Source organism: Pseudoalteromonas sp. HM-SA03, from assembly GCF_002289345.1.
In the GTDB taxonomy this organism is placed as follows: domain Bacteria; phylum Pseudomonadota; class Gammaproteobacteria; order Enterobacterales; family Alteromonadaceae; genus Pseudoalteromonas.
The window spans coordinates 38775-96445 of sequence record NZ_NSDG01000052.1 but is presented as its reverse complement, the minus strand read 5'-3'; the positions used below and the strand labels follow the sequence as shown (position 1 = coordinate 96445).

General features: G+C 43.2%; 55 protein-coding genes and 1 tRNA gene (1 of these 56 only partly in view). 8 read left to right on the top strand and 48 right to left on the bottom strand.

The window, feature by feature from the left end; translation table 11 throughout:
- From fliS to CKO50_RS11015, 19 genes are all read right to left on the bottom strand, one after another.
- A protein-coding gene (fliS, locus tag CKO50_RS11105; RefSeq protein ID WP_095728198.1) for a flagellar export chaperone FliS crosses the window boundary here: on the bottom strand, window positions 1–94 show its 5' portion. The gene continues 335 nt to the left of window position 1, outside the view; the window shows 94 of its 429 coding nt (coding positions 1–94); the start codon lies at window positions 92–94; its stop codon lies off the left edge, out of view.
- A 15-nt stretch (window positions 95–109) separates the two neighbouring features.
- The gene (gene fliD / locus CKO50_RS11100; protein ID WP_095728197.1) at window positions 110–1534 is read right to left on the bottom strand and encodes a flagellar filament capping protein FliD; all 1425 of its coding nucleotides are present in this window, start codon (window positions 1532–1534) and stop codon (window positions 110–112) included.
- A 20-nt stretch (window positions 1535–1554) separates the two neighbouring features.
- Window positions 1555–1962 carry a flagellar protein FlaG gene (locus CKO50_RS11095; protein ID WP_095728196.1) on the bottom strand — a complete coding sequence of 136 codons (408 nt, stop codon included), beginning with the start codon at window positions 1960–1962 and terminating at the stop codon, window positions 1555–1557.
- A gap of 78 nt (window positions 1963–2040) precedes the next feature.
- Window positions 2041–3024 carry a flagellin gene (locus CKO50_RS11090; RefSeq protein WP_095728195.1) on the bottom strand — a complete coding sequence of 328 codons (984 nt, stop codon included), beginning with the start codon at window positions 3022–3024 and terminating at the stop codon, window positions 2041–2043.
- A gap of 154 nt (window positions 3025–3178) precedes the next feature.
- On the bottom strand, window positions 3179–4165 hold the full coding sequence (locus tag CKO50_RS11085; RefSeq protein ID WP_095728194.1) for a flagellin: 987 nt from the start codon (window positions 4163–4165) through the stop codon (window positions 3179–3181).
- A gap of 505 nt (window positions 4166–4670) precedes the next feature.
- Window positions 4671–5654, bottom strand: coding sequence for a flagellin (locus tag CKO50_RS11080; RefSeq protein ID WP_095728193.1), 984 nt, complete (start codon window positions 5652–5654; stop codon window positions 4671–4673).
- 317 nt (window positions 5655–5971) lie between these two features.
- Window positions 5972–7207: a flagellar hook-associated protein FlgL gene (gene flgL / locus CKO50_RS11075; RefSeq protein WP_095728192.1), complete on the bottom strand. Its 1236-nt coding sequence runs from the start codon at window positions 7205–7207 to the stop codon at window positions 5972–5974.
- Between the two features lie 2 nt (window positions 7208–7209).
- A complete protein-coding gene (locus tag CKO50_RS11070) occupies window positions 7210–9222 on the bottom strand; it encodes a flagellar basal body rod C-terminal domain-containing protein (protein ID WP_095728191.1) in 2013 nt (670 codons plus the stop codon).
- A 1-nt stretch (window position 9223) separates the two neighbouring features.
- On the bottom strand, window positions 9224–10192 hold the full coding sequence (gene flgJ, locus CKO50_RS11065; protein WP_095728190.1) for a flagellar assembly peptidoglycan hydrolase FlgJ: 969 nt from the start codon (window positions 10190–10192) through the stop codon (window positions 9224–9226).
- Window positions 10193–10300: 108 nt separating this feature from the next.
- Window positions 10301–11374, bottom strand: a complete 1074-nt coding sequence (locus CKO50_RS11060) for a flagellar basal body P-ring protein FlgI (protein ID WP_095728252.1) — start codon at window positions 11372–11374, stop codon at window positions 10301–10303.
- Window positions 11375–11420: 46 nt separating this feature from the next.
- Window positions 11421–12104 carry a flagellar basal body L-ring protein FlgH gene (gene flgH / locus CKO50_RS11055; protein WP_095728189.1) on the bottom strand — a complete coding sequence of 228 codons (684 nt, stop codon included), beginning with the start codon at window positions 12102–12104 and terminating at the stop codon, window positions 11421–11423.
- Between the two features lie 16 nt (window positions 12105–12120).
- A complete protein-coding gene (gene flgG, locus CKO50_RS11050) occupies window positions 12121–12909 on the bottom strand; it encodes a flagellar basal-body rod protein FlgG (RefSeq protein WP_039492578.1) in 789 nt (262 codons plus the stop codon).
- 16 nt (window positions 12910–12925) lie between these two features.
- Window positions 12926–13690: a flagellar basal body rod protein FlgF gene (locus tag CKO50_RS11045; RefSeq protein WP_095728188.1), complete on the bottom strand. Its 765-nt coding sequence runs from the start codon at window positions 13688–13690 to the stop codon at window positions 12926–12928.
- Between the two features lie 123 nt (window positions 13691–13813).
- A complete protein-coding gene (gene flgE, locus CKO50_RS11040) occupies window positions 13814–15214 on the bottom strand; it encodes a flagellar hook protein FlgE (protein ID WP_095728187.1) in 1401 nt (466 codons plus the stop codon).
- Window positions 15215–15255: 41 nt separating this feature from the next.
- Complete coding sequence (locus CKO50_RS11035) at window positions 15256–15939, bottom strand: flagellar hook assembly protein FlgD (RefSeq protein ID WP_095728186.1); 684 nt, start codon at window positions 15937–15939, stop codon at window positions 15256–15258.
- Window positions 15940–15956: 17 nt separating this feature from the next.
- Window positions 15957–16388, bottom strand: a complete 432-nt coding sequence (flgC, locus tag CKO50_RS11030) for a flagellar basal body rod protein FlgC (RefSeq protein ID WP_095728185.1) — start codon at window positions 16386–16388, stop codon at window positions 15957–15959.
- A gap of 2 nt (window positions 16389–16390) precedes the next feature.
- Window positions 16391–16801 carry a flagellar basal body rod protein FlgB gene (gene flgB / locus CKO50_RS11025; RefSeq protein ID WP_010369289.1) on the bottom strand — a complete coding sequence of 137 codons (411 nt, stop codon included), beginning with the start codon at window positions 16799–16801 and terminating at the stop codon, window positions 16391–16393.
- A 280-nt stretch (window positions 16802–17081) separates the two neighbouring features.
- Window positions 17082–17915: a protein-glutamate O-methyltransferase CheR gene (locus CKO50_RS11020; protein ID WP_095728184.1), complete on the bottom strand. Its 834-nt coding sequence runs from the start codon at window positions 17913–17915 to the stop codon at window positions 17082–17084.
- A gap of 15 nt (window positions 17916–17930) precedes the next feature.
- Entirely contained in the window at window positions 17931–18863 is a 933-nt protein-coding gene (locus tag CKO50_RS11015; protein WP_010606301.1) for a chemotaxis protein CheV, read from the bottom strand.
- A 140-nt stretch (window positions 18864–19003) separates the two neighbouring features.
- Here CKO50_RS11015 and flgA point away from each other — a divergent pair, with 140 nt between their 5' ends.
- The 3 genes from flgA (at window position 19004) to flgN (ending at window position 20528) form a co-directional block, all read left to right on the top strand.
- Window positions 19004–19711, top strand: a complete 708-nt coding sequence (gene flgA / locus CKO50_RS11010) for a flagellar basal body P-ring formation chaperone FlgA (protein ID WP_095728183.1) — start codon at window positions 19004–19006, stop codon at window positions 19709–19711.
- A 72-nt stretch (window positions 19712–19783) separates the two neighbouring features.
- The gene (flgM, locus tag CKO50_RS11005) at window positions 19784–20107 is read left to right on the top strand and encodes a flagellar biosynthesis anti-sigma factor FlgM (RefSeq protein ID WP_010369298.1); all 324 of its coding nucleotides are present in this window, start codon (window positions 19784–19786) and stop codon (window positions 20105–20107) included.
- Window positions 20100–20528, top strand: coding sequence for a flagellar protein FlgN (flgN, locus tag CKO50_RS11000; RefSeq protein ID WP_095728182.1), 429 nt, complete (start codon window positions 20100–20102; stop codon window positions 20526–20528). Before flgM ends, flgN begins: the two co-directional genes overlap by 8 nt.
- A 74-nt stretch (window positions 20529–20602) precedes the next feature.
- Here flgN and CKO50_RS10995 read toward each other — a convergent pair whose 3' ends face one another.
- Window positions 20603–21079 carry an LPP20 family lipoprotein gene (locus CKO50_RS10995; protein WP_095728251.1) on the bottom strand — a complete coding sequence of 159 codons (477 nt, stop codon included), beginning with the start codon at window positions 21077–21079 and terminating at the stop codon, window positions 20603–20605.
- 201 nt (window positions 21080–21280) lie between these two features.
- Between CKO50_RS10995 and CKO50_RS10990 the strand changes: the two genes are divergently transcribed.
- Window positions 21281–22477 carry a flagellar assembly protein T N-terminal domain-containing protein gene (locus CKO50_RS10990; RefSeq protein WP_095728181.1) on the top strand — a complete coding sequence of 399 codons (1197 nt, stop codon included), beginning with the start codon at window positions 21281–21283 and terminating at the stop codon, window positions 22475–22477.
- A 107-nt stretch (window positions 22478–22584) separates the two neighbouring features.
- On the opposite strand, the gene CKO50_RS10985 is transcribed toward CKO50_RS10990, so the two are convergent.
- The 16 genes from CKO50_RS10985 to rppH all read right to left on the bottom strand — a co-directional run bounded on the left by CKO50_RS10985 (window position 22585) and on the right by rppH (window position 37589).
- Window positions 22585–22659, bottom strand: a tRNA-Arg gene (locus CKO50_RS10985).
- 332 nt (window positions 22660–22991) lie between these two features.
- Entirely contained in the window at window positions 22992–23633 is a 642-nt protein-coding gene (locus CKO50_RS10980; RefSeq protein WP_255229548.1) for a FlgO family outer membrane protein, read from the bottom strand.
- Between the two features lie 10 nt (window positions 23634–23643).
- Window positions 23644–24297, bottom strand: a complete 654-nt coding sequence (locus CKO50_RS10975) for a FlgO family outer membrane protein (RefSeq protein WP_017218092.1) — start codon at window positions 24295–24297, stop codon at window positions 23644–23646.
- Window positions 24298–24311: 14 nt separating this feature from the next.
- Window positions 24312–24860 carry a FlgO family outer membrane protein gene (locus CKO50_RS10970; RefSeq protein ID WP_255229545.1) on the bottom strand — a complete coding sequence of 183 codons (549 nt, stop codon included), beginning with the start codon at window positions 24858–24860 and terminating at the stop codon, window positions 24312–24314.
- A gap of 87 nt (window positions 24861–24947) precedes the next feature.
- Complete coding sequence (locus CKO50_RS10965; RefSeq protein WP_095728178.1) at window positions 24948–25553, bottom strand: SPOR domain-containing protein; 606 nt, start codon at window positions 25551–25553, stop codon at window positions 24948–24950.
- Window positions 25540–28482, bottom strand: a complete 2943-nt coding sequence (locus CKO50_RS10960; protein ID WP_255229616.1) for a hypothetical protein — start codon at window positions 28480–28482, stop codon at window positions 25540–25542. The genes CKO50_RS10965 and CKO50_RS10960 overlap by 14 nt, the downstream gene beginning before the upstream one ends.
- Window positions 28483–28501: 19 nt before the next feature.
- The gene (locus tag CKO50_RS10955; protein ID WP_176474648.1) at window positions 28502–29284 is read right to left on the bottom strand and encodes a molecular chaperone; all 783 of its coding nucleotides are present in this window, start codon (window positions 29282–29284) and stop codon (window positions 28502–28504) included.
- Window positions 29285–29602: 318 nt separating this feature from the next.
- A complete protein-coding gene (locus tag CKO50_RS10945) occupies window positions 29603–30049 on the bottom strand; it encodes a DUF4402 domain-containing protein (protein WP_095728177.1) in 447 nt (148 codons plus the stop codon).
- Window positions 30050–30064: 15 nt separating this feature from the next.
- Window positions 30065–30646, bottom strand: a complete 582-nt coding sequence (locus CKO50_RS10940; RefSeq protein WP_039492608.1) for a DUF4402 domain-containing protein — start codon at window positions 30644–30646, stop codon at window positions 30065–30067.
- 98 nt (window positions 30647–30744) lie between these two features.
- Entirely contained in the window at window positions 30745–31254 is a 510-nt protein-coding gene (locus CKO50_RS10935; RefSeq protein WP_095728176.1) for a hypothetical protein, read from the bottom strand.
- 87 nt (window positions 31255–31341) lie between these two features.
- A complete protein-coding gene (gene galU, locus CKO50_RS10930; protein ID WP_095728175.1) occupies window positions 31342–32226 on the bottom strand; it encodes a UTP--glucose-1-phosphate uridylyltransferase GalU in 885 nt (294 codons plus the stop codon).
- A gap of 8 nt (window positions 32227–32234) precedes the next feature.
- On the bottom strand, window positions 32235–33068 hold the full coding sequence (locus CKO50_RS10925) for a thymidylate synthase (RefSeq protein ID WP_095728174.1): 834 nt from the start codon (window positions 33066–33068) through the stop codon (window positions 32235–32237).
- Between the two features lie 13 nt (window positions 33069–33081).
- Complete coding sequence (gene lgt, locus CKO50_RS10920) at window positions 33082–33894, bottom strand: prolipoprotein diacylglyceryl transferase (RefSeq protein WP_095728173.1); 813 nt, start codon at window positions 33892–33894, stop codon at window positions 33082–33084.
- A gap of 9 nt (window positions 33895–33903) precedes the next feature.
- A complete protein-coding gene (locus CKO50_RS10915) occupies window positions 33904–34713 on the bottom strand; it encodes a sulfite exporter TauE/SafE family protein (protein ID WP_095728172.1) in 810 nt (269 codons plus the stop codon).
- Between the two features lie 47 nt (window positions 34714–34760).
- Entirely contained in the window at window positions 34761–37049 is a 2289-nt protein-coding gene (gene ptsP / locus CKO50_RS10910) for a phosphoenolpyruvate--protein phosphotransferase (RefSeq protein WP_095728171.1), read from the bottom strand.
- 15 nt (window positions 37050–37064) lie between these two features.
- Window positions 37065–37589 carry an RNA pyrophosphohydrolase gene (rppH, locus tag CKO50_RS10905; protein WP_010369331.1) on the bottom strand — a complete coding sequence of 175 codons (525 nt, stop codon included), beginning with the start codon at window positions 37587–37589 and terminating at the stop codon, window positions 37065–37067.
- A gap of 439 nt (window positions 37590–38028) precedes the next feature.
- Here rppH and mutH point away from each other — a divergent pair, with 439 nt between their 5' ends.
- Both mutH and CKO50_RS10895 read left to right on the top strand, forming a co-directional pair.
- Complete coding sequence (mutH, locus tag CKO50_RS10900; protein WP_095728170.1) at window positions 38029–38703, top strand: DNA mismatch repair endonuclease MutH; 675 nt, start codon at window positions 38029–38031, stop codon at window positions 38701–38703.
- Window positions 38704–38804: 101 nt separating this feature from the next.
- Window positions 38805–38996 (top strand): hypothetical protein, encoded by a 192-nt coding sequence (locus CKO50_RS10895; protein ID WP_095728169.1) that lies wholly within the window; start codon window positions 38805–38807, stop codon window positions 38994–38996.
- Between the two features lie 58 nt (window positions 38997–39054).
- On the opposite strand, the gene eno is transcribed toward CKO50_RS10895, so the two are convergent.
- The 5 genes from eno to rlmD form a co-directional block, all read right to left on the bottom strand.
- Window positions 39055–40347 (bottom strand): phosphopyruvate hydratase, encoded by a 1293-nt coding sequence (gene eno, locus CKO50_RS10890; RefSeq protein WP_095728168.1) that lies wholly within the window; start codon window positions 40345–40347, stop codon window positions 39055–39057.
- 242 nt (window positions 40348–40589) lie between these two features.
- Window positions 40590–42224, bottom strand: coding sequence for a CTP synthase (locus CKO50_RS10880; RefSeq protein WP_010369341.1), 1635 nt, complete (start codon window positions 42222–42224; stop codon window positions 40590–40592).
- Between the two features lie 157 nt (window positions 42225–42381).
- Complete coding sequence (gene mazG / locus CKO50_RS10875; RefSeq protein ID WP_095728167.1) at window positions 42382–43206, bottom strand: nucleoside triphosphate pyrophosphohydrolase; 825 nt, start codon at window positions 43204–43206, stop codon at window positions 42382–42384.
- Window positions 43190–45343 (bottom strand): GTP diphosphokinase, encoded by a 2154-nt coding sequence (relA, locus tag CKO50_RS10870; RefSeq protein WP_095728166.1) that lies wholly within the window; start codon window positions 45341–45343, stop codon window positions 43190–43192. The genes mazG and relA overlap by 17 nt, the downstream gene beginning before the upstream one ends.
- Window positions 45344–45435: 92 nt before the next feature.
- Window positions 45436–46755 (bottom strand): 23S rRNA (uracil(1939)-C(5))-methyltransferase RlmD, encoded by a 1320-nt coding sequence (rlmD, locus tag CKO50_RS10865; protein WP_095728165.1) that lies wholly within the window; start codon window positions 46753–46755, stop codon window positions 45436–45438.
- A gap of 78 nt (window positions 46756–46833) precedes the next feature.
- Between rlmD and barA the strand changes: the two genes are divergently transcribed.
- Together barA and CKO50_RS10855 are read left to right on the top strand one after the other, a co-directional pair.
- Window positions 46834–49599, top strand: a complete 2766-nt coding sequence (gene barA, locus CKO50_RS10860) for a two-component sensor histidine kinase BarA (protein ID WP_095728164.1) — start codon at window positions 46834–46836, stop codon at window positions 49597–49599.
- A gap of 211 nt (window positions 49600–49810) precedes the next feature.
- Window positions 49811–50596: a MipA/OmpV family protein gene (locus tag CKO50_RS10855; RefSeq protein ID WP_095728163.1), complete on the top strand. Its 786-nt coding sequence runs from the start codon at window positions 49811–49813 to the stop codon at window positions 50594–50596.
- An 86-nt stretch (window positions 50597–50682) separates the two neighbouring features.
- On the opposite strand, the gene purF is transcribed toward CKO50_RS10855, so the two are convergent.
- The 7 genes from purF to CKO50_RS10820 all read right to left on the bottom strand — a co-directional run bounded on the left by purF (window position 50683) and on the right by CKO50_RS10820 (window position 57543).
- Window positions 50683–52206 carry an amidophosphoribosyltransferase gene (gene purF / locus CKO50_RS10850; protein WP_095728162.1) on the bottom strand — a complete coding sequence of 508 codons (1524 nt, stop codon included), beginning with the start codon at window positions 52204–52206 and terminating at the stop codon, window positions 50683–50685.
- An 18-nt stretch (window positions 52207–52224) separates the two neighbouring features.
- Entirely contained in the window at window positions 52225–52719 is a 495-nt protein-coding gene (locus tag CKO50_RS10845) for a CvpA family protein (RefSeq protein WP_010369359.1), read from the bottom strand.
- Window positions 52720–52780: 61 nt separating this feature from the next.
- A complete protein-coding gene (locus tag CKO50_RS10840; RefSeq protein ID WP_095728161.1) occupies window positions 52781–53407 on the bottom strand; it encodes an SPOR domain-containing protein in 627 nt (208 codons plus the stop codon).
- A gap of 42 nt (window positions 53408–53449) precedes the next feature.
- Window positions 53450–54700, bottom strand: coding sequence for a bifunctional tetrahydrofolate synthase/dihydrofolate synthase (gene folC, locus CKO50_RS10835; RefSeq protein ID WP_095728160.1), 1251 nt, complete (start codon window positions 54698–54700; stop codon window positions 53450–53452).
- A 26-nt stretch (window positions 54701–54726) separates the two neighbouring features.
- Window positions 54727–55602, bottom strand: coding sequence for an acetyl-CoA carboxylase, carboxyltransferase subunit beta (gene accD / locus CKO50_RS10830; protein ID WP_010606271.1), 876 nt, complete (start codon window positions 55600–55602; stop codon window positions 54727–54729).
- 134 nt (window positions 55603–55736) lie between these two features.
- Window positions 55737–56531, bottom strand: a complete 795-nt coding sequence (gene truA, locus CKO50_RS10825) for a tRNA pseudouridine(38-40) synthase TruA (RefSeq protein WP_010606270.1) — start codon at window positions 56529–56531, stop codon at window positions 55737–55739.
- A gap of 142 nt (window positions 56532–56673) precedes the next feature.
- Window positions 56674–57543: a FimV/HubP family polar landmark protein gene (locus tag CKO50_RS10820; protein WP_095728159.1), complete on the bottom strand. Its 870-nt coding sequence runs from the start codon at window positions 57541–57543 to the stop codon at window positions 56674–56676.
- Window positions 57544–57671 lie beyond the last annotated feature (128 nt).

Here is a 57671-nt window from a genome sequence, read left to right as displayed (position 1 = left end):
ACATCAACATCTGAATAATTTCATAACGATCTGCACCCGCCACTCGAGTTTTAAGCGCTTCTCTCTGATAATTCTTAACTTTTGCATTATACATGTTCAATCCTCTCTATTACTTGGACTTAGTAAAGCCAGGAAGATTAGAAAGTTGAGCCCCCAAATAAGATTGAGTTTGCTTCATTTGCGCGATAAGCACATCTAGCCCCGCATATTTTTGGCGTAAGCTGGCTTCAAATGACTTTATACGTTCTTGATGGTTTATGACATCGTCCTCTAAATCATCAAGTTGAGAATTTAAACTAGTCTCACGTTGTTTTATAAGTCCATTTGAATCGACATAGTTTCCGAGCAACTCTTCTAATTTTTTGGCCACACCATTCTCACCTGCAAATGCTGTACCAATATCATCGTAATTATCATCCATAGCTTCATTCAAGCTGCGAACTAGTGATGACTTTTCTAAATAGCCTTTTTTATTAACGCCAAGCCCTATGTCAAATACTGACTCAAATGGTCCAGCATCAGTCAACGTAGAACCCAGAGTAGAAACCAGCTGATCACTCAATGCTCTCATCGAAGCATCACCATTTAGAGGCTTTCCGACTCGAGTTTGCAAGCCAATCATTCCAACAAGATTATTGTAGTTTGTAATCAGCTCATCGACGAGCTTAGTGACAGACTCTCTGTCATAATCTACGTCCAATTTAGCTGTTAATTTTGTACCAGATGTATCTTCAGGGCTAACCTCGAGTGCCCTTATCGTCATATCTTGAACAGCGTCTTTAAATGTATTTGTATCGCTGTTAACTACGAGGCCATCTACTGTTATGATTGCATCTTGAGCTTTGTCCGCATCGGCAATTACCATGCCACCGGAAGGGTTTGTTGTCTCGTCATATGTTTCAATAGCATCAAGCTCAGCGGTATCACTTGTAATCACGAGGTCGTTTCCATCGCCACTGACATTTGACGTAAAAACAAGTTTGGAGCCTATATCAGGATCACCTGTGTTAATAATATTGGCAGTGATACCGAAGTTGGTATCTGATGCATTAATAGCATCTCTTAACTCAGCCAGAGTCATTCCAGCAGTTACTTCTAAATCAAATGATTTATCCGCACCTGCTGAGAAAGACAAAGTACCACCACTTGCACTAACAACTGCGTCGGCTGAAGCAAAAGCACCGTCCGCAGAAACGGCTCGGCTTCCTTGCGCCAATTGTTCTACAGCAATCTTGAAATTACCTGTAGAAATATCTGACGTTGGTGTCACGCTGATTATTTCAGCACCATCTGGTTGACGAATATTCGCGATTCGCTTGCCAAAGTTATCGATGTCCGCTAATTTTTCAATTGTGTCTTTAAGTTTTGAAATGGCAGATTTAACTTCACCGATAGAAGACAACTCAACTTTCAGTGATTCTTGCTTTGCAGCAAACCTTTGCATCTTGGGTACGTTTTCCGCATCCACAGAAGCTTTTATAATTGACTCTAAATTAAGCCCTGAGCCAACACCCGCAGATGTAATAAGTGGCATAATCTACCTCCAAATCTATATCAGGCGGTTCTATCAAATAACACGCCACGCTTTGTAAGTTTATCGGCAAACTCTTCCAAAGCCTTAGCGACTTCCCTAAACTCTTTTGAAGGAATTTCCCTAATTACTTCATTGCTAGACTTATCTAAAACAAGAACAACAGGGGGATCACCCTCCTCATCAAGTTGAAACTGTAAGTTCGTAGCCGTAACGGGAATAACATCGTTTAATTTCGCTAAATTGTCTTTAACTTCTGATATTAACTGTTCATTACTACTAGCACCTTTGCCATTATGCTCAGGTGAATCTTCAGGTTTTACTCTATCTGGAGTAATACCACGCTCATTGTTTAACTCTTGTTTTGGCTGCTTAATCAGTTGGCTATCAACTGAATAGTTTAGCCCTTGAGAAATTTGAACATCACTCATCTAGACCTCCTGTAAAGCCTATAAAGAGTATACGCCAAGTTTAAAGAGATCGAAACTTAGCGTAAGTGCTACTGATAATTAGCCAAGTAAAGATAAGGCTACCTGAGGCCTCTGATTTGCCTGACTAAGAATCGAGCTGCTTGCCTGCTGCAAGATCTGCATCTTTGTTAAGTTTGCAGTTTCTATGGCAAAGTCAGTATCTCTGATACGTGACTGTGCTGATGAAAGGTTTTCAGATACATTACTTTGGTTTCTAATCGTTGATTGGAAGCGATTCTGAACAGCACCTAATTCGGCACGTTTTTTGTCTACAACGGCGATCAAAGCCTCCATACCCGCGAATACTTTTTGTGCATTAGACTGCGATGATACTGAAATATTATCAGCTTGAAATACAGCAGCATAAGTAAATGAACTACCAACAACTGCACTACTACCGACAGAACTTAGCTCACTCAAAGATGCCAACGAAGTACCCGCCGTACCAGTAACAGCACTTGCAACTGATGCCAATCCAGACAAAGTAAACCCACCACTTGCTGTTAATGAGTTAGCCCCATTAGCAGTTGTACCAACAGTTTCCATGCTGAATGAAATAGTCTGAACCGCATCAGCACCAACTTGAAAGCTGGCATTATATGTGCCATCCAGTAAATTCTGTCCACCGAAAGTAGTGTCTGCTGCAACTCTATTTACTTCCTCAGATAAAGATCTTATTTCCTCCTGAATTGCTAAGCGGTCTTCATCTGTATTGGAGCCGTTAGAAGCCTGTTGTGCCAACGTCCTAATCCTCTGAAACATTTGCGTTGTTTCATCTAACGCCCCCTCTGCAGTTTGTGATAGAGAGATACCATCATTGGCATTTCGAATTCCCTGATTCAATCCATTAATTTGACTAGACAGTCGGTTAGATATTTGCATACCAGCAGCATCGTCACTGGCACTATTTATCCGAAAACCTGATGACAACCTTTTAAATGAAGTGTCTAATGAATTAGAAGAATTCATTAGTTGTCTCTGTGCATTTAGAGAACTCACATTCGTGTTTACATATATAGCCATAGTAGCCTCCGCTTTATAATGGTTAAACTATTACTACGGGATACCCCTACCCAGCAGTAATAGTAAGTTAGAGTCCTAAAGTTATAGTTCTCTAACTCTGTTATCGTCATATAAAGTGAAAGCTTTAGTCTAAATGAAAAAAAGTTTAAATTTTTTAGCCTTGCAGAAGACTTAATGCAGCCTGCGGTCTCTGATTAGCTTGGCCCAATATCGTCTGGCTGGCCTGTTGTAGAATCTGATTTTTCGTAAGCTTCGCTGTTTCTAGCGCAAAATCAGCATCTTTTATTCTAGATTTCGCTGAAGATAAATTTTCTGATATGTTTGCTTGGTTTCTAATCGTAGATTGAAACCTATTTTGAACCGCACCTAATTCTGCTCGTTTCTTATCTACTACCGCAATCAGGGCATCCATACCAGCTAGGACTCTTTGAGCGTTGGACTGTGATGAAACACTTATATTATCAGCTTGAAATACGCCAGTATATGTAAAAGAGCTTCCTACAACAGCACTACTACCAACTGAGCTCAGATCCGAAAGGGAAGCGATTGAGGTACCTGCAGTACCAGTTACTGAACTCGCAACACTAGCAATTCCTGACAAGGTGAAACCGCCACCAGCGGAAAGGGAATTAGGTCCATTCGCTGTAGAACCGACATTTTGCATACTAAAGCCAATAGTCTGGACTGCATCCGCCCCAACTTGGAAACTAGCCTTGTAAGAACCATCTAAAAGGTTTTGCCCACCAAAGGTGGTATCGCTTGCGACACGGTTTACTTCATTAGACAGCTGTCGAATTTCCTCTTGAATTGCCAACCGGTCTTCATCTGTATTGGAACCATTTGCTGCCTGCTGAGATAGCGTACGGATACGCTGGAACATAGAAGTGATTTCATCCATTGCACCTTCAGCTGTTTGTGCCAATGAGATCCCGTCATTCGCATTTCGGTTACCTTGGTTCAACCCCATAATCTGAGATTGAAGACGATCAGAAATTTGCAAACCAGCCGCATCGTCAGCAGCACTATTAATACGCATACCAGATGACAGGCGTTTGAAAGATGTATCTAGTTCATTGCCCGAGTTAGTTAGCTGTCTCTGTGCATTAATAGCACTAACGTTTGTATTTACATATAAAGCCATAATTCACTCTCTTTTTGTCAAATCAATATCTAATTGATAGATAGTTAAATGACAAAGCGGCACTTATGCATCGGGTATTCAACCAACTAAGGCAACCAATTGCCACTTTGACGCCAGAATTTACTGTAACTAGTAACAAGCAAATAGCAGGCCAAAAATACAAAGCTATGATTAAATAACATAGGGAACTTAAAAATAGGTATTAAGTACTTTGTTAATCGAGAAACTGCTATCTAGCATTCCGGCATTTAGTTGCAGCTTTTTTTGATGGATGGAGAGGCTTCCGCTCAAAGAGTCAGGAAATAAAAAGAGGCCAGTTGGCCTCTTCAAATAAATTTGAGAGTGAGTGTCATTTTTATAGCATAAAGTTGGCATACTTAATGCTTTAATTAACGTGTTCATATATTTTATGAACGCTATTGGATTTAAGCACCTCCGCTTTATCATCCAATTTGGTGCCTAAGCAAATACCCCATTCGGCTTAGGCACCTTTACCTTCCAACTGTTATCCTAGAAGACTTAAAGCAGCCTGAGGACGTTGGTTAGCCTGACTTAGGATTGTTTGGCTCGCCTGTTGAAGGATTTGCATTTTGGTCAAGTTTGCAGTTTCCTGAGCAAAGTCAGTATCTTTGATACGTGATTTCGCAGCCGACAAATTTTCAGAGATATTTGATTGATTTCGAATTGTCGACTGGAAACGGTTTTGGACCGCCCCTAGCTCCGCACGCTTTTTATCAACAACAGCTATTAACGCGTCCATACCAGCTAAAACTCGCTGTGCATTTGATTGTGATGAAACTGAAATATTCTCAGCTTGGAAAACTCCAGCGTAGGTGAAAGAACTACCAACCGTCGCGCTACTACCAACTGAGCTTAATTCAGATAATGATGCCAGAGAAGTACCGGCAGTACCAGTAACAGAACTTGCAATACTCGCAATACCAGATAGTGTAAAACCACCACTTGCTGATAATGAGTTCGCTCCATTAGCGCTTGTACCCACTGTCTGCATGCTAAAACCAATTGTTTGAACCGCATCCGCGCCTACTTGAAAACTAGCTTTATATGAGCCATCAAGCAGATTCTGACCACCAAAAGTTGTATCTGCAGCAACTCGATTCACCTCGTCTGACAGTGAGCGAATCTCTTCTTGAATTGCCAAGCGATCTTCATCTGTATTTGAGCCGTTTGAAGCTTGTTGCGCCAGTGTACGAATACGTTGGAACATTGACGTTACTTCATCCATCGCACCTTCAGCAGTTTGTGCTAAAGATATGCCGTCGTTCGCGTTACGGTTACCTTGGTTAAGACCATTGATTTGTGAACTCAAACGGTCAGAAATTTGTAGGCCTGCAGCATCATCAGCAGCGCTGTTGATACGAAAACCAGATGATAGACGCTTGAATGATGTATCTAGTGAGTTACCAGAATTCATTAATTGTCTTTGTGCGTTCAATGAACTTACGTTAGTATTTACATAAAGTGCCATGATGGTTCTCCCACTTTAAATCGAGTCTTTCACTCTCAAACTTAGATTCTTTTCCAACCTTTGAATGTTTTTCACTCTCCGGCTTGGTTAATTAAGTTATCGGTCGGCAAAAAATTTCCTTTAGTATTTTTTTAAAAAAAAAATTATCGTCATGATTTCTATATGCTTTTATTATTGCTCAAACAAATATGCCAAAGTTTTGACGCACCTAGGTTACGATCAGAGAGTTGAATGAAAATGTATTACTGTTCAGCTTGTTACGAGGAAAAATTGAGTTTAGAGTGGTGTGAGAGTAAACGGCCCGCAAAGGCCATCTTTTAACGAATATAGTCTAATAGAGAAAGGTTAGTTAGGCGGCCAAATGTTGCCTGAGATGCCTGCAGCGCAGTTTCATGCTTGGTGAGTTCTGAAATCGCAGAATAAAAATCGACTTCTATTAAAGCCGCTTTATTTGCCTTATTATCAACGTCCAAGTCTGAATTTGCATCAGATACAAGCTTTGCAGCATTTAACCTGCCACCAAGCCCCGCTTGTCCTTGCGATATCTTGATTTTGGCATTGTCTAGTCCAGAGATCCCGTCTGCAAGTACCTGTTTGTAATCATCGCCAGTAATACTGGGGTCTCTTAATGACGTAATCATAGATTCTAATGTATTTAGAATATTTTCCTTCTGGGGCTTTTCCAAATCAAAGCTTATCTGGCCCGGCGCAGCACCAGCGAAGTCAAACTCCATACCTGCGACTTTAATAGTTCCGCCTTCTGCAGTACCGGTTGAAATAACCGTTCCCCCCTGCTCAAGCTGATAAGTATTAGGTGTTCCGGCTGTCACCACTAAGTCAAAGGTGTTTGCACCTGCAGGCGCACTAGGATCAGCGTTGTAATTTGCTTTATGAAACTTATCAAATACAGCCTGCTCGTCTACATAAACCGATGCAGAAGTAATTCCACCAGAAACCACACCTGTATTTGAAGTAATATTCAGTCGCTTCTCTGCACTTTCAAATACATCAAAACCGTTATCACTTGAGCGTATTTCAACCCCTTCAGAAACTTTTATTTTATGCTGTCCTTGGTCACCGTTATATACGTACTTTCCAGTGGCTGAATCAAAACTATAAGTTTGCGTATTATCTTGGTAGCCGGAAAATATAAACTTACCATCCTCACTTTTTGAGTTCATTAAATCCAAAATAGTATCTTGAATGGACTCTAGCTCATCAGCGATTGCTTGACGGTCAACATCAGATAACCCGCCGTTACCGGCCTGTATCGACTTGGCATAAGCGCTATCAATGGCCGTTTTAATATTTTCGAGTACTGACTCTTGAGTGTCTAATCTCGAAGACAGCATAGTCAAATTCTTAGTAAACTGATCGTTTGCTTGGATCCGGTCGTCAAAAAGCATCGCTCTAGCAGTCGCTGAAGCATCATCAGAAGCACTCAATACCCGCTTTTGCGTGTTCAGCTGCTGTGTTGCTTTGTTCACATCTTGCTGATTACGCAAAATAGAATTGAGATTTGAATTAAAAATTTGATTTTGAGATAAACGCATAATTACCTCGCTGCACTTAATAAGGTATCGAACACAGTTCTTGCTGCTGAAATGACTTGCGCAGAAGCCGAGTAAGATTGTTGAAAACGTAACAAATTGGCAGCCTCTTCATCTAGGTTTACACCCGATAGAGACTCAAACCATGCGCTTGACTGATTGGCTAGCGCTTCGAATGCCGCACCATTAGTTTTCGCTTGATTGGTAATAACTCCTACCCCGGTGACAATATCAGCATATGCTTCATTAAAGGTTTTATGGCTTTCGGTACTACCTGTAGACTCTAGATTTTGTCTAACTAAATCAGATGATTTCAGACCATCGAGCGCTGCACCATTACGGTTGTCATCAAAGCCACCAGTGTTAAAGCTAATCTCAAAACTATCACCGGTATTAGGTGTCCCCTCGATATCGAAAGTGAAGCCAAGATTATCAAAAGGTGCTGGCGCTGCTCCCACTGTAGAAAGTATATCTTTGCCATTCGCAGGAGCCGTAAAGGTATGCGTTGTACCTGAATTACTGGTCAACGTATATTCGTTAGCATTGGCTGTTTTAGTCAAAGTATAAGGACCATCATTCAACGTTGGCGGCGTTCCCGCAGTAAACGCACTGGTCGCGGGGTCGGTATCAGTGACGACTCCAGCTGAAATGGTCGCCGTACCATTATTGTCTGCTGATTTTTCAGTACGAATTGGTGACGCTAATGCAAGTGCTTCTGGTCTTTGAGTTGCAAGCTCCAACCCAGTTGCGGCCTGTTGATTTAATTTCACAAGAAATCTATCGCCTGTTGCACCGCTACCGGTTACGTTCATTTGTAAGCCAAAATAATCGCCCGTTCCCGTGATGACTCCACCTGCGATATTACCAGTCGTCGGAGTACCGATAGGATTTCCTTTGGCATCTACAGCTATTATTTCAACGGTTGTTGCACTGGTATAAGTAACTTGAAAATCGGTAGCTGGCAACTCATTGCCGCGTCCAGGCTCAAGTGTTGCCGTAAGCGCTGCGGTACCTGTATTTTCGCTGTAAGCAAAGCCACCCACGGTAGGTATTTTAAATATATCTCCACCTATGTTGCCATCTAAGTCCATTCCCAATCTATTTTGCTGATTAAAAGCATCTGCTAATGCGAGGCCAATTTGGCCTAGTTGGTTTTGTGCTGGGATCAACACTTCATCTCTAAACGCCAGTAATCCGCCAATTTTGCCTTTCAAACTGCCACTATCTAGCTCGAGTTGCACAACATTTTTATCTTTAATGTCTAAGATTAGTGATTTGTGGTTAGGGTCTGGGTTGCCTTTCATCGCAAATAAATTAAAAGCGCCACCTTGCATCACAAGCGCGTCCCCAGTGCCTAAGAATACAAGCTTCTCGCCATTTTCACCGTCGAGTGTTTCTATATCTACGAGCTCGGCAAGCTCTTTAATTGCTTGATCTCGCTCGTTTAGTACACTGTGATCGACATTGTTAAGATTAAGTGCAGATTTACTCGCCACTTGCTTATTCAACTCGCTAATTTTTTGAACAAGGTTATTAGCTTCTTCTGAGAAAATATCCAATTGCTCATTCACGATACTGTTTTGATCAACAACAATACCTGACAATCTATCCATTTGATCGACAAGACCTTGAGCGCCCGTCATGAATAGAGATCGGTTAGTTGTCGACGAGGGCAAGTTTATCGCGCTTTGTAAATTATTAAACATCGAGTTGATACTCTTGCTCAGGCTATTCGAGTCTTGTGCAAATAACGTATCAACGCGACTTGCCTCAGTGACAAACTGCTCATAATAAGACTGATTGGAAATATCACGATTCAGTTGTTGCTGCGCGAATTGGTTGATCAAACGCACCGTTTCACCACGACCAACCATGCCACCAATCATCGTTCCGTGCTCAGTCCGTTCACGGATATACCCTTTGGTATTTAGGTTAGCGATGTTTTTACTGGTGGTTTGTAGTAACTCGGAATTAGCCCTAACACCTGCCGCACCAATATTTAATAGATCAAATGACATCTCATCTGACTCCCTTTGTTAACGCACCGGATAAGAAATCGGATACATCAATACGCTTTAAAACTGACTTAATTTTGTTGGCATAATTCGGATCGGTTGCATAGCCCGCATTTTGAAGTTCACTTAAATAGGCATGACTATCACCAGCCTTATTTAAGGCTTGCTCGTATCTCGGATTACCTTTTAGGAAACTGACATAATCATCAAAGCTTTGTTCAAGCGACTTATAAGCACGGAAATCAGCTTGCTTTTGCACCGGTAACCCTTGCTCAAATTCAAGTGTCGATTTTCTGGCGCTTTCACCACTCCAGCGGCTATCTGCTTTGATATTGAATAGATTAAAACTGCTACTACCATCCTTTTTGCTGATGATGTGTTTACCCCAACCGGTTTCCAGTGCAGCTTGTGCAACCATTACCGCTGGGTTCAAGCCTAACTTTTTCGCCGCTGTTTGAGCGTATTCCCAAATTCTGTCGACGAATTCCTCTGGAGAACCAAAGCCTGTTTGTTCATCGCTTGAGGTATCTGCCTTAACATTGACAGCCTGCGGTTCAGGTTTATTCACACTCGCTGTCGCCTGCCTTTTAAAGGAAATATCGCCGTCAGCTCTCATTACAGAGGCAGGCTTATACTTTTCAGAATTAGGAGACAACTGCTGCACAATCAGATCTGCAAGTCCTAAGCTACCCTGCTCAGATAAGTGCATCGAAAGTTGCTGATCATGCATTTCTTCAAAAAATTTGACACCACTAGAGTTAAATGGACTGTCTTTATCCTCTAGCGCCTCATTCGCTTTACGCATGCTTTGTAACAACATTTGCGTAAAGATAGACTCAAACTGTTGTGCCGCCTTCTTCAATGCCTGATCTGAGGCACCTTGATCGCCAGCACCTTTCAGCGCCTCTTTACGGATCGAATCAAGGTTTCCTAGGTCAAAAAAGCTTTGATTTTTCAATTGGTCGGTGTTCATACACTCAGCACTGTTTGACGTTAATAACTATACAAATAGAAATGCAAAATCCGAGCCAAAAAAAAGCCCCACAATTGCGGGGCTAACTAGTTGATTAATAATGGAACATCAAATGACGACTAATTGACCATTTATCGCGCCTGCTTCTTTTAGCGCTTCAAGGATCGCCATTAAATCGCCAGGTGCTGCGCCAACCTGGTTAATTGCCCTAACCAAGTCATCAAGACTCACGCCTGGGTCAAACACAAACGCTCGAGAGTCATCCTGATTTACGTCGATAATGCTTTGCTGCGTCACTGTTGTTTCGCCATTCGCCAGCGCATTAGGTTGTGAAACATTTTGCTGCTCAGCAATTGTTACGGTAAGGCCGCCATGAGTAATTGCCGCAGGCTGCAACTTGACATTTTTGCCGATAACAATCGTGCCAGTGCGCGAGTTAACGATGATCTTCGCAGCGGTATCCGCTGGTTTGAATTCAAGATTCTCTAGCGTAGATAAATACGCAACGCGCTGAGACGGATCTCTTGGTGCAATTACTCGCACTGAGGCTGCATCCATAGGTTTAGCGCTGTTAGGCCCAACAAGGCCATTGATAGTATCGGCTAAGCGTTTTGCGGTAGTAAAGTCTGGTCTATTCAAGTTAAAGGTAATGTAATCTCCCTGAGTAAACGGACTTGGTACCGCTCGCTCCACTGTCGCGCCATTTGCTACGCGACCAACAGTCGGGGTGTTGATCACAACTCGGCTCCCATCGGCACCATCAGCGCCCAAACCACCAACAATCAAACTACCTTGCGCGATTGCATATACGTTGCCATCGACCCCTTTAAGAAAAGTCTGAAGTAAAGTACCGCCTCGTAAACTACCAGCACTACCAATAGATGACACAGTCACGTCAATGGTTTGACCGGGTTTAACAAAAGGTGGCAAGTCAGCGTGGACCGCAACAGCCGCAACATTTTTAATTTTTGGCTTTAAGCTTGCGGGCATCGTTATGCCAAAGCTATTCAACATCGCTTTAAAGCTTTGCTCGGTAAATCTGGTTTGCTCACCGGTACCAGGCAAGCCTACAACGAGCCCGTAGCCAACCAGTTGGTTTGAACGAACCCCTTCAACCATACTGACATCTTTAACTCGCTCAGCAGAAGCCAAAGAAGAAAAGCCAACCAACGTAATGGCCATACCGATAAGCAAAATATTCTTAAGCATATTGTTCATTTTCAGCACCTTAAAACGGCATCAGCGCGCTCATAAAGAAACTCGTTAACCAACCTGCACTTTGCACTTCTTGCTGGTCACCTTTACCTGAATATTGAATTCTGGCATTTGCCACTCGATTGGACTCAACGGTGTTATCTGCGGTCACATCCTGAGGTCTTACCAACCCTTCTAAGCGAATAAATTCCTCACCAGTATTAAGAGTTAACCACTTTTCGCCGCGGATCACTAAATTGCCATTAGGAAGCACTCTGGTAACATTGACTGAAATATTACCAAATAAGCTGTTGGACTGATTAGACTTCGAATCACCAGAAAAAGAAGAACTGGATTTAGCACCAAACTGTATTGCTTCTTTTCCGATATTAATGGCGTTGCCACCTAGGCCAATCACAGGGTCTAGGCTCGAATCACTAGATTTATCCAGCTCAGAATTTGCAGCTTTGGTCGCCTGAGTCGTTTCTCTAAGTACGATGGTAATAATATCACCGACTCTTAACGCTTTTTTGTCAGCGTAAAGATCATTGGAAAACTGCGTATTAAATAATGACCCTGTTGCCACCATTTGGGCTTGATTATCCTCGGGATAGATAGGTGCATAATACGGATCGTCACGCACCACATTTTTATTTTGTGTTGTACTACATCCAGATAATGCAGCGACCGTTACGATGGTTAAATATAATGCACGCATAATACCCCCTACCCAATTACAGCTGTTGATTAATGTAGCTCAGCATCTGATCTACCGTTGAAATCACTTTTGAGTTCATTTCATACACACGTTGAGTTTCGATTAGATTTACAAGCTCTTCCGTCACATTAACGTTTGACGTCTCAAGTGCGCCTTGAACAACTTTACCTAACCCTTCAACGCTTGGGTTACCTTGTACGGGTGCACCACTCACCGCAGTTTCCGTATAAAGGTTTTGTCCAATTGGCTCAAGACCTGATGGATTAATAAAGTCACTGATAGTCAACTGCCCTATAACAACGTTTTCAGCTTGCCCTGCAACGCGCACTGATACTTCGCCATCTTGAGAGATAGTGATTGACTGTGCATCGTCGGGTACATTCATCTCAGGTAACACAGGGAAACCTGCGCCTGAAGTAACAATTCGGCCTTCTTCATCCGTCGTGAACTGACCGTTTCTTGAATACGCAGTTGTGCCATCTGGCATCTGAATCTCAAAAAAGCCCGGGCCTTGGATCATCCAATCCAAAGAATTTTCGGTACTTAACATATTACCTTGAGAAAAGTTCTTTTGGTTGGCGACCACCTTGGCACCTGCACCAAGCATCAAACCAGACGGTAGTTCTGTATCTTGAGAGCTGCGGCCACCAGGTTGGTTGATGTTTTGATACAGTAAATCTTCGAATATCGCACGACTCTTTTTGTAGCCAACGGTACTGGCGTTCGCCAAGTTGTTCGAAATAACTGAAATATCAGTTTGCTGAGCATCTAAACCTGTTTTACTTATCCACAATGCCGGATTCATAATCTCTACCTCACTCTTAAACTATGCGTAGGAGCGAAGTGTGTCGCTCATCTATTTCTTCAGCTGTTTTCATCAGCTTAATTTGCATTTCAAATTGTCTTTGATGGTTGATCATATCCACCATCTCATGAACGGGATTGACGTTGGACATCTCTAAGAAGCCACTCATCACTTTCGCGGTTGGTGATATTTCACAAAAGCCACAGATCCCATCTTCTAGCTTATCTTCTTTTGGTCTATATAGGCCGTCATTACCTTTTTGTAGCTTACTATTATCTGCTTCAATAATTTTCAGCCTATCAACCACTTCAAGAAAGTTAGCAGGAGCGCCTTGTGGGCGCACTTGAATAGAGCCATCGTCACTAAACACCACTTTATCAACGGGAATAGGTAAGACAATAGGTCCACCTTCGCCAATAAGTTGACGCCCATGGGCTGTGACCAACGCACCATCATTACGAATATTGAGCGTGCCGACTTTGGTGTAAGCTTCTTCGCCCGACGCGTCAACAACACTGATCCACGACTTATCATCTACTGCAATATCAAGCTCACGACCAGTTTCAACGATTGCACCACCAGTCATATTAGTACCAGGGCGCTCCTGCATCGCGAAGACTCGAGTAGGTAGACCTTCACCAAACGCCTGCATTGAGCGCGCTTGAGCAAAATCTGCTTTGAAGCCAGTCGTGTTGGCATTAGCAAGGTTATTCGCTTTGAGTGCCACACCGCGTAAGCTCTGCTTAGCGCCTGACATTGCGATATACACCATTTTATCCATGACGATGACCTATAAAATTCAAACTTAACCTAGTTAATGCAAGCACAGTGCCAAAGTGAGGAGATGTTTTTGACGGACATAAAAAAGGCTGCCTTTGGAGCAGCCTTTGGAGGGCATAATATATTATCGGATCTGTAATATATTTTGTTGTAATGTTGAATTAACCTCAAGCGCTCGAGAATTCGCTTGGAAGTTACGTTGAGCGCTAATAAGGTCTACTAACTCGTTAGTCAGGTTAACGTTCGATTGCTCTAGGGCCGATGAACTAATACCACCAAGCGTACCTGTGTTTGGTTCGCCTGCAAGCGGCTCACCAGAAGATAGACTTTTCTTCCACTCAGTATTACCAATCGCTTGGAGGCCTTGAGAGTTGGGGAAGCGTACTAGCGCGACTTGCCCTAGGAACGTCGAGTCACCGTTAGTGTATGAAGCTACTACTTTGCCATCAGTACCGATATCAATACCTGCTAAGCGGCCAACGGTCGCACCGTCTTGCTCCAATGCTTTTACTTCAAATCGACCCGATGAATATTGAGTTGGTAGCTTCTGAGCCGTGTTTGCTTCATCACGCCAGTTAACAACAATATCATTCGGGAAGGTTGCACCATTTTCTAACAAGTTTGACATACCAATAGTTGGATCGACCGCATCTTGCGGTCCAGCAAGACTTAAGGGGTTAAATGTCGAGCCGGTATTATTGTTAAACACAAGCGGCGTAGCTGAAGGATCAGCTGCCGTTTCTGATGGAATACCGCTTGCGTCGAAACGGAACACGCTAACTGGCGTATATGGAACAGGCGGTGTTGCTGCTGGATCAATTTGCTGAGCATTATGGTTAAAAGGTTTGTCGTCCATCGTTGCATATGTAGACCACTCATTATCCGCCGTTTTTCTAAAGAACAACTGCAATGTATGTGATTCACCCAATGAGTCATATACCGTAATTGCAGTTCTTGAATTATATGAAGCACGTTGTTCAGGATCAAAAGCAATTGTCGGTGGTTGCGCCGTCGCATCTAGGTTAAACGAAGTATAGATTTGTGAGGTTGCACGAGGAGAACCCGATGCATCAGGAATTTGAACAGGCGATGTTGTGCTTAAACTCAAAGACGTGGTATCACCGGTTGATGGATCAACAGGGAAGCCTTGCAAGTAGTCACCCTTAGCATTCACGATAAAGTTATCTTTATTGAGCTTAAATGCGCCGGCACGAGAATAGGTGAAATCCTGCGACTGAAGAGAGTTTGACATGGCAAAATAGCCTTCGCCCTCAATCGCCAAGTCTAGCGAGTTTTGCGTAAACTTTAATGATCCTTGGTGGAATTGCTGTGCAACCATGGTCGTTTGTACACCATCACCATTTTTCGTTTTGCCAGAGCTAAAAACCGAAGACGCGTAAACATCAGCAAATTCTGCGCGAGACTCTTTAAAGCCCGTCGTGTTCACGTTAGCAATGTTATTTGCTGTTACGTCCAAGTCTTTTTGCGCGGCGGCAATACCTGTCAGTGCTATATTGAAACTCATACTCTCACCTCTAAGTTCTTAAGGTTAATTCTTTAAAACTACTATGCTATTTCAGCAATATCAGTTAAGCGCACCGCGCCTTCTTTGGTATTAATGACGATGCCATTAGCACCATTAACATTAACACTGTCTATATTTCTAAATGTGGCCGACGGTAAAGTTTGATATTCACCTTCAATCATACCCTCCGCTTTTATGGTGTATTCACCTGGAGGCATCATCTCACCGTCTTTATTTTTACCATCCCAATCGAATCGCACAGCGCCCACACTTTGTTCGCCAAATTCAAGCGTGTTTACAAGCGCTCCAGATTCATCATAGATACCCACTGATAGATTCTGAACCGGCTCCTGTACAATCACAGACCCTTTCGTAAGTGCATCGTCGCCATGTTCCAACGTCGTTGACTCGAGTAAGGCTTTTTTACCAATCAGCGTTGATGCTTGAAGCGCCGAGTTAGAAGTCATCGATGCAGCTAATGAATCAAAGTTCTCATTTAACTTTGAGATCCCCTCGGCCATGGTAAAACTTGTCATCTGCGCGATCATTTGATCGTTGTCCGCAGGCTTACTTGGATCTTGGAAAGAGAGCTGTTGAGTAAGCAGCGAGAAGAAATCTTCTTGCGATAGCTCATCTCTGGGCTTTTTCTCCTCAGCCTGTTTTTGCCTATCCCAGTAGAGTGAATCTACACCCGTTGAAGAAGTGGCATTTACATTATTACTCATCAGCTGTTACTCCCAATTTAGCGCTGGCCTAGTTGCAATGTTTTACTAAGCATTTGCTTTGCAGCGTCTGCAACTTGAACATTGGTTTGGTAAGAGCGAGAAGCAGAAACCATGTTTGCCATCTCCTCTACCACATTCACATTCGGTTTATAAATGTAGCCATTTGCGTCAGCACTTGGGTGGTTTGGGTTGTACTCAACTTGAAGCGGCTTATCGCTTTCAACCACACCTAATACTTTTACTCCAACCGAAGATCCCGCGACATTGTTTTGGGAAGCTGCAGCTTTGGAAAGTTCTGCGGCAAATACAGGATGTCTAGCGCGATATACGGTATCTTGGCTAGAACTCACTGAGTTTGCGTTTGAGATATTACTTGCGGTGGTATTTAGTCGCACATTCTGTGCACTCATTCCTGAACCCGCAATATCGAAAACGTTATATAAACTCATAATTATGCCCCTTGCCCGCCGAGTGCCTTTTTAAGACCACTGAACTTACCACCAAGAAATTGCAAACTGGCTTGGTACTCTAATGCATTTTGTACATACAAATTTCGTTCCACTTGTATATCAACTGAGTTACCATCACCTGTATCTGCTTGATTTGGTGAACGATATAGTTCAGATGAATTACTCATTTTGGTACCACCACTAAGGTGTTTTGCATCAGTTCTAACCATATCATTGCCGCTTCTTTGCATTGTCTTTGCCGCTTTTAAAGCACTAGCAAAGTCAATATCTTTAGCTTTGTATCCTGGAGTGTCTGCGTTTGCGATATTGCTTGCTAGAATTTCAGCGCGCTGTGAGCGCAGCAGCATCGTATGCTGATGTATACCCAACGCTTTATCGAAACTAATTGCCATTATCTGACTCCAAAAAATTGACTCAGGTATGATAAAGCAATCTTTAGGCCAGTTTTAAATCTAAATTTATCTCTTAAATTTCAAAACGTTAAATTATATTTTTGGAATAATTAAACTTGAACCAATGTTAAAGAGGTGACTTAAATGAGAAAAAGCGTATGAATAACTGGTAGCTTGGCTGAAGCAATTTAAGATTAAAAGGCTGGAGATAATTATTGGAATTGCGTTACAAGTTGCACATAATAACTATAGCGACCATCCCTGCCGCTATATGTGAGTATTAAGTCTTTTTCTGATAGATAATCCCAGGATTACAACGGATCATGTTAAAATCGTCACTCAGCCCCGCCATCGACTCCGACGCCCCTAAAAACAAATAACCATTCGGGTTTAACGACTGAGCAAATTGCGAAATGATTTTGGCTTTCACTTCAGGTGAAAAGTAGATCAGGACATTACGGCAGAAAATAACATCAAACTTACCCATCAACGCATAAGAATCTAGCAAGTTTAAATGTCTAAAACTGACCATTTTACGGATAGGTTCAACTACCTTAGCCATTCCATTGCCACTATCCATAAAAAATTTCTTTCTGCGCTCAGGCGATAACCCTCGCGCCAACGCCAACGCGTCATACTCAGCATTCTTACACATATCAAGCATCGTGTTAGAAATATCTGTACCAACGATCTGAACACCCATTTTTAGCGCGCCAGGGCTTTTACTCACATATTCACTCGCAGACATCGCGATTGAATACGGCTCTTGCCCTGACGAACTTGCCGCCGACCAAATCTTAACTGGACGTCTCAAGTCTTTAAACTCCGGTAAGATTTTCGATTTAATTAGCTCAAACGGATAAGTATCCCTAAACCAAAGTGTTTCATTCGTTGTCATCGCGTCCACCACAGCGGCACGCAATTGCCGCTCATGGGGACTGAGTGTTTTAGTTACTAAGGACGAAAGTGTTTCCACACCAAAGCGAGCCATCAGAGGAGCGAGTCGGCTTTTGACCAAGTACAATTTATTGTCACCCAGTACAATACCGCACTGTTGCTCCAAAAAGGTTCTAAATTGGTCGTACTCTTTTTGCTCTAAATGCTTATTTTCCAAGTGCTACCACCAGCTTTAATCACAATGAACCCATTTTTTAACCGCTGAAGCTAATTCATCTGGGTTAAACTTAGCAATAAAATCATCAGCGCCGACTTTCTCAATCATGGCCTGATTAAATACACCACTCAGTGAAGTATGGAGTATCACATGCAATGGCGCTAATTTTGGATCAGCTTTTATTTCCGCCGTTAGCGTATAACCATCCATTTCTGGCATTTCAACGTCAGAAATCAATAGCCCTACTCGCTCAGTGACATTATTTTGGCAGTCCATTTCCGCTATTTCACGAAGCCTAATCAGTGCTTCTTTGCCATTCTTCGCAAGCTCAGTCTGAACACCTAATGGCTCCAATGCTCGCTTGACCTGGTTACGAGCAACGGCGGAATCATCAGCAATAAAAACAATACGCTCGCCTAAATCTTTTTGCATTTCACCATCAGAGACAATGTCAGCACTGACTTCTGTGTTGATCGGGCAAATTTCATTGAGGATCTTTTCGACGTCTAATATTTCAACTAGCTCGTTTTCAATTTCTGTAACCGCGGTCAAATAAGAATACCGACCAGCCCCAGATGGCGGTGGCATTATTTTTTCCCAGTTCATATTCACAATGCGTTCTACTGCACTGACTAAAAAACCTTGAACTGAGCGGTTGTATTCTGCAATCACAATAAAACAGTTACGAATATCTTGAATAGGAGGTCCACCTACCGCAAGTGACATATCAATTACGGATATCGTTTGGCCTCGAATATGAGCAACCCCTCGGATAAGCGGGTTTGACTTGGGCATGCTTGTCAATGCTGGACATTGCAGCACTTCTCGAACTTTGAAAACATTGATGCCGAAGCGCTGTCGACCTTGAAGTCGAAAAAGTAATAGCTCGAGACGGTTTTGTCCAACCAGCTGTGTACGCTGGTTAACCGAGTCTAAAATACCTGCCATTTCAATCTCCTACTGTATAAACCGCTAATCGGAACGATCTTTGCTTCGACTCTGATATGGTTTACCACCCTTGATTAGGTGCAGTTATTAAAGCAGAATCTTTATACCTTGTTTCACCCCATAAGCATAGTCGAAACATCATGAGTTTGTTAAAAAAAACCCATTACATTCAGTTTTTTTGTTTGTTCGCTTATTTTATAGGCGTTGACTATGGTTATTGTCAGCAATATGACAACAAAATTTTAGAACAAAGCGCAATAAAATTTGTAGAGCCGAATGTAGAGCAAGATCCCGACAGCCAGCTATCCCTGACTGCTATACCACTTGATTCAAGAATTCCAGCACGGGATTGTCAATCCCCACTGCAATATAGTACAGCAATGACTCCGCCTTTTAACACTCAAGTGACAGTACAAATTAGATGCAACGATACGCTAAGCTGGACTCAATACGTCCACGTGCGTATCGATCACCTCTTCCCCATTCTAGTTAGCGCAACCATGTTAGAAAAAGGTCGTGTTATTCAGGATGAAGATGTAAAAGTAGAATATCAGCCAAAGCGTTTTCGTAGGGTGTCTTACATAGAAGATAAGTCAATACTAATAGGCAGTAGAAGCAAACGTAATATCAGAGAGGGTCAAGCCTTTACTCAGGCCCATATTTGCATGGTCTGCAAAGGCGATACCGTGACGATTATTGCCAAATCAGGTGGACTCGTGATCAAAACTCAAGGAGAAGCGCAGCAAGATGGCAACCGTGGTGAGCTGATTAATATTAAAAACTCTCGCTCTGGCAAAACCTTACGTGCTAGAGTAATAGAAGTGGAAACAGTAGAGGTGAATTTATAAAAAATTTGCTAAAGTAATACTACTGAATGCCGATAACATGGCTGAGAGTATAATTTTATTGGGTCTACAAACATGGTTAATCAAGTTAACGGTCAAAATCAGTCTACATCCGTTGCTAATAATGTTAAGCAACAGAAGGCTGAATTGCAAAGAAATGATGCTAATAGTGCGTCAGTTAAATCACCAGCTACACCTAAAGCGGCTGCGGATTCAGTCAGTCTGACTCCACAAGCGCAACAGCTGAAAACAGTCAATGAAAAAGCGCAGCAGTCATCAGGCTTTGACGACAAAAAAGTCGAAGAACTGAAAAAAGCGATTGCAGAAGGCAAGTACCAAGTTGACGCGGAAAAACTAGCCAAAAACATAGCTGCATTTGAGTTCGAAATATATGGATGATTTGGTTCGGCTTTGCCACCACAAACTTTCAGAGCAAATCTCGACGCTAGAAGCTATGACCCTGCTTCTGGCGCAGGAGCTTGACGAGCTTGCGTCTCGGCGTGGCGACAATTTAAAAGAAATCGCTCGTGAAAAGCTAACTCTCATTTCAAAACTACAAAAGATCGACAATGAATTGTCAAAAACCGAATCCCATGTTTTTGAGCACGATGATGTAATTCCGCTCATCGCCAAAGTACGTACTCTACTTCGCGAATGCCAAACTAAAAATGAAATCAATGCTAAAACGGCTCACCAAGCTAATGTAAGCACACGTGAATTAAAAGGGATCTTAATTGGCGCACCTACTTCGATTACATATGGCCAAGACGGCAGCGTGAAAAGTAGCGACAGTGAATTAGTACGTAACCTAAAGGCGTAGCCACGCCAATCGTATTTTAGTATTGAAAAACAACCGAAGTGAAGCTTATCAAGTAAACAGCATGCAATAAGAGCTTACTTAAAGCTATAGGATATCTTCTTAATTTTCTGCGGCTTAACCTGGGTAACATACAAATCGTAAACGCGTTTCATATCAAGCTCTAATTCCGTTGCGTAAGTATCGCCAACAGCATAACTTTTCAGCACCTTAGCCCCACGAACAAGTCCATTTACTTGGCTCTTAAGGCCGTCGTTTTGCGCAACCGCACCTTTTACCGTAATAGTGGATGTTAAGTTTTGACCATACAGCTGCTCAGCCAATTCACGATACGCTTCTAATTTTGACACTTTAATTGCCATTAGCTGCTTTTCACCAGCAGTTTTACCAGGCTGAGCACTCAAAGGCGCGTACCCCACAGCCCGTAAAACAGGAAAAGTTTCCGGTTGCACTGTTTCATATTCAATGTGCTTGTCAACAAGGCTTGAACAGCCACTGAGCCCTGCTAGCGAGCAAATCATAACAACTGTATTGATAGAATTAGTGATACGCATTTCCTGCACTCCGCTACAATCTATACCAATCAAATTTAACACCTCCCCTGCATCTTAATCTCGCAGGGTTATTGCGGCTTTATTGAGTATTGGCAATAAATAAAATTAACCTTCATAATGTATGATTATGCACGAACCTTGCCAAAATTTGGCACAGGTATTGCTGAGTTAGAGGGTAGTTTTTGATCTGGGCATTTAAACATGAAAAAGCAATTTGCGAGTAGTCTATCATTGTTGTGTATCACCTTAACTAATCCTGCTTATGCTGAATGGTTTGAAGTTACTGGCATGGCTGACGTTAAAAATGGCGATCATCAAAAAGCAAAAAGAAAGGCGGTAAACGATGCCATTACACAAGCTTTGCTGTTTTCTGGGGCTGCGGTAAGCAGCGTACAAACCGTCACCGATGGTGTGCTCACCCAAGATCAACTTAAGATCCGCTCAAATGCTGAGATTCAAAGCGCCAACGTAATTGCTGAAGCAAAAGTCGGTGACTCATGGCAAGTGACATTACATATTGATATAACCCCACAGAGTGCTCAGTGCCCGACCAGTGCATACAATAAACAGGTTGCAGTCACACAAAGCCAGTTAAAAAATAAACACCAAGCAACTTTAGGTCAAATTTTTGACATAAATAAAGCCGTGAGCGAGCGCCTATATCAGACGATGACTGAACAAAAGTTGAGCTTAGAGCCCGTTCCCTATTTTGCACAAACCATAGATGTTAGCCGCTTTTTCAGTCAGCGTTTTGATTATAATGAACAACTAATCGAAACCATTACAGCAAATACCAACAGCCAATTTGTATTACTGAGTCAAATTACTGATATTGCTAGTGTCGACAAACTTAATAGTGATCTCGCTTTTTGGCAAAGCGATAAATACTTAAGAAGCTTTAAAGTAGACTTTGCGCTGTTTGATGCACTTTCTCATGAAAGGGTGTGGCAAAAGCAATATGCCACTCAAGGCGTGTGGCCGTTTAAGAAGACCAAATTAATTGATGTGTACAGTGAGCGCTTTTGGCAGACAGATTATGCTGATGAGATCCAAACCACGCTGACACAAATCGCAACTGATTTAAACGCAGCGGTCGCCTGCTTACCAACCAACGGCAAAATCCTACATATCGATGATGAACAAGTCGTTATTAATTTGGGCCGCATGCATGGCTTAGAGAATGGCCAAATCCTTAACGTAGCGCATAGTAATCCGCTGACCAATGTCGATGGTAAAATATTTATGCATCAACTTAAAACCATTAATAAGCTACAAGTGATCCAGGTGAATGCGCAAAACGCCATTGCGGTAAATATCAGTAATCGCCCACTTCACAATGTGCAAATTAATGATTTGGTTGAAATTCAAATAGAAAATGAAAATGAGTTTGAACTGTAAGGTTAAGACTACCTATGACGCAGACAAGATTTTCGACGACTTTACACACTTTCACCATGCTTCCGCCGCCCATTTACTTTGGTCATTCCACGCAGAAATGATACCAATGGCGTCCCCAGTAGGAATCGAACCTACATCTAAGCCTTAGGAGGGCCTTGTTTTATCCATTAAACTATGGGGACAATCTCTAAAGTCAGATAACAATCGCCTTTTTTGACCTTCACTAGCGGGATCTGCATTACTTAATACCCATGAAAGTCTGGAGTTGTCGATTCTCTGTTGTACTGCATCTCAGTGACTTCGCTTTAGTATACTGATCTTAATGAACTTTTAAAGATTAATAGTCAATTTATTCGCGGTAATAAATGAGCTGGTTCAGTAGGTGAATACGCAGCAGTTAGGACCCACTACTGCGCTATCAGTTACTTCGCTTGAGGTGTGAATAAGAAGTAGGATAGTTCTTCGTTTAATAAAACCTAAACGGTATTTCTTCTAAAAAATGCTATTTGAAGTACTACCTTGAAGCGGTTGCCTGATCATCAAGGATAAAATACGGGATGGTCACCACCGTACTTGCTATCACTAAGTTGGTATTAAACTCTAACAACCTTGCATTTACCTCCACACCTCGTGGACGGTAAACCATAGTGCCTGTCAGCAAATGGCTGGGAGATTGCGTGTTTTTCAAGCGGCTTGCGTTACGCGAAAAAGTCAAGTCGCCACCGGATGTCACTTCTATTTTTCCAAGCGCTTTAAAATCTAACGCTTGATAACCCAACTTTTGCATTTGATGCATTAAGGACTCAGCTAATTGGTTTCCTAGCTGGTTTGTATCCCTTAATGATTCATTAAAGTTGACAAAACTGGCTACCGCTATCGACTCAGGCTTTTGCCCTAACACAGTATCTGACAGTTCCAATGCAATTTGATTGGCGTAGTTAGCAATTTCTTTGCGATGACGATAGCTAATGAAGCCAATATCTTGCGATACCACAGCTTGTGAATCTTCATTACGCTCTTGCTCTTCCATCATGGCATATAATATTTCCATATCGGATTGCTGCGTTTCTGTAGATTCAGGAGCAGTCGGTTTTGTCATTTCGCAGCCACTGAGTAATGCGAGTGTCGTCGCGAATAGCACTACATTTTTCATCATCGCCTCCGAATTAGTTCGCACGCTCTATACGAATGCCATCGTATGCCGCACCATCTTGTAGGGCGTTAACTACGTTTTGCGGTAAAAAGCCTTGAGCAGAACCCACGACACTTTTACTTCGAAGCCCAACCACTCTGGCATTAACCATAACCCCGCCCTGATGATTCACCAAAGTACCACCTAGCACATACAAAAAAGGATGGTCGTCAGATAGCTCTAAAAAGTCACGGCTAAAAATGAAATCGCCTTCAGGTGTCACCCGGATATAGTCTGTTGTTTTAAAGTCCACAACAGGGATCCCAAATGCATGAAGCTCATGGATAAAGCTTTCAGCCAACTGGTTACCCAGCAAGGAACCTTTATCAAATTCTTTATCTAAAAATACAAAGCTTGTCACTGCTACCGGCGTTTTCTCATTCACGTGTTTCAAGTTTGCAACCATGTCTTGCATAATAGACTGGACATAGTGAGTGACATTTTTACCAGCCATTTGCTGAGAAACAGAGAATTGTTTCATACCGTTTGGATTACTTTGATACATCGAAGATTTCTCAAAGCCATTGCGCACGGGCTCAGCCTGAGCATTATCTACCGCAAAAAAGTTACTCTGAGCACAGCCAACCATCAATGAAAGCGGCAAAACCAAACTTAATACTTTTTTCATTACCTTCATCTCCACTAATATTGGCTTCGTATAATCTGACCATCACGATTTGTGACACGCTCCGTACCCCACATAACAGCTTTTGGAATGCTGATTGATGCGGCTGAGACGGCTCGATTATGTAACGTATCGACCAGCCGCGCATTGACCAAATAGGTATCTCGACTTTCTACAATTGTCCCGACCACCACGAGGTCAATTTTCTGGCGCTGATTCAGCACATTCAATTCTCGACTTAACATACTATCGGCAGAACTTTGTAAAGATAAAGCGTTTCTGAGTCGATATTCCACGACATCTGCCCCCATTTGACTTAAATGGGTCATGAGGGATTCTTGCAAGGCCACGCTCAAGCCAGAACCTTGCCCAGCAACGGTGTCATCCAGCTGATTAGCCTTAAAAAAACTCATCACAGCAAGCGTTGAATTCGGTTTGAACGGCCGTACATACTGAGCGAGCTCCGCGGCTAATTGAGCGCCAAACCCATCTAAGTCAGGTAAGATCTCTTGCTGCTGGGTCGCTTCTCTCTTGCCGACCTGTTGGCTGTTTGTGCACCCCGCCAACAATATAATCACTATGAGTGCTAGATATTTCATTTCACCAAGCCCACGATAAACTTATTGGATAAAATGCAAAATACGCACCAAGTTTTAAAGTCGATGACTGGTGTAATGGCTAACCAAACAGCTTAAGCCTGCACGCTTAAGCTGCTGGCAACCTTTATATGCAGAGGCCTTGTCTGTGAATGCTCCCAATTTGAGCCGATAATATTTCGTATTTTGAATATCTATTTGCTCGATATTCACTTCACTTGTTGCAAAGTCTTGCGGTAACTTATCCTTGAGTTGCTCGTAGGTTTGCCTAAGCTTGGCATATTCCGTTGTAGAGGCCAATTGAATTGCAAATTCAGCCATCTCTACAGGCGGTTCTTGTTTCTCGGTGGGCTTTGTTGTTCGCTCTATCAGTTGTTCAGGCTGCTTTGCTAAAAGCTCAGCGTCCTTTTGCTTTGCAAGCGAACTTGATAGCTGCATAGCAATAACATCTAAATCTTCCTGCACTTGTTCAAACCTAGCAACCTGCTGTTTTAGCGCTCTGAGCTGCTCTACTTCTTGTTGTAAGGTGCTTACCTGCTGTTCCAGTAAAGATAGCTGCTTCTTCATTTGTAATGAGTCAAGTTGACTCTTGCTCGCAGTTGCTTGGCAACCACTTAACGCAACGAAACTGAGCATAATGAGGTGCCACTTAATTGATTGCATTGTTTTCTCTTTCATAAATAGTTAAGGCTTCCACCGCGCAAGAAACTTTGAAGGGAAGTAGGTTTTGGCAAATATTTGCCGCATTTTGCGTGGCGTCACCTCTGAATATAAGTAGATAAGTCGCATCACCTTCTTTTTGCGCATACCCAAAACCACCGCGTAATAATGCGGGATAACGCTTAGCCAAAATCGCCGCATACACTTTTAATATCGTTAGTGTCTTAAAGCGCCCAACGACAGCAAACTCTTGCGTGGTTGCGCGCTGTCGTTGTAATTCGTGATTTACATCAAGCAGCAAGTCTCCCTCTGCACTTAACTCTACTTCTACCTGTTGAGTACTGGCTAGCGCGAGTCTTTCCGCGTCACTTATCGCTGTACGGTAAGTCCCTGGCTTCAAACCAGTAAATACATAGTAGCCGTCATATGCTGTCTGAGTGCGCGCGACCTCGTTACCCTTTTCATCAAGTAAACTGACTGTTGTGAATCCTGCAGGTCGGTGCTCAGTACCCTCATTGATTTCAACAATACCTTCAACTTCCGACGAGTTTACAAATGGTATTTCGACATATTCAATATGACCCGGTCTTGGAGTGAACGAAAAGCCATCGTTCGCAGGAATTAAAAAAGGTTCGGGGATCGTTTCTTTGTCAACAATAATATCTGTTCGTTTGTAATTTACCATTGCCGGTAGTAGTGCAACACCATCGTCGTCTGTTTTACCTTGTGCAAAGTTTTGCAATGCTTTTATGGTTACTCCTTTCAGCGGTAACTCCCCATCGTCAAGATAGCCGTTATTATTTTGGTCGATAAAAGCACGAATCATCAAAGAGCCAAACTGCGACAAGCGTTTGCCAGTTAAAAAAACCTGATCTACGGTTTCGCCCGCTCCAATACTTACTTGGCCTGATAGACCCACTTGCCAGTTATCATCGTTATCGTATTGCAAGTCTGTTAACAACCGAAATTTATCATGGTTCCAGCTCAATCCAAGTTCGGTTTTATAGTAATCAGCAGCAAAGTCTTTGTATAAGGTAACGCCAAGATCAAGCTCGGGACTTAGCGCTTTGCTCAACTCAAGCTCTGCTGCTGTAATCTCATTGGCAGGTTTTATGTCATACCAAGTAGTCAAACGACTATACACCCCAAGAACCCTACGTTGCCAGCGCAAGTAGCCACTCACATCGCTGGCTTGATCTGTCTGCTCTTGCCACACAAATTGGTTACTGAAAGTGCCCCAATAATTACCCGTGCTAAACAGCAGCGACGCTTGCTCGGTGGTGTCTATATTAGCTCTATTAAGCCGAAAGTATTCAGCACGATAGTAAATCTTAGCGGCATCAAAAAGAGACCAATCTCCTGCCGCCGTTAATTTTATCTCGGTCGCATTTTCATCCCGCTCTAAATCTTCCTTTAGTTCAAATTTAGCACCTACCTGCTGGCCAAATAGACGGGTTCGAGTATTTGCAGAGAGACGTTGGTTCGTTTCGCTCTTACTATAGTCAACATCCAGTAATAGTCGTTTATTAATATTGGTGTTAAACCCTGTAGAAAAGTACTGTTCTGAGGCGCTATTTTTCACACCTTGACGATGCTGCAAACCTGCATACACCGCAAAATTTTTAGTAAGACCGTAGTCAAATCGACCATTTACTTGCCAGCTTGATGCTCCTGATACCGCAGTCTTGTCGCCCAGTATACTTTTGCCCGTGTCAGTAATTGATACGGCAAAAAAGCCTTCACCTTCGTTTACGGTGCTCTGTTCAACATAATAGGTCTGCACTTCTTTTGATACTTGAGCTTGCCCTCCATACATCACCAGTTCAAAGGTATTTTCACCAAATAGTAAATCAATATTTTCAAACTCATAGCGCCCAGATTGGACATTATTTTCTTGCCCTATTAGCAATCCATTTCGATAAAGCTCTACGTCCCACCCTACCTGAACAGGACCTGAGATGACAATACGCTGACGGTTAGTGCGGCTATCTAACGGCGCGTTACTGAAGCTCACTCCTCGCCCTTCTTCATTTAGCGCATCAACTCCAACTTGAACACTCTGTACATCACCGAGCGATACCTTGGTAAAGTTGCCAAACGGTAAAACATCGGCTTTTTTAGAAGCACGGTTGAGGGATAATCGTGAGCGATTAATCACATCTCCCTCTCTACCAGCAATAAAATACTGAGCTTGCCAATAGGCGATGTCTTGCGAACCAATAAGGGAATAAGACGTCTGACTAATGTCTTCAGTCAGCTGCGCATTTATCTGAGCATCCAGCACTGGTTTACCGATGCTTTGATAAGGACTTGGTCGCCACGGTAATGTTGCGCTGGCATTGCGGTCAAACCTGACAACTTCTCTTCTTAATCGCTGTTGCTGTGCTTCTATTGGCAGAATTTGCCTACTTTTAACCGTAAGAGATAAATCCTGTATATCGGTAAACAGGCTCACATCGAATAAGGTCGCAACGATATAATCGGCGAGAAATACCTCACCATTGATAACCTGAACCTCCTTATCACTCAATTGCGTTCGCTGCCCTTTGCTCTCAACTAAATGCGCTTTGGCATTAAGACTAAAGGTGTTTTCAGGTGTGAAGAACCAACCATCAAAAGTTCCTGATACATCTTCTGATACCACAAAGCCCAAAGCTGAAAACAAGCTCAAGAGTTCCACATTGACGCCTTGTTCCGACGTCACCGCGATCACTTCACCTAAATATAAATTCCCTTTGTAAGCGGATAAAAACAGTTCCGTACCAACATCAACCCGAGAGACCACCCGCTCACTTTGCTGTACCGCAAGTTTTGCTTTCACTCGTTCAACCCGTTCTAATAGCTGTTGCAAAGCATCAGCCTGCGATGCCATAGCAGGCTGATAACATAGTATGCCTATTAGTAACGTGCGCCAAAAAGCGGGGGCTTTCATCACGTTCGCTTACCCTAAACTACAAGGATACCGAATCATTTACAAAAGTGCGGTCAGCGTACTCTTCATCACCCACATACTTGATTAAGACCTTGCCTGATGGCCCGAGCTTAATTGCCGGGTCTATCGAGAATTCTACGCTCCTTTGATTAAGCTCTGGATATACGGCAAACTTATTTAATACTCCGATCCGCACTGGTTTAACGTCATTTTTCCCCTGCCAATAAGCGGATAATTCGCCAAAGCTACTATATTTCCCGGTTCGATTAAGTAGTACCGTAATTGCCTGACGACCACCTTTTGCGTTGCTTACAATGACATCCTCAAGCTGTACTTGCGGGTTCGCATCTCCAACTCGTAGCATCACCGGAATGCTATAGCTCATCAGCACGTCAATATTGATACCCTCTTGCAGCTTGCCTTTATTATTCGGCAGCTCCCTAAAGAGCAAATGTGAGCGATACTCTCCTTGTTCCATCTTCGCCTTTCTGCGCACAGCCAACTTTATTACCTGACGCTCACCAGGCCCCAGTGTTACTTGCCTAGGTGAAATACGGATGAAATGGCTTGCAGCCATAGGGTTCATTTTTTGCTCGGCAAAGTTGGCATAACCACCTTCTTTAAGTGCTAGCTTCTCTTGAAATTCAAGTCGATAAGATTTGGTCACATCACCATTATTAATGATTGTAACCCTCTCAATTCTCTGACGCTCTTCGAAAGCAACCCGTGTTGGGGTGATCATCAGATTGGCGCTTACTTTACAGCAACAAAACAAAAGCAGCGTTAATATTAATTTATTCATAATTTAGGGCCTGTTTATCTTTCAAGTTTGTTTTTGCAGCAGTTTGATTGCCATTTATACAAGGCAGAGCCTGCGTAGCATAGTTATTCTATGTGAGTCAGGCGATAAAGACTTTGTGCTCCTGCAAAGTCACCTTACCCCACATCCTTGTGGGGCAACACAGAAGAAATGCCAATCAAGCGCTGCCCTTTGGGTTCCCCTGAGTGCGCTTTGTTCATTGTTGCTCAACTTTTGCTTAGATTACTAGGCGGCAAGTCGAGCGCCGCGACCAAAACCCACTCAGGGGAACAAAAATCAAACAGCAAAGGTCAACAGACCCTAGTAAGACAAAGTTATTTCAACGTTCAAGGTTTGCACCCCATCCGATAGCGATTTACCATTGCCAGCAAAGCGCAATTGACCACCGACTTTAAACTCACCAGCCCCAACACTATCGGTGTAAATCGCCTTCTCATGATACAGCTCTGTCAATTGGAAGGCATCGGATGCACCAAGATTCCAATATCCAAACCAGTCGTTGTAAATGGTAGATTGGACGCTAATTTGGCGATTGTGAGGAAAATCGGTCAAGAGGATTTCTGCCGCATGACCAAACTCTACGAATAGAATATTGCTTGAGGTTTGTGGCCTAACATTAGGTTCTATCGTCACCGTACCTGCGCTATTTTGGTCAATAATCGCAATGGTGCCAAAGCTCAATTTCTTAACGACCGATATATCTTGAGCTTTGGCCAAGTGACTGGCAAAAAGCAATGCCAGTACCATGTAACGCCACATGTTTTAGTAAGCGATTTCGATATCAACTTTACTGGTGTATACACCACCACCATACGTATCTGTTCCAGAAAGTGCTTTTGTGCTTAATGTCGCACCAACGGAAAGCGTTGCGGCACCATTTGCATCAACTCTAAATTTGTTGTTTGTCACTTCACTATTAGGCTGTGCACCGCTTACCACATAAAATTCAAAATCCTTTAAATCAAAAGAGGCATTGCCTACGCTATCAACCGTAGTTGCGGCCGGAACCGTAATCGTTAGCTCAGTGTTTGGCGCAGCATCAGTGATATTGATAGAGCCTGCTCCACCTGTACTAATAAGGTTTATTACCGCGTCACCAGTATTCTTGATTTCAGGATCGGTTAATGTTGGATCCGCCTCAATCTTCATCGTAGCGACATCAGCTGCATCGCCCTGTACTCGAATGATACCGAAATCAAGCGGATCACCGGCTTCAGCTGAGAATAAGTTTTTAACTTCTACCTTAACTTCAAGACGAGCAGTATCTTTAGCAATTGCTGAAGAAGTAAGTAAAGCAGCGGAAATAGAGCTTGCAATAAGCGCAGATTTAATCAGTGTTTTCATCTTTAAATTCCTTTAGAGTCATTTTTATCATCACCGCAATGCCGTTTTTTTGGTGACTTATTATTTATCGTTCCCAAATGGGAAAACTTTAGTAAAAATTAAAGCATTAATCTTCTACAATCAATGCTTTGAATAGAAAATAGTCTACAGTAGATTTTTGCTTCTTGAGTTGATCTCAATCCAGAAACTGTTGCCCAATCTCGCATTTCAAACGCTTGAATTTGCAATTCTGCTTCAGAGAATATACTAGGAAACCTCCGCTTTACTGCCGCTAATAGCGTTTGATGCTGCTCAACTTGAGGCATAGAATTGATAGATAGGGGAAACAACTTGAGTTGAATTCCAGTCGTTTGATTCGCCTTTTGTTTACTCGCTGAATAACGCTTAACCTCTACGTCAGTATTCGATGCTGCTTGGATATTATCGACGCTAGCTTGAGACTCTAACAAAGTCAGCAGATTTGAGAGATCCTGCTCTAACGAGCTCAATCGCTTAATACTTTTGAGCTGTTGCTCACTTAACTGCGAGGGCTGTTGAACTGAATGACTACAGCCACCTAAGGTGACTACAGAGCCGAGAAGTAAAATTTTAAAAAACTGAATATTCACAATAAGTTATAACAAAAATCCATTTTCTGCTATGGTACATAAATCGCGGTAAATAACCAAATGCTTTTACCGCAAATATCGGTACATTTAACTTTTTGCAATAGATTCGATGAGAGAATCAAGCTCAGCCGAATACTCTCCTCTACGCATCGCATGCTCAACTATCGCTTTTAAATAGCCAATTTTGCTTCCACAATCATGGCTTTTTCCATGTAACGAGTATGCATCTACTTGCTCTCGCTCCATCAACATAGCAATAGCATCAGTCAATTGAATTTCGCCACCAGCACCTAGCGGTGTTTTTGCCAAAAGTGGCCAAATAGATTTATTTAACACGTAACGACCAACAACGGCTAAGTTTGAAGGCGCACTTTGAAGATCGGGCTTTTCGACAATAGATTGCATCGTACCTGACTCACCTTGCGCAAGCGCTGCCCCTCCCAAATCTACAATACCAAACTGAGAGACGAGTTCAGGCGCTACCGCTTCTACCATCACTTGGCTATTACCTGACGCTTTAAAACGCGCGATCATGTCAGCAAGATTATCTTTTGTTAGATCGCATGCAGCGTCATCGACTAATACGTCGGGTAGCATAACCACAAAGGGCTCATCGCCAATCACAGGTGCAGCGCAATTGATGGCATGACCAAGGCCACGAGCCTCACCTTGACGCACATGGATTAGCGTAACGCCTTTGGGGCATATAGATTGTACTTCTTCTAGCAATTGACGCTTAACCCGTTTTTCCAGTGTCGCTTCCAGCTTAAAGCTCTTATCGAAGTGGTTTTCAATTGAGTTTTTACTTGAATGGGTTACCAATACAATTTCTTTGACGCCAGCGGCCGCAGCTTCATCTACCACATACTGGATCAGAGGCTTATCGACAATAGGCAGCATTTCTTTTGGAATGGCCTTCGTCGCAGGCAACATCCGAGTGCCAAGACCCGCCACTGGAATAACGGCTTTCATAAATGCTCCTAAATCGCGACGGGTGCCTTTATATGCGGGTGACATTCGTAGTTCACCAACTCAAAGTCTTCAAATTTAAAATCAAATATGTCTTTTACTTGAGGGTTTATCTGCATTTTCGGCTTCGCAAACGGCGCTCGGCTTAGCTGCTCTTCAACTTGTTCCATATGGTTTAGGTATAAATGGGCATCGCCGAAAGTATGTACGAAATCACCCACTTCTAAGTCACAAACTTGTGCAATCATCATCGTTAACAGCGCATAACTTGCGATGTTAAAGGGCACACCCAAGAAAATATCTGCACTGCGCTGATAAAGCTGGCAAGAAAGCTTGCCATCTAGTACATAAAATTGAAATAACGTGTGGCAAGGTGGCAACGCTTGTTTGCCCATCGCTGCATTTTCTTTCGGTGAATAGTTAGTATCAGGCAAAAGCGCAGGGTTCCAAGCACTCACAATCAGGCGACGAGAGTCAGGGTTGGTTTTGATTTGCTCTACAACATCTTTGATTTGATCTATCACTTCACCATTTGGCCCCGTCCAAGAGCGCCACTGGCTGCCATAAACTGGCCCTAAGTCCCCTTCATCCGTTGCCCAGCCATCCCAAATGCTAACGCCATTTTCCTTTAGGTATTTGATGTTAGTATCGCCTTGCAAGAACCAAAGTAGCTCGTGGATAATCGAGCGTAGATGACACTTTTTCGTCGTTACAAGCGGAAAGCCTTCTTGCAAGTTGAAGCGCATCTGGTATCCAAAAACACTCACTGTGCCAGTGCCAGTGCGGTCTTCTTTTTTTGTGCCATTATCACGCACATGGCGCATCAGTTCTAAATATTGCTTCATTGTTCGCTACTCTTTAACTTTTAACTTGCTCGTTAGATGGGTTGCTATCTTCTCGCTTATATGCCCACACCATAAGGATAGTGCCTGCAATCACCATAGGGAGGGATAAGATCTGACCTTGAGAAATAAAGCCACCATATAAGCCAATATGTGCATCTGGTTCACGGAAATACTCGATTGAGAAGCGGAAGACACCGTAACCTGCTAAAAATAGACCTGCTACACTGCCCGCTGGGCGCGGTTTTTTTCTAAACCATACCAACATCACAAACAATACCAACCCTTCAAAAAACGCTTCATAAAGTTGTGATGGGTGGCGCGGCTGTGGTCCGCCCGTTGGGAAAATAAATGCCCAGGGAACATCCGTTACGCGACCCCATAATTCGCCATTAATGAAGTTACCAATACGACCGGCAAAAAGCCCAACTGGCACCATAGGAACGACAAAGTCACCTACCGATAAAATCGAACGTTTGTTTTTAAGCGCATACACGATAATTGCCGTGATAACGCCCAATGCACCGCCATGGAAAGACATACCGCCTTGGTCCACCCTAAACAAATAAAGCGGGTTTTCAATAAAATGAGAGAATTGATAAAACAACACGTAACCAATTCGCCCGCCCAAGATCACACCGAGCATACAGTAAAAAACCAAGTCACCAACTTGGTCTTTATTCCAGCTCGAGTTTGGCTTTTTTGCTTCTTTCCCTGCCCACCACATGGCGAACATAAAGCCGATTAAATACATTAATCCATACCAACGAACACTTAACGGTCCGATGGAGAAAATCACAGGGTCTATCTGTGGAAACTGCAAAGCCATAGCCTTTCCTTAATTCATTAACATATTGCCAGCGATAACAATGAGTAACGCCGCAAACACTTTCTTAATCGTTGTGACTGGTAAGTGGTGCGTAGCTTTAGCACCAATAGGTGCCATAAACCATGAAGTTGCCACTATACCAAACAAAGCCGGTAAATAGACAAAACCTAAAAATCCATGTTCAATATCCACATGTTGGCTGCCTGAGGCGATATAGCCAAAGGAGCCAAAGATAGCGATAACAATACCACTGGCAGACGCACATCCTATCGCTTTTTTCATATCAACAGAGAAAAATGTCAGTAGTGGGACGATTAATGCGCCCCCGCCGATACCAATCATTGCAGACAGCGCCCCCGTTACCGAGGTTAGCATCGCAAGTATCGGTCCTTGCGGTATAACTCTGGTTGATTGTGGCGGTCTTCTGGAACTCCACGCCATTTTCAATGCAATGCCCACAACACTAACCACAAAAATAATTCTGACCAGTTTTTCAGGCAACATCACTGCGGCAAAACCACTGCCCAACGCGCCGGCTGCCACACCTAACATCACCCATGGAGCAATGTGCCATGGAACATTGTCATTTTTATGATGCGCTTTGGCTGAAGATGTCGAAGTGAAAATAATGGAGGCGAGAGACGTCGCAATTGCAACTAACACCACTTGATCTGTGGGTATAACATTAAATTTGGTCAAGATGACAGATAAAATAGGGACTATCAGCAGCCCGCCGCCGATACCAAGTAGACCTGCCAAAAAGCCAACTGCACAGCCGAGCAAAGCGCAAAGTACAACGATGAGTATAATAGTTTCCATCAACAAGCTCTTATTCTTATAGCGCCGTAATGGTAGCGTAAATAGCCTTAAGAAGCACCCTTTGCTTGGTGGCTGGTATAGAGTAATTCTGCAAAATGATGTTCTATCATAAATTCTTTAATAATTCGGCGCACTTGCTTAGATGACGGCTGTGCTAAACACCTTTCAAGTAAAGCTTCCATATCCGTTACTTTGAGTCTACGTAACACCCATTTTACTTTGTTCAGTGATGAAATATTCATGCTCAAACGGCGATACCCCATTGCAATAAGCAAGATTGCTCCCTCAGGCTCACCGCCTAATTCTCCACACAGGCTAAAAGGCAGCTCGTGTAATTCACACTGCTGTGCAATCTGGTTTAACACTCGTAATACACTGGGGTGATAAGGGTCAAAAAGATCCGCCACTTGTGCGTTGGTTCTATCAACGGCTAATAAATACTGCGTCAAATCGTTACTACCCACAGAACAAAAATCGATTTTTTCCGACCACTCAGGTAACAAGTACACGCTAGACGGTACTTCGAGCATTACGCCGATTTCTGGCCGGTCGATGGTATAAAAAGGATCTGCCCATTCGTCTCGCAGCTCAAAACAAGCCTGCTCAATAAGCCCCATCGCTTCATCTATTTCCTCACTGTGGCCCACCATAGGCAACATAATCTGTAAGTTGCCAAGACCCGCGTTTGCTTTGATCATCGCTTTGATTTGATCCAAGAAAAGCTCGGGGTGATCCAGCGATACACGAATGCCCCGCCATCCTAAAAATGGGTTTTCTTCTTTGATATCAAAGTAATCTAGAATTTTGTCGCCACCGATATCTAAAGTCCGCATCACTACGGGTTCAGGGTGATAACGTGATAGCACCTCGCGATACCAAACTTCTTGCTCCGATTGTGTTGGGAATTGGCCTTTTTGCATAAACCAAGACTCAGTACGATAAAGACCAACCCCGTCGCAATAACTGGCGCTTAATGTTTCGGTCGATAGATCAAGGCCGGCATTCAAGAGTAAATTTATACGCTCCCCATCGAGAGTAATAGGCGGCAAATCATGTTCTGCTTCAAACTTATCATGCAGAATGTTGTCTTTACGTTTAATTTCAACATACTCATTAACCAACATTTGTGAAGGCGAAATATAAAGCCGTCCAGAATACGCATCCATAATCATAGACTTACCATCAAACTGTAACAATGGAATGTCTTCTATCCCCCAAATAGCAGGGACGCCCATCGCACGAGTGAGAATGGAAGCATGAGAGTTGGCTGAGCCATGTACACTGACTACCCCTTTGAGCTTTTCTTTTGGTACTTGCGCTAACATAGTTGGGGTCAAGGTATGGGCGATTAGAATCGTATTATCTGGATAGTGTTTAACGGCTTGTTCAGTAGAGACTAAATGCTGGAGCACGCGCAGGCCAATATCATTAACATCAATCGCACGCTCTTTGATGTACGGGTCGCTCATCATATCAAACTGAGCCACAAGCTTTTCAATAACAAGCTTTAGCGCTGTTTTCGCGTTCCAGCCTTGTTGTATTTCAGACTCTACTTGCTTACCTAAACTCTTGGCATCCAAAAGTTGTTGGTAAACCTCAAACACAGCTACCGCTTCTTTTGGAATATCATCACTCAGAGTTTTGGCTAAAATATGGAATTCTTGCCGAGTCGCGGCCACCGCTTGATGAAACAGCTGAATTTGCTGCTGAATATTGTCACTATGCTGTGGTTCAATACTCGCAAAATCAATATGGGGTAACACCACATAACCATCGCCTAAGGCAATACCTGGAGCACTTGATACCCCTTTTAACACTGAGGTTCTGTGACTGCTTGCATCTTGTTGAAGTAAAGTTTGAATTTCGGTGTTGGCAAGCTGTGAAGCCAATTGCGCTGAAAGCGTAATAAGAAAGGACTCTTCATCATGGCTAAACACACGAGCAATCTTTTGCTGCACCACAATAACCCCAAGCACTTTGCGCTGGTGTACAACAGGCACTGATAAGAAAGCATTGTAGCCTTCTTCATTGACCTCAGGTGACAGCTTGAATCGTGGGTGTGATTGGGCGTGGGCAACGTTAATTGGCTCTTCACGCTGGGCAACAAGACCGACTAGGCCTTCCGTAAATCCCATGCGGAATTTTCCGATTGCTTCAGGGTTTAAGCCATCCGTTGCCATCAGGATAAAGTTATCTTGACTATAATCGGCAAAATAAACTGAGCAGCATTCAGTGTGCATGGCATCTTTGACCATAGTAACAAAGCAATTTAACGCGCTTTGTAGGTCACTTTGCTGCGCCACTGACTCAGCAATCGATCTTAACGTTGCTAACACCTGCTGCTCCTATTTTTATCGTTTTGTGCGCCAGAAATCCTTCTGCCCTTGCTGTTCACGTTTACCAAATGGCATCGCAAACGGAGCGAATTCCTTCATCACTCGACGATAGACATCACGCTTAAACGATACAACTTGACGTACTGGATACCAATAGCTAACCCAGCGCCAATCATCAAACTCAGGATGATGCGTACGTAATAAGTCTACGTCTTCATCTTTACACCTAAGTTTCAATAAAAACCATTTCTGCTTTTGCCCGATACAAACTGGGCTTGAATCTCGTCTAATTAACCTTTTTGGTAGTTTGTAACGTAACCAATGTTTAGAACTTGCTACTATTTCAACATCTTCTGGCCTAAGTCCAACTTCTTCATGAAGTTCACGATACATCGTTTGCTCAGGTGTTTCCCCTTGGTCTATTCCGCCTTGAGGAAATTGCCAAGAGTGTTGTCCGTAACGACGGGCCCAAAAAACCTGCCCCTGATTATTACAAATCACTATTCCGACATTGGCACGAAACCCTTCGGCATCAATCACCTTAGTGCCTCATTTATAAGTCGATTTTTAATGATTGTTCCACAACTCCCGCGTCACGGCAAATTTAATTCCATTCTATACCTAAATTATCTCAACATACTCTCAAGTTACCCACAACTTGTGCATAACCAAGTATTTTTCAGTTCAAATTACGAACAAATCCACAATTACACACTTCAAATCTCAGGTTTTCCACATATTCTGTGGATAATTATGTTTATAGTCTTGTATTTATCCAAAGCCATAAGATTTCCAAGCCGCTCCCGCTGTAGCAAAATAAAAATAACTTCATATTTATCATATAGATAATAAAGTTCTTACTTTAGTCAACTGTTGAAATAACAAGCCACACTTAAGTTGAGTGTAAAATAACCAACTTACTTCACCACATGATTTCTTTTATAATCGTGTTTTTAGGGGATAGACTCAGGAGTATCGCTTGCCATCAGTTACACCACCACACTCTGTGGGCGAACTTATGCAACGTGTTGAAAACATAGCCGGTTTAACATTGGGTGAGCTCGCTCAGCGGCTCTCGTTTAAAACACCACAAGACTTGCTCAAAGAGAAAGGTTGGGTAGGACAACTCATAGAAGCAGCCTTAGGTGCTACCGCGGGCTCAAAGCCTGTGCCTGATTTTGAGCATATTGGCGTTGAACTCAAGACTTTGCCAATAAGCTATCAAGGCAAACCACTTGAGACCACCTATGTTTCTGTCGTGCCACTTACTCAGTTAACAGGATTAACGTGGGAAGCGTCGAGTGTTAAAAAGAAATTAGCTCATGTTCTTTGGCTGCCCATATTAGCCGAACGAGAAATTCCTTTAATAAATAGGGTTATTGGACACGGCTTCTTATGGCGGCCAGACGCGCATCAAGAACAGTTGTTACGAAGAGACTGGGAAGAGCAAATCGAGTTAATCGCTACAGGTCACGTAGACCAAATCTCAGGGCATCTTGGAGAAGTCATGCAGATAAGGCCAAAAGCGGCAAATGCCAAAGCGCTCACTGACGCCATAGGGCCGAACGGTAAAATAGTGCAAACGTTGCCAAGAGGTTTTTATTTGAAAATCAATTTCACTCAATCGATATTGGCGCGAGAGTTTGGTACCTAAAAGTACTTGTTGACTTTCTGTACAAAAAGTACAAATGTAAAACAACCAACATCTTGTATAGATTTGGTTAATATTTATATTTTTTATAGAAGGAAACGACAATGAAATTAAAGTTCAACAAAAAATCGATTAAAGAACTTAGTGTGAACAAAACACTTACTACTAAGATGACGCCGGCTGTTGCTGGAGGTAATGGTCCTGCAACGATGGATAACGCTTGTAATTCACTTCAAGTCTGTTGGACATTTAGAAATGGTCAAGCAAATTGTGAAATTTGGGGTGACGACCGCTAGCAATAAAAAACGCCAGTAGCTAAACTGGCGTTTTTATAATACATAAAGTAATAACTAATTACTGGCCTTTGATTTCGCTACGGCCTTTGTATACTGCTTTCTCACCTAGCACTTCTTCAATACGTAGTAACTGGTTGTATTTAGCTACACGATCCGAACGACAAAGAGAACCTGTCTTAATTTGACCAGCTGCAGTAGCTACTGCTAAATCAGCAATGGTTGCGTCTTCAGTCTCACCAGAGCGGTGTGAAATAACGGCAGTAAAGCCAGCATCTTGCGCCATTTTGATGGCATCAAGCGTTTCAGACAGTGAACCAATCTGGTTGAATTTAATCAAGATTGAGTTACCAATGCTTTCTTCAATACCACGCTTTAAGATCTTAGTGTTAGTAACAAAGAGATCATCACCCACTAGCTGAACTTTATCGCCAATTTTATCTGTTAGGATTTTCCAGCCAGCCCAGTCGCTTTCGTCTAGGCCATCTTCGATTGATACAATTGGGTAACGTGCAGCAAGATCGGCCAAGAAACCAGCAAAACCTTCTGAGTCGAATGTTTTACCTTCGCCCTTTAGGTCATACTTGCCATCGACGTAAAACTCAGACGCTGCACAATCAAGTGCTAGCGTTACGTCTTTGTTCATTTCGTAGCCAGCTGCAGCAACCGCTTCTACGATCACTTCTAGCGCTTCTTCATTTGATTTAAGGTCTGGAGCAAAACCACCTTCGTCACCTACCGCAGTGTTTAGGCCACGTGACTTAAGTACGTTTTTCAGGCTATGGAAGATTTCAGCCCCCATACGTAGTGCTTCACGGAAACTTTTTGCACCAACAGGCTGAACCATAAACTCTTGAATATCAACGTTGTTATCCGCGTGCTCACCACCATTGATAATGTTCATCATCGGAACTGGCATTGAGTACTGACCTGCTGTACCGTTGATGTCTGCGATATGCTCGTATAGCGCCACGCCTTTGTCTTGTGCAGCTGCTTTTGCTGTTGCTAGAGACACCGCAAGGATAGCGTTCGCACCTAGTTTTTCTTTGTTTTCAGTGCCGTCTAAGTCCAACATGATTTGGTCGATTGCACGTTGCTCTAGCGCGTTTTGACCTTCAAGTGCTGCCGCGATTTCGTTATTTACGTAGTTTACCGCAGTCAATACACCTTTACCTAAGTAACGAGACTTATCACCGTCACGTAGCTCTAGTGCTTCACGGGTACCCGTAGATGCACCTGATGGCGCACATGCACGGCCCCATGCACCTGACTCTAGGTGTACGTCCGCTTCTACTGTTGGGTTACCGCGTGAGTCCATAACTTCACGGCCAATCACTCTAACGATTTTTGACATCTTGATTCCTCTTATTCCCAAAGTGGTGTGTGTTGCACTGCTTCTGTCGCAGGCGAATTCAGGGTCAATAAACCCGCTTTAAAGTTTGCCTTATCTCTGTTGCTTCGCAAAGTGAAGAATTTACACGTATCACATTGACGCGCCGGCAGATAAGAAAAAGTTTGGCGATAAACACTACACTTAGCGCCTATTGCAAAACCTTCTGCAACAAAAAAGCCGTGCAAGAGCACGGCTTTTTCTTATTACGAAGATGCTTTTTGGTGGCTGTATGCCGCCGCAACAAAGCCTTCAAATAATGGGTGACCATCACGAGGCGTCGACGTGAACTCTGGGTGGAACTGAGCCGCGATAAACCAAGGGTGATCTTTATTCTCGATAATCTCAACTAGTTTCTTGTCTTCTGACAGACCAGTAAATTGCAGACCCGCTTTTTCAAGCTCAGCAACATAGTTGTTGTTTACTTCGTAGCGGTGACGGTGACGCTCTACGATTTCGGCATTACCGTATACTTCACGCACCTTAGAGCCCTCTTTTAAGTGGCAAAGCTGCGCGCCAAGACGCATAGTGCCACCAAGATCAGAATCGTGGTCACGTACTTCAATCTTACCATCTGCATCTAACCACTCAGTGATCAGACCAACCACTGGGTGTGGGCTTTCAAGATCAAATTCAGTTGAGTTAGCACCAGTAAGACCAGCAACGTTACGCGCATATTCGATAAGCGCAACTTGCATTCCTAAACAAATACCTAGGTATGGTACTTTGTTTTCACGTGCATACTTTGCAGCTAAAATCTTACCTTCAACGCCACGGTTACCAAAGCCACCTGGTACTAAGATAGCATCAAGGTGTTCAAGTAACTCAGTGCCTTTGCTCTCGATATCTTGAGAGTCAACATATTCAATATTCACCGTTAAACGGTTTTTCAAACCAGCATGCTTCAATGCTTCGTTAACTGATTTATATGCGTCCGGTAATTCGATGTATTTACCAACCATACCAATTGTCACTTCACCAGTAGGATTTGACTCTTGGTAAAGTACCTGTTCCCACTCAGATAAATCCGCTTCTGGACGTTCAAGGTAGAAACGACGACAAATGATGTTATCAAGCTCTTGCGACTTCAATAGTGCAGGGATCTTATAAATACTGTCTACGTCTTGTAGCGAGATAACTGCTTTTTCTTCCACGTTAGTGAATAGGGCAATCTTCGCGCGCTCGTTCGCTGGTAGTTTACGATCTGAACGACAGATCAAAATATCAGGTTGAATACCGATTGAACGAAGCTCTTTCACAGAGTGCTGAGTTGGCTTAGTTTTCACTTCACCCGCAGGGCCTAAGAAAGGCACTAGCGTCAAATGCATAAACAGAGCACTTTCGCGACCAAGCTCAGTGCCTAGCTGACGAATTGCTTCTAGGAAAGGTTGTGACTCGATATCACCAACCGTGCCACCGATCTCTACGATAGCAACATCATGGCCTTCCGCGCCTTCAAGCACGCGACGCTTGATGTCGTTTGTGATGTGAGGAATAACCTGAATAGTGGCACCTAAGTACTCACCTCTACGCTCTTTGCGCAACACGTCTTCAAATACACGGCCTTGTGTAAAGTTGTTACGCTTGGTCATTTTAGTGCGAATAAAACGCTCGTAGTGACCGAGATCGAGGTCGGTTTCCGCGCCGTCTTCGGTTACGAATACTTCACCGTGTTGGATAGGGCTCATGGTCCCAGGGTCAACATTGATGTAAGGATCCAGCTTTAGAATCGTTACTTTCAAGCCACGTGCTTCTAAAATAGCGGCTAAAGAAGCAGCTGCAATACCTTTACCCAAGGAGGATACTACTCCGCCCGTTACGAAGATAAATTTTGTACTCATGCGAACCCTAGAAATTTCAGGAAAATTGGAATTTAAATAAGAATCAAGACGGGGCGATAGTATAGCAAAAGCACCTAAGTCATTCCAGCTAAAAATGACTTAGCACGGTAATATATTTTATCAGGAGGTCGTTTTAAGTAACGAACAAACCGTAAAATCAGTCTCTGTTTTTACTGCGTTGACGACGTTTCACTGTCTCCCAAGCACCATCCATCTCCTCCAAGCTCGCATCTTTAAGTGATAGTGAGGACTCATTCAAAACGGCTTCGACTTGCACAAAGCGATTTTTAAATTTCTCATTGGCTTGACGTAGCAGCTGCTCTGGATCTCGTTTTATATGTCGGCTCACATTCACAGTTGCAAACAACAAGTCGCCCACCTCTTCCGCAGTATGTTCAGAGAGTGGATCAACTTGCAACGCCTCGCTCACCTCTGCGACTTCCTCTTGTACTTTATCCCACGCGCCGTGGTAACTTGGCCAGTCAAATCCGAGTTTGGCTGCTTGCTTTTGAATTTTGTAGGCTTTTGACAATGCAGGCAAGCTGCTTGGAATATCCGCCGCGAACGCCCCTTGTTTTTGCGCCTGTTTTTCTTGCTGTTTAATGGCGTGCCATTGCTGCTCAAGCTCTGCTTCGCTTAAGCTTTCCTGCTTTTCAAATACATGAGGATGACGTCTCACTAATTTGTCATTGAGGGTTTGCACTATGTCCGCAAAGTTAAATAATCCCTGCTCTTTTCCAAGCTGAGCATAAAAAATCACTTGGAACAGCAAGTCCCCCAACTCTTCTTTTAAGTGAGCAAAGTCGCCTTGCTCAATAGCATCGGCAACTTCGTGTGCTTCTTCTAACGTATAAGGGACAATGGTTTTAAAGGTTTGCTTCTTATCCCACTCGCATCCAGTGCTTGGGTCGCGCAGCTGCGACATAATCTCTAGCAGCTGCTCTATCCCCGCTGCTGTAGAAGGCTTAGAGTCGTTTGGCATCAAAAACACCTTCGATTTGCATCAATTTAGTCAGCAAGCGATGCATAGCAGAAAGGTCATCCACCTCTACCTTCATCATAAATACCGCCACGTTTTTATCGTCTTGTGTTTGTACATTCATATTGAGCACATTGACTTTTTCATTGGCAAGCACAGAGCTAATGTCTCGGATCAGCCCTTGGCGGTCGTGCGCTTCAATTTTTAATGTAATGGCGTATGATGCTTTTACATCCTCAGACCAACTGACCGCAATTTCCCGCTCTGGATGTACATCCGTAATATGAGCAAATGACTCACAATCAGAACGATGCACTGCAATACCTCGCCCTTGTGTGATGTAACCCACAATTTCATCACCCGGTACTGGCTCACAGCATTTCGCCATATGACTCATTAAGCTGCCTACCCCATCAACGACCACTGCATTTTTGTCGCCTTTAGTGTGTTTTGGCGAGGAGATTTTTAACTTAGGTGTATCCTCAGGTTTATCTTGCACGTAGTTCAGGAATTGATTGATACGAATATCACCGGCACCAATCGCCACCATTAAATCGTCGAGTTCTTTAAAGTTAAAGCGGTCAATCGCGGGTTCTAAATCTTTATAGGTAATGTCTAGTTTTTGCAGATGACTATCTAAAATTTCCTTACCCGCTTGAAGATTTTTGTCTCTATCTTGCTGCTTAAACCAGTGATGGATCTTACTGCGCGCTCTTGAAGAATGAATATATCCCAGCGACGGGTTTAACCAATCTCGACTTGGTGAAGCATTTTTCTGGGTAAGAATCTCTACCTGATCGCCTGTGCGCAATGTGTAAGTGAAAGGCACTATTTTACCAAACACTTTTGCACCAATGCAGCGATGTCCAACATTAGAATGAATGTAGTAAGCGAAGTCGAGTGGCGTCGAGCCTAGTGGCAAATCAAAGATATCGCCCTTGGGCGTGAATACATAAACGCGGTCCTCGACAACCTGATTCTTCAGCTCATCTGCTATTTCACTGCCATCTACCACTTCTTCTTGCCACTGCAACAGTTTGCGTAGCCAGCTAATTTTTTGCTCGTATCCTGAGTTTCTGCCCGGCAATGCACCTTCTTTGTACATCCAATGAGCCGCCACCCCAAGCTCTGCATCTCGATGCATGGCCTCAGTACGGATTTGGATTTCTACCGTTTTGCCCTCAGGACCAAATACCACGGTGTGGATAGACTGATAGCCGTTTTGCTTAGGCGTAGCAATATAGTCGTCAAACTCTTTGTTTAAATGCCGCCAACTGGTGTGCACAATGCCCAACGCAGCGTAGCAATCTTGAATTTCATCTACCACCACACGCATCGCGCGAATGTCGAACAACTGTTCGAATTCATAGCTTTTTTGCGCCATTTTTTTATAAATGCTGTAAATATGCTTAGGGCGACCGTAGACCTGCGCTTTAATGCCTGCATCCGCAAGTTTTTGCGCCACCGAATTAACCATATTTTCCATATAGGCTTCGCGGTCTAGGCGTTTATCAGAAAGCTTCTTGGCAATAGACTTATACGTATCCGGATGCAAATAACGGAAAGAGAGATCTTCAAGTTCCCATTTTAATTGGCCAATCCCCAAACGGTTCGCAAGTGGTGCAAAAATATTGGCAGCCGCTTTTGCAGCAACGACTCTTTCTTCTTCAGATGCTTTCTTAACCGCACGTAAATGGCAGATTTGCTCAGCAAGCTTAATCACTACAGCGCGCACATCTTCCACCATAGCGAGTAACATACGGCGGATGTTGTCGACTTGTACCTTACCCGAGCTTTGGTGTGCCAAAGTGCTGATGGTGTCCATATTCTCCACCCCTCTTAAAAGCAGAGAGATATTTTTGCCAAGCGCTTCTTCCACTTGCTCAAGGGACAACTTTCCAGCAACAAAATAAGGAGTTAAAAACGCAGTTGCTAAGGATTCGCTATCAAAATTTAAGTCTGCAAGGATCTCTACCATTTCGATGGCGTTATTGAGATGTTCCGTTGACTCATCCGCGGGACAAAGTTCATAGGCCTTTTGCAGCCATGCTCTTTGATCTTCAGACAAGTTTAAGATAGTGAGTCGCGCATCAAACTCCAGTGGCAAAGTGGTTTGATGCGACTGCCGAGTAGCAACCATGTTTTGATACCTCCTTAAAATTACTTACCCGCCTCATTTTCGGGTAAATTACCTAGCCTAATGCTCGGGCAATAACAGCCTCAAAGCTCAGGCTATTTACACTGTTTTTTAAACAGCGCCATGGTTTCGATATGTCCCGTGTGGACAAACATATTCATTAAGCCAAGCTTCTCTAATTCAAAGCCTGCCTGTGCTATTACCAAAGCATCGCGCGCCAGTGTAACTGGGTCGCATGACACGTATAAAATACGGGTAAACTGCGTCAACGGTAACTGCTGTAAAACCTCAAGTGCACCTGGCCTTGAAGGGTCCAGTACTAATACATCCAGATTTGCGTCGAACCAAGCAGCCTCTGCAATCGACTGGGTTAGATCAAAACAGTGAAACTGAACATTACTGATTTTATTAGTTTGCGCATTTTGCTGAGCCATTGCAACCGATTGCGCTTCACCTTCTACCCCAATCACATTTTTTGCTTGTTTTGCGAGCACCAAAGAGAAATTTCCCACTCCACAGAAAAGATCGAGGACACTTTCATCGTTACTCAGCTGTAGCCAGTCTGTCGCTTGGCGCAGCATTGCTTCGTTTACAGATTGATTTACTTGAATAAAGTTGTTCAATTTAAACTCAAGTGTTAAGCCAAATTCATTAAGGTGATAGAATGGCAACTGAGAGTACACAACTGGCGTCTCGCCATCGTCAAACAGGACCTGACAATTTTCCAGCTCGTTTTGTAGCGTTTCACGAGTCGAAGCGGACAATGACTTTGTATGACGACACAACACATAATTATGATTGTCGGCCTGACAAAGCTGAATATGACTGATCAGCCTAAACTCACTTAGCGACTGCGCAAGTGCACTTAGCGTGTTAACAATACGGTCAAAAGGCGACACCAATACGTCACACTGCGCTATTTCGATAATCTGCTTCGACTGACTTGCTCTAAAGCCCAACTTGACGCTTTTGCTTTGTTTATCAAAAATACATGCCAAACGAGCAGCACGGCGATAATGAAGCGCCATTGAGGTGATCGGCGCTTGCCAAGGTAAGTGTTTGATATTGGCAAAACGCGCAAAAAGTTTTTCAACTGCAAGTTGCTTTTCATCGAGCTGAGCATTAACACTTTGATGCTGCAAGCTACAACCACCACACTGCTGGTAATGCGGGCAAAACGGCTTAACACGCTCTTTGGAGGCATTAAGTACTTTGGTCATCTTCGCTTCCAACAGTTTAGACTTGGCCTGTACAACCTGTGCTATCAATCGCTCGCCAGTCAAGGCACCAGTCACAAAACAGACCTTACCCTCATGGCGAGCAACACCTCGCCCCTGATGATCCATTGACTCTATGCTTAATTCTATTTGCTTTGACGGCTTAGCAGCTTTCTTAGCACGAAAAATCTGTGCCATTGGGTTCCTCATTTGTTTGCTTATCACGTCGGTAAAAGATAATCTTAGTTACAGATTTCTCTGCACTTTTTTGACCCTATGACAAAATTAAACCTGCGTGACAGTATTTTACTACTCACTCTTTTGCCAACCCTTTTGGTTGGCTTGCTACTTGGTGGTTATTTTACTATAAATCGCTACGTAGAGCTTGAGGAAATTCTGATAAGTCAGGGAAATCGCATTGCAGATTCTCTGGCCATGTCAGTAGAATACCCAATAGAAAAACAAGATAAAGTGCATTTACACCGCATTTTAAGCCAGGCACACAATAAACACGCACCACTGGTGAAAAGCATCGCGCTGTTTGATAACCAAAATCAGCTTATTCTTACCAGTAATTATCATAGTGAGTTCGACAAGTTACATTATTTTGGTGAAGTGCAAAAGCTACAAACCACCGAAGTCACTACACTAAAAAATACCTTTGTGTTTTATTCACCAGTTAAAAACCATTTAGCCAAAAAAACCGATTGGCACAGTGCAGAGCCGGCTACGCTGGCGATTTTAGTCGTAGAGATCAGTAAAGACCAAGCGTTGATATCGCAGCAACGCGCGCTGATTTTGAGTGCCATTGTTATTATTTTCTCCTTTTTACTTAGCGTTATGTTGGCCATGCGATTGTCACGTATGCTAACCAAACCAATTGCCAATTTGATTTTAGCCACAGACAAGCTCAACGAAGGTAAACAAGACATCGCAATCAATGAGCCGATGCGGGGTGAATTTGAGCTTTTGCGTCAAGGCTTGATCGTTATTGGCAGAAAGATGGCCAATCAAAAAGACGAAATGCAAAAGCACATTGACCAGGCAACTAGTGATTATCGTGAAACCCTAGAGCAGTATGAAACGCAGAATATTCAGCTTAATATTGCCAAAAAAGAGGCACAAGATGCTAACCGCGTAAAGTCGGATTTCTTGGCTAAGATGAGTCATGAACTTAGAACGCCGCTCAATGGTGTCATAGGCTTTACCCGTCAACTTTATAAAACACCATTAAATAAACACCAAAAAGATTATTTAGATACCATAGAGCTATCTGCAAACAGCCTGCTTACCATCATTAGTGATATCTTGGATTTCTCAAAGCTAGAAGCTGGTGCTATGGAGTTGGAGAACATTCAGTTTGAATTACGCGACGCTATCAATGAGGTCATGACCTTATTAGCGCCAAGTGCCCACGACAAACAGCTAGAGTTTTCCATTTCTGTTAATCGCCAAGTGCCCGACAACTTAATTGGCGACCCTACGCGATTTAAACAGGTATTGACCAATCTAATCAGCAATGCCATCAAGTTCACGGAGAAAGGCTCAGTCAAAGTAGATATTAACCATCGCTTGATGGATGAATCTCAATCCTCATTGTTAGTGTCTGTCAGCGATACCGGGGTCGGTATTGCGCAGGATAAGCAAGACGCGCTATTTACGCCGTTTGCTCAAGCCGATACCAGTATTACCCGTAAATTTGGCGGCACAGGTCTAGGCCTTATCATCACTAAGCATATTGTTGAGGCAATGAATGGCCGTATCACTCTTAACTCAGCGCCTGGAAATGGTACCTGTTTCTCATTTAATGCCGTCTTTGCCCTACCAAACCGTCTCTACAACGACGATTTACCAAGCAAGCCGCTAGAAAATAAGCGCGTGCTTTACTTTGAACCGCAAGAGCATACTCATTACGCTGTAATGGCCCAGCTACAAGCATGGGATATGCAAGTGACTCGTTGCCTCACCGAAGAAGACTTTGATATAGCCTTGGCACAGGATTTTAATTACGATATCTGTTTAATCGGCTCTATGGCAAGCGTCGATCAAATGCAGACGGTTAAGAGTTACATCAAGCAAGCTCGCGGATCCGCCGACTATTTATATTTGATGGTTAATACCGTGTCTCATAATATGCGTGAGGCGCTTATTGGCAGTGGTGCTGACGCTTGTTTAAGCAAACCACTTAATCACAGAAAACTATGCGAAATGCTTGCAGCACCCTATCGTTTAGACCACCCAGATATGAGCGCCAATGAAATCGAAGCCACAAGTTTACCGCTTAAAGTACTCGTTGCGGACGATAACGATGCTAACTTGAAGTTGATCTGTACTTTGTTAGATGAGCAGGTAGAGGCAATAGATACCGCACATAATGGCGCTCAAGCAGTCAGTTTATGTAAATCAAGGAAATACGACCTGATATTTATGGATATTCAAATGCCCATAATGGATGGCATCAGCGCCTGTAGAAGCATAAGAGATTCGTCCTTAAATGAGGATACCCCCATCATCGCCGTCACCGCACATGCACTTGCTGGCGAAAAAGAGCAATTGCTTAAAGATGGCTTTAGTAACTATATGACTAAACCCATAGATGAAGATATGCTCAAGCAAATTATTTGCGACTATAGCGCATCTTCACCAGTAGCGAGACAAAAAAATATTGAGAGTCATCAGCATAGTGTGCCGCCATTTAATAGCCAAATGTTAGATTGGGGGTTAGCATTGCAACGAGCGGGTAATAAACCTGATTTAGCATTGGAAATGCTCAACATGCTGCTTTCTAGCGTGCCCGAAACGTTGCAGCAGTTAGAATCTGCACAAAATACAGAAGATCTCCCAACACTGCTCAAAGTAGTGCATAAGTTTCACGGAGCCTGTTGTTATACTGGCGTACCAACCCTGAAGAAATTGGCTGAAACCATTGAAACCGGACTAAAACAAGAAAAATCACTCAATGATATCGAGCCTGAGTTATTTGAACTGGTTGATGGACTCACTTTATTACTTTCTGATTCCGAGCCTGCACAATCCAACTGATCTTTATATTCACACTCATCTATTCGCTACTTTTATGCAAACAACCATAGCAATAGCGAATAGATGGGAAGTATGGTAAATAGCTCCCTAACACACCAGACAACGCTTCCCGACAATTTATTACACTTTCTAACAGCACTTTTCCAAGTATTGTAACAAACTTATTACATTCTAAATTCTCGCAACCTTTAACTTACGAAAGGAATTCTGTATGTATCTCATCAAGTCAGCACTTACGCCTGCTGCCGTCTTCACTCTCGCTTTTGCTTCTTGTAGCCACGCTATTGAAACGTCATCTGACGAATGGCAAGTTCGTCTGGGAGGAGGAGCTGCCGCTGCAGATTTGCCGTGGAAAGGCATTGAAAGTGAGCTGGTCTCAATTCCCATCATCGATATCCAAAAGGGAAACTGGTTTATCAACCAAGACAGCTTAATTGGCTATCGCTTTCCTATTACTAGTGATTTATCTGTCTACTCCGGATTGGGCTATCGCCAAGACGGCTATGACGGTGTGTTCCGAGATGCTAAATCTGAGGACAAGGTTTTTGAGGGATATGATGCACCGGATGGCGATGTTACTGTTAACTACGGCGTTACCTACCTGTGGTTTACGCTAGCTGGTCACAGTGATATTTCCGATAATTCAGATTCAACCACAGCTACCTTTTCGGTATCAATCCCACTGTACAACGATGGCCGAGGATTTAAAATCTCAGCAGTAGGTAATGTAGAGTGGCTGCAGTCTGATTACGTCAATTATATTTACGGGGTGAACGGGAAAAATATCGATATAAGCCGTGGTCGAGTGGGCTACTTAACTGCTGATGACGCCGTGAACTATTCGGCAGGGTTGACTGTGTATTATCAGTTAAAAACACAACTCAGTCTGGTTGGTGGGATAACACGAACTAAGCTCGATGATGTTATTGCCAATAGTCCTTTGCTAGACAGAGACACCAGTGACCTAGCCTATGTTGGCCTAGTCTATCAATTTTAAGCTATTATCTGAGTTAAAATTAAATAAAAAACCCAAGTTAAACTCGGGTTTTTTATCATAATGCTTGTTCACATCATCAAATAGTTTTAATCGCTTTCCGCTTCTTGATTATGTAGCTCAAGGCTAGCAGACATCGCAGCTTCACGATTAGACTTTGCCGAATCGTTGCGTAGCTCATCAATGTGATTGAGATAGTTCTGGTCAACGTCACCTGTGATGTATTGACCATCAAATACCGAAGTCTCAAAGCGAGCGATCTCTGGATTTTCTTGACCTACGGCTGCAATTAAATCGCTTAGCGATTGGTAGATCAAACCATCCGAACCAATACTTGCATTGATATCTTCCACTTCACGGCCATGTGCGATTAGCTCTGATGCAGAAGGCATATCAATGCCATATACGTTCGGGAATCTTACCTCTGGTGCAGCTGATGCAAAGTACACGTTCTTCGCACCCGCTTCACGCGCCATTTCAACGATTTGCGCTGATGTAGTGCCTCGCACAATGGAGTCGTCGACAAGTAGCACGTTCTTACCAGCAAACTCTCTGTCAATCGCGTTAAGTTTACGACGTACAGACTTCTTACGCAGCTCTTGCCCCGGCATAATAAAAGTTCGGCCAATGTAGCGATTCTTAACAAACCCTTGGCGATAAGGAAGCCCTAGCACGGAAGCAATTTCAAGTGCGATATCACATGAGGTTTCAGGGATTGGGATAACCACGTCGATATCTTTATCGCCCCACTCAGTTGCGATTTTCTCACCGAGCTTGGTACCCATATTCACGCGAGTCGCATAAACAGACATTTTATCAATGTTTGAATCTGGACGAGCAAAATATACAAACTCGAAGATACAAGGTGCAAGCGTCGTTTTAGCAGCGCAGATCTGCGAGAAAAACTCACCTTTTTCAGTTACGTAAATAGCTTCACCAGGTGCAACATCTCGCACAAACTCAAAGCCATCCGTTGCCAATGCAACACTCTCTGAAGCGAACATGTATTCCATGCCACGCTCTGTTTCTTTCCTACCGAAAACAAGCGGACGAATACCGTGAGGGTCTCTAAATGCCAAAATACCATGGCCGATGATCATCGCGATACTCGCGTAACCACCAGAAACAATAGACACAACCTCAGTTACTGCCGTAAACATGTCTTCCGCGTCTAATTTCATCTTGTCTGTTTTGCCAAGCTCGTGAGCTAAGATGTTCAACAGGATTTCTGAATCAGACGTAGTATTAACGTGGCGGCGTGCTTGAGTAAACAAACGCTCTTTTAATTTTTCTGCATTGGTCAAGTTGCCGTTGTGCGCAAGGGCAATGCCAAATGGAGAGTTTACGTAGAAAGGTTGAGCTTCTGCTGAGCTTGAAGAACCAGCAGTAGGATAACGTACATGACCAAGACCAATGTTGCCCTGTAGGCGTTTCATGTGTCTTGTATGAAATACGTCTTTCACTAGACCGTTTGCTTTTCGTAAGCTAAACGTATTGTTGTCAATGGTAATAATGCCAGCCGCATCTTGGCCACGGTGTTGCAAAACAGTTAAGCCGTCATAAATCGCCTGATTAACAGGAGATGTTCCGACTATCCCAACGATACCACACATTAAAAATTTCCTCGCCGATTAACGGTTTACTGAATCTAAAAAGCTCGAGTTATGTTCAAGATAGGAGAAAAACCACTCTATCACAAAGCCAAATTCAGGAATTAAGTTTGATGTTTTCCACCACTGCGTGTCTGGTGCACTGGTAAACGCATCAAGGAAAAAGAGTAAGGCGCTAACGACCAACACACCTCGAAGTCCACCGAATACAATCCCAAAGATCCTATCGGTGCCTGAGAGCCCAGTTCTTTGAACCAGTTCACTCAAGACATAATTAACAAGCCCGCCTAACATCAAGGTCGCAAAAAAGAGTATGGCTATTGCGGCTGCATTTCTTAAAAGGGGTTCTGAAATGAATGTTAGGAAGGTTGCGAGATATTGGTAAAAAATACTAGAGATGAAAAAAGCGCCGATCCATACGACAAGTGACATCGCTTCTTTGACAAAGCCTCGAAGCAAGCCAAAGATAGTCGATAAACCAACAATACCAAGAATGGCGTAATCAACCCAGATCATAGTAACCAATAAGTCGTTAATGTGGGGCGCATTCTAAAAGGTTTAGCATCGAAATGCCAGATCATTTTGCCACATCAAATTGTGTCAAACGGCCATTTAACTTAGTTAATTTCTTTAGTTCTGGTAACTTAGCTTCAAGTTCAGCTTTATTTAAGTCTGGTCCGACAAACACTTTTGTCAGTGTACCATTAGGGGTTTTAACGGGTTTTGTAAAGGTTTTAAAGCCATTGTCAGCAAGCTTCTTCGTCAGTGCATCGACGTTCGACTTATGCGAAAAGCTACCAAGCTGAATGACATAGGCCATTTTTGAAAAGTTAGCAGTCTCTGGACGCGTTAATTTCGCCACCTCAACTTTGTCGGTCGTTGCGACGGGCTTTGCCTCAATTTGTGTAGATGGCGTATCTGATTGCGGCGTATTGGCTAGCGTTGTCTCTTCTGTGTCCTCTAGTTTTGCATCATCGGCGTCAATACTTTCCAACGGCTCAGAAGGCAACTCAGGCGCAAGCTTGGCTTGCGCATCCACTTTTTCTTGCAGGTCAATGGTTTTGAACTCAGGTCTTTCAGGGATCGCTTGAAATCCTTCCTTGTAGTGGACCTTTTCACCATCAAGGATATTTGGAATAAAGATCACCGCAGCAACCACGACGATACTCGTTCCAACAAGGCGATTTATAAATACTGAGTTCACAACTTTACTCTCTACTAAACGTTAAATCTTCTTTGGTTATTTTCACCAGTATTCCATTGCCTCAGCAACGGTAAAGAACGAGCCAAATACCACCAATGCCTGATCGCTCGTAAGGGTATCGAGCTGAGTATCAAGTGCTGCTGTAACGCTATCGAATAAGATGACATTGCAACTTGGGTCAAGCAAAGGTTTAAGGTTTTCCGCACGCTCTCCACGAGGTCCTGAAAGCGAAGCTAAACTCCAGCTATCTACATATTGGGTGACTTCTTTCAGCACACTGGCTTTGTCTTTATCCGCAAGCATAGCGACTAAGGCATGAATTTTAAACCCTTTTTGCTTGAGTTCTTGTAACTTAGTTGCCAAATATCTTGCAGATTCTGGGTTATGAGCAACATCTGTATACACTAACGGCGTGGTATTGAGTTGCTGAAAGCGACCTTCTACTTGCAAATTTGCCAAACAAGTCTTCACTGCATCATAGCTAGGTAGCAACTCAAGTTTAGCTAATACCGTTAACGCTGTCGCAGCATTTTGTGCTGGAATGGCTGGTTTGTCGAAGTGCCAATCAAAATCAAGATATTGCCATCTAAACTGAGAATCTAGCGGGGTAAAATAAAAATCGCGTTTTGATAACACCATATCTGCCGCAATTTCGTTGCCATAGTCTGTAACCGTATGTGGAATATTTAAATCACCAACGATTGCAGGCTTACCACTGCGGAAAATGCCAGCTTTGTCATAGCCTACCAGTTCTCTAGTATCACCCAGATACTCTTTATGATCTAAGTCGACAGTCGTGATAACAGAGGCAAATGGCGAGACTATATTTGTCGCATCAAACCGCCCGCCTAAACCAACTTCAAGCAAAATATAATCAACCTTACAGCGCTTGAAAATACTGAGCGCACCAAGCGTACCAAACTCAAAATAAGTTAGCTGAGTGTCTTTGCGGGTGTCATCGAGGAATTTAAATGCATCGATATGATACTGATCTTCAAGCTCTGCCCCATTCACTCGAACACGCTCGTTGTAGCGTACTAAATGTGGTGAAGCATAGGTGCCAACCGACGACCCTTGTGCGAGCAACAACGACTCCAAGCACCTGGCTGTTGTGCCTTTACCATTGGTTCCACCAATTAGAATAATTTTACTGAAAGGCTCAAGTAATCCGGCTTGCTCGGCAACTTGCGCTACACGCTCAAGTCCCATTTCAATGGTGGCTGGATGAATTGCTTCTAAATAACAAAGCCAATCATCAAGGCTTGATGATTGGCTAGGCTGTTTAACCGTCATAAGTTGAGTAGCTCAATTTGAAAAATTTACGCTACTCTATGCTCTTGTTCAGTGGAAGGCAAGTCCATAAACTTCGCTAAAATGCGTGCTAACGTATCACGCATTTCACGACGGTCGACGATCATGTCAATCGCACCATGCTCTAATAGGAACTCACTGCGCTGGAAACCATCAGGTAGGGTTTCACGTACTGTTTGTTCGATAACACGTGGACCCGCAAAACCGATAAGTGCTTTTGGCTCTGCCACATTGATATCACCAAGCATTGCCAATGATGCAGAAACACCACCCATAGTTGGATCGGTTAATACAGAGATAAATGGCAAGCCTTTATCACTCATTTTTGCCAATGCAGCACTTGTTTTTGCCATTTGCATCAATGACATAAGTGCTTCTTGCATACGTGCACCACCAGATGCAGAGAAACAGATTAACGGCATGTTATGTTCTAAACAAACGTTAACTGCATCAACAAATCTCGCACCAACAACTGACGCCATTGAACCACCCATAAAGGAAAATTCAAAAGCAACAGCAGCAACAGGAATACCCTTTACGCGACCTTTCATTGCAACTAAAGCATCTTTCTCACCGCTTACCTTTTGTGCTTGAACGATACGATCTGAATATTTTTTAGAGTCTTTAAACTTTAATACGTCTTGTGGCTCATGTTCTGTGCCAAGCTCTTGACGATCCGCATCATCTAAGAAACTTTCAAGGCGCTTACGTGCCGTAATACGCATGTGATGATCACACTTAGGACATACGTTTAAAGACTTTTCTAATTCCGCTTTGTATAGGATTGAATCACAATCTGTACACTTTGCCCAAACCCCTTCTGGGATCTCTTTTTTACCAGAAGATTTAGTGGTTTTAGGTAAGATCTTTTCTAACCAACTCATTTGCAACTCTCTATCGTGCTTTATTCTGTTCCGTCAGCAAAGACAGACATCTTTTCCCAATTAAATCATGATTTAGCTATGGGTGATATAAAAAACTGGTCTTAAGAGTACAAGGTACTACATAAATATGACCGTTACACTAATTCCTCAGGTAAGAATAAAGGCCCAAGCGGCATCTTTTCTATTTGCCATTGTTCAGGGTAGTCCACATCAACTAAATACAATCCGTTAGGCTTTGCCGTAGCACTTGCTAACGTGCGATCTTTTGCAACAAGCAGCTCCGCCATCCACTCAGGCTCTTGCTTACCGACACCAATATCAAGTAAACAACCCGTAATATTGCGCACCATATGATGTAAAAACGCGTTCGCTTTAATATCTATAACAATATATTTGCCAATGCGTTTCACCTCTAAGTGATGGATATTCCGAAACGGCGTATTAGACTGGCAATGTACCGCCCTGAAAGACGTGAAATCTTGCTCCCCTATCATCACAGGGCATGCAACTTTCATTCTTTCAACATCAAGCTCGTGATGAAAGTGCGTTACGCCACTGCGTAAAATACCCGGTCTGTAGGTGTGATTATAAATAACATAGCGGTATCGGCGAGCTGTCGCAGAAAAACGAGCATGGAACTCTGGGTCGACTTCTTTAGCAAATCGTACCGCAATGTCGTCGGGAAGCTGAGAATTCATTCCTAATGTAAAAGCGCTCATATCGCGAGCAGAATCCGTGTCAAAATGCACGAGTTGACCCGTCGCATGAACCCCCGCATCAGTGCGCCCTGCGCAAGTTATCTCAACGGGATGATTACAGATATTCGATAGCGCTTTTTCTATTTCTTCTTGGACACTGCTGACATGATTTTGCCTCTGCCAACCACTATAATTTGCACCATTATATTCAATGCCTAACGCTACTCGCATACTTTTTCTATCGCAACCCATAACAAAAACGACATTTTATGCGATTGGCGATGTGAATTAAAGCGCTTAAGCTAAGAAGTAGATGATGATACCGGCCAAACAAGGCAATTACTTTATTTGGTCGGTATCATTGATGTGAGTATTAAGACTCTGTAAGACTTGATTTAAGCGACTTAGCCTCAGCTTGCACCGAATCCGGGCCGTTCTCAATAACATCGTTGAGCGTTGATATAGCCGAATCATAATCTTGAATTTCGATGTAAGCTTTTGCTAGATCTAATTTAGCAGCAAATCCTTCATCCTCTAAATCAACATCTGTGGTATTTTCACCCGCTAATAGCTCTTCAAAATCGCCAAGTCCAACGTCCATATTTGCGCCAACGTAAGGTTCAACATCGCTATCAAGATCGTCGCTTTGTTCAAGTAGATCTTCAATTTCTAAGTAATCTTCTGAACCTTCGGCGTCCGTTGGTAGCGCTTCAGCTTCCCCTGCGACCAATTCGTCTTGTAACAAGCTATCGAAATCTACTTCAAAATCTTCTGCATTTCCGGCGTCAAAGTCACTGGGGTCATCCAGTTCGCTGAGTAGAGCATCGAAGTCTGCTTGGGTAAAGTCTGCCATAAATTCTTTTTCAATTTCGGCTTCATTGACCTCAGGTAATTCAGATTCTGTTTGTGGCTCAGAAAGTAGCGTTTCCAAGTCATCTTCATCGTTTAATTCTGGCAGAGCCTCTTCAATTTCAAGCTCAGGTTCGTCTTCAAGCAAAGTTTCTTCGTCAAAATCTGCGTTTAATTCTGGCAGCTCGTCTTCGATTTCAAGTGCAGGTTCAGACTCAAGCGTATCATTTTCTGCAGCTTCGACTGGTGCTTCAGGTTCGTCTTCAAGCAAGGTCTCTTCGTCAAAATCTGCAGTTAACTCTGGCAGCTCGTCTTCGACTTCCAGTTCAGATTCAGACTCAAACGTATCACTTTCAGCTTCGTCGAGCGGTGCTTCAGGTTCGTCTTCAAGCAAGGTCTCTTCGTCANAAATCTGCGTCTAACTCTGGCAGCTCGTCTTCGACTTCAAGTTCAGGCTCAGACTTAAGCTCGTCATTTTCAGCTTCGTCGAGCGGCGCTTCAGATTCGTCTTCAAGCAAGGTT

Excerpts from the sequence above, each read along its gene's own strand:
- flgL (WP_095728192.1), bottom strand. The coding sequence starts at position 7,207 with ATGCGTTTATCTCAAAATCAAATTTTTAATTCAAATCTCAATTCTATT.
- flgC (WP_095728185.1), bottom strand. The coding sequence starts at position 16,388 with ATGAGTTTATATAACGTTTTCGATATTGCGGGTTCAGGAATGAGTGCA.
- CKO50_RS10955 (WP_176474648.1), bottom strand. The coding sequence starts at position 29,284 with ATGAATAAATTAATATTAACGCTGCTTTTGTTTTGTTGCTGTAAAGTA.
- flgG (WP_039492578.1), bottom strand. The coding sequence starts at position 12,909 with ATGAATCCGGCATTGTGGATAAGTAAAACAGGTTTAGATGCTCAGCAA.
- CKO50_RS10980 (WP_255229548.1), bottom strand. The coding sequence starts at position 23,633 with ATGATGAAAAATGTAGTGCTATTCGCGACGACACTCGCATTACTCAGT.
- truA (WP_010606270.1), bottom strand. The coding sequence starts at position 56,531 with ATGCGAGTAGCGTTAGGCATTGAATATAATGGTGCAAATTATAGTGGT.
- CKO50_RS10855 (WP_095728163.1), top strand. The coding sequence starts at position 49,811 with ATGTATCTCATCAAGTCAGCACTTACGCCTGCTGCCGTCTTCACTCTC.
- CKO50_RS10945 (WP_095728177.1), bottom strand. The coding sequence starts at position 30,049 with ATGGTACTGGCATTGCTTTTTGCCAGTCACTTGGCCAAAGCTCAAGAT.
- CKO50_RS10965 (WP_095728178.1), bottom strand. The coding sequence starts at position 25,553 with ATGCAATCAATTAAGTGGCACCTCATTATGCTCAGTTTCGTTGCGTTA.
- relA (WP_095728166.1), bottom strand. The coding sequence starts at position 45,343 with ATGGTTGCTACTCGGCAGTCGCATCAAACCACTTTGCCACTGGAGTTT.
- barA (WP_095728164.1), top strand. The coding sequence starts at position 46,834 with ATGACAAAATTAAACCTGCGTGACAGTATTTTACTACTCACTCTTTTG.
- CKO50_RS11035 (WP_095728186.1), bottom strand. The coding sequence starts at position 15,939 with ATGAGTAATAATGTAAATGCCACTTCTTCAACGGGTGTAGATTCACTC.
- flgM (WP_010369298.1), top strand. The coding sequence starts at position 19,784 with ATGGTTAATCAAGTTAACGGTCAAAATCAGTCTACATCCGTTGCTAAT.
- CKO50_RS11015 (WP_010606301.1), bottom strand. The coding sequence starts at position 18,863 with ATGGCAGGTATTTTAGACTCGGTTAACCAGCGTACACAGCTGGTTGGA.
- CKO50_RS11060 (WP_095728252.1), bottom strand. The coding sequence starts at position 11,374 with ATGGCCATTACGTTGGTTGGCTTTTCTTCTTTGGCTTCTGCTGAGCGA.
- CKO50_RS10960 (WP_255229616.1), bottom strand. The coding sequence starts at position 28,482 with ATGAAAGCCCCCGCTTTTTGGCGCACGTTACTAATAGGCATACTATGT.
- CKO50_RS11095 (WP_095728196.1), bottom strand. The coding sequence starts at position 1,962 with ATGAGTGATGTTCAAATTTCTCAAGGGCTAAACTATTCAGTTGATAGC.
- flgN (WP_095728182.1), top strand. The coding sequence starts at position 20,100 with ATGGATGATTTGGTTCGGCTTTGCCACCACAAACTTTCAGAGCAAATC.
- CKO50_RS10975 (WP_017218092.1), bottom strand. The coding sequence starts at position 24,297 with ATGAAAAAAGTATTAAGTTTGGTTTTGCCGCTTTCATTGATGGTTGGC.
- eno (WP_095728168.1), bottom strand. The coding sequence starts at position 40,347 with ATGTCAAAAATCGTTAGAGTGATTGGCCGTGAAGTTATGGACTCACGC.
- folC (WP_095728160.1), bottom strand. The coding sequence starts at position 54,700 with ATGACGGTTAAACAGCCTAGCCAATCATCAAGCCTTGATGATTGGCTT.
- CKO50_RS10845 (WP_010369359.1), bottom strand. The coding sequence starts at position 52,719 with ATGATCTGGGTTGATTACGCCATTCTTGGTATTGTTGGTTTATCGACT.
- CKO50_RS10895 (WP_095728169.1), top strand. The coding sequence starts at position 38,805 with ATGAAATTAAAGTTCAACAAAAAATCGATTAAAGAACTTAGTGTGAAC.
- galU (WP_095728175.1), bottom strand. The coding sequence starts at position 32,226 with ATGAAAGCCGTTATTCCAGTGGCGGGTCTTGGCACTCGGATGTTGCCT.
- CKO50_RS10915 (WP_095728172.1), bottom strand. The coding sequence starts at position 34,713 with ATGGAAACTATTATACTCATCGTTGTACTTTGCGCTTTGCTCGGCTGT.
- flgH (WP_095728189.1), bottom strand. The coding sequence starts at position 12,104 with ATGCGTGCATTATATTTAACCATCGTAACGGTCGCTGCATTATCTGGA.
- CKO50_RS10925 (WP_095728174.1), bottom strand. The coding sequence starts at position 33,068 with ATGAAGCAATATTTAGAACTGATGCGCCATGTGCGTGATAATGGCACA.
- lgt (WP_095728173.1), bottom strand. The coding sequence starts at position 33,894 with ATGGCTTTGCAGTTTCCACAGATAGACCCTGTGATTTTCTCCATCGGA.
- flgB (WP_010369289.1), bottom strand. The coding sequence starts at position 16,801 with ATGGCAATTAGTTTCGATAAAGCGTTGGGTATACATCAGCATACGATG.
- CKO50_RS10880 (WP_010369341.1), bottom strand. The coding sequence starts at position 42,224 with ATGAGTACAAAATTTATCTTCGTAACGGGCGGAGTAGTATCCTCCTTG.
- fliD (WP_095728197.1), bottom strand. The coding sequence starts at position 1,534 with ATGCCACTTATTACATCTGCGGGTGTTGGCTCAGGGCTTAATTTAGAG.
- CKO50_RS11090 (WP_095728195.1), bottom strand. The coding sequence starts at position 3,024 with ATGGCTATATATGTAAACACGAATGTGAGTTCTCTAAATGCACAGAGA.
- CKO50_RS10990 (WP_095728181.1), top strand. The coding sequence starts at position 21,281 with ATGAAAAAGCAATTTGCGAGTAGTCTATCATTGTTGTGTATCACCTTA.
- CKO50_RS11085 (WP_095728194.1), bottom strand. The coding sequence starts at position 4,165 with ATGGCTTTATATGTAAATACAAACGTTAGTGCTATTAATGCACAGAGA.
- flgE (WP_095728187.1), bottom strand. The coding sequence starts at position 15,214 with ATGAGTTTCAATATAGCACTGACAGGTATTGCCGCCGCGCAAAAAGAC.
- CKO50_RS10995 (WP_095728251.1), bottom strand. The coding sequence starts at position 21,079 with ATGCGTATCACTAATTCTATCAATACAGTTGTTATGATTTGCTCGCTA.
- CKO50_RS11045 (WP_095728188.1), bottom strand. The coding sequence starts at position 13,690 with ATGGATAAAATGGTGTATATCGCAATGTCAGGCGCTAAGCAGAGCTTA.
- flgJ (WP_095728190.1), bottom strand. The coding sequence starts at position 10,192 with ATGAACACCGACCAATTGAAAAATCAAAGCTTTTTTGACCTAGGAAAC.
- CKO50_RS11070 (WP_095728191.1), bottom strand. The coding sequence starts at position 9,222 with ATGTCATTTGATCTATTAAATATTGGTGCGGCAGGTGTTAGGGCTAAT.
- CKO50_RS11080 (WP_095728193.1), bottom strand. The coding sequence starts at position 5,654 with ATGGCACTTTATGTAAATACTAACGTAAGTTCATTGAACGCACAAAGA.
- flgA (WP_095728183.1), top strand. The coding sequence starts at position 19,004 with ATGAGTTTGTTAAAAAAAACCCATTACATTCAGTTTTTTTGTTTGTTC.
- purF (WP_095728162.1), bottom strand. The coding sequence starts at position 52,206 with ATGTGTGGTATCGTTGGGATAGTCGGAACATCTCCTGTTAATCAGGCG.
- mazG (WP_095728167.1), bottom strand. The coding sequence starts at position 43,206 with ATGCCAAACGACTCTAAGCCTTCTACAGCAGCGGGGATAGAGCAGCTG.
- accD (WP_010606271.1), bottom strand. The coding sequence starts at position 55,602 with ATGAGTTGGTTAGAAAAGATCTTACCTAAAACCACTAAATCTTCTGGT.
- rlmD (WP_095728165.1), bottom strand. The coding sequence starts at position 46,755 with ATGGCACAGATTTTTCGTGCTAAGAAAGCTGCTAAGCCGTCAAAGCAA.
- CKO50_RS10940 (WP_039492608.1), bottom strand. The coding sequence starts at position 30,646 with ATGAAAACACTGATTAAATCTGCGCTTATTGCAAGCTCTATTTCCGCT.